We start from the raw sequence: 50,061 nt of genomic DNA, 5'->3' as shown, positions 1-50,061 counted from the left end.
ATTCAGCTTGCGCTGAATCGCAAAGCCCCCGCCGCTAGGTGGGGGCTTTTTGTTGTTGATCTCAGTTGCCTGGAGCAGCATGCAAGCCAGGGGAATGGCGCTTGCTGTGAACGGACCCGCCGGAGATCAGTGGAGAGCGAACGGTCGCTTGATGGCTGTCGCATGGGGGATCTGCCTGGCTCTCCTGCTCGCACTTGGGGGCCCCAGTTCTGCCAATGCGATGCAGGACCAGGTGATCCGTGGTGGCTGGTATCCCTGGAAGCCCTATCAGTACCTCGAGAAGTCCGACGACATGCGCCGGATCACCGGTCTCGACGTGCAGCTTTTAAGGGCCGTGTTCGAAGACAATCTCGGTCGCACACTGGAGCTGCCACAGGTTGGTTGGGACCTACACCAGAAGCAGATCAGGAGCGGCGATCGGGATGTGGCCGGCGGGGCCTTCATGACGGAGGAACGCAGCCAATACGCCTATTTTTCCGAGCCATATCGAACGGAAGACATCATTCTGGTCAGTCGGTGGGATCAGCCCAGGGCCCGGGCCATGCTCCAACCATCGGTCTTCTCCCAGTCATTCCCTAAGAGCCAGCTGCGCTTGGGTGTTGTGTCGGGCTACGTCTACGGCGATGCGATTGATCAGTTCCTTAGAGCGCCATCCAACCGGGGCCGGTGGCTTTCCACGAGCACGGATCTGAACAACCTCCAGAACCTGATTGACGGCAAAGTCGATCTGGTGGCTATCGACAGGCTGGTGGGGGGCACGTTGCTCTGGGAGCAGGGCTTTTCAAGCCAGCTGGTTGCTGGCAATCAACCGATCTTCAGCGGCCCGATTGTGGTGCTGTTTAGTCGTCGCACCACCTCGCCAGCTCTGGTGAACGCCTTCAACCACGCCATGGAAACCTTGCGGCAGGAGGGGCGTTACAACCAGATTGTTCGTGACTATCTCTTCCCAACGCTGCTTGGTATGACCGCTGGGCAGCCCTGGTTTTTTGCGCTGGAAACCATTGGCACTGCTGCTTTTGCGTTCTCCGGAGTATTGCTGGCTCAGCAGGAACGATTCAGCCTCTTCGGTGCTTTTGTGCTGGCCAGCCTTCCTGCCGTGGGTGGCGGGATCCTGAGGGATCTGATTGTGAATCGCGACCGTCCTGCAGTGTTGCAGTCCGTCCACAACCTCACGATCGTGATTGTGCTCGTGCTGTTCAGTTACATCGTGATGCGTGCTCCGTGGCCTCGACGGCTGCCGCGTTGGACGCATCACCTAAGGCTGAATGGTGCCTGGATGATTCAGGTGCTGGATGCCCTTGGCCTGGCAGCGTTTACGGTGGTGGGTGTGATTGTGGCTGTTGAGGAACAATGTGATCCCCTGTTGATTTGGGGCCCTGTGTTCAGTGCCATGACCGGTGCTGGAGGGGCGATCCTTAGGGATGTCATCCGTGCTGATGCAAGCCATCCCACCTTGAGGCATGAGATCTATGCGGAGATCTCTCTGTTCTGGGGATTCGTCCTGTCACTGTTTATCAGCTTCTACGCCGATTCCAACAGCGTCAATCCGATTCCTCTGAATACAGCCGTCATTGTGACCGCCATCGGCTGTCTGATCACACGACTGGTGGTGATGCAACTGCAGATCAAGCCACCCGCCTTCAGCAGAATTAGCAAGCTGGGTGGCCAGTGAACACCAATGTCGTGGAGGTGTTGGTGTTCACTGGCTCCCTGGGTGCATTCACCAGGCTGGTTGGTTGCCTCGCACCTGTGGTTCATACCCTCCTTCCGATTCAGGAAGAAGCCATGTGACGGATCAGATCAATGCACTTGCAGCTGTAGGCCCATTCGTTGTCGTACCAGGCCACCAGCTTCATGAATTGATCATTGAGCGCCATCCCTGCTCCGGCATCAAAGACGGATGTGCAACTTTCACCGAGTAGGTCGTTCGAAACGATCGGGTCTTCTGTGTAGCCGAGAATTCCGGATAATCCGTTCTGGGATGCCCTTTTCATCGCCAGCTTGATCTCGTCGTAGCTGGTGGGGCGCGCCAGATTCACGGTGAGATCAACGACGGAGACGTCAGGCGTGGGGACGCGGAATGCCATTCCCGTCAGCTTCCCATTCAGCTCGGGGATCACGCGACCGACCGCCTTCGCCGCACCGGTTGAACTGGGAATGATGCTTTGACCGGCCCCACGTCCACCGCGCCAATCCTTGAGTGATGGGCTGTCGATTGGTTTTTGGGTGGCAGTGGTGGCATGCACTGTCGTCATCAGACCGCTGACGATGCCGAAGTTATCGTTGACGACCTTGGCCAGGGGAGCCAGGCAGTTGGTGGTGCAGCTGGCATTCGACACGATCGCCTGTCCCGCATAGCTGGTGTGGTTCACCCCCATCACGTACATCGGGGTGTGGTCTTTCGAGGGGGCACTCATCACCACCCGTTGGGCTCCAGCCTCCAGGTGTGCACGGGCCTTCTCCTCCGTCAAGAAAAAGCCCGTGCTTTCCAGCACGTAGTCGGCGCCCACCTCTCCCCAACGCAGTTGGTGGGGATTGCGTTCAGCCGTGACGCGAATCATGCGCCCATTCACCAGCAGCTGACCGTTCTCAACTCGAATCTCCCCCGGAAAGCGTCGGTGGGTCGAGTCGTAGCGAAGCAGATAGGCGAGGTAATCGATTTCGATCAGGTCGTTGATGGCAACCACCTCAACATCCGGGCAGGCCATGGCCTGCCGGAAGGCCAGGCGTCCAATGCGGCCAAAGCCATTAATGCCAATGCGGATGGACATGGAGGCAAGCCCTGCTGATACATCGATTTATAGAGGGGATATGGCACTTGGTCGCCTCCCTTTTTGGGGATGAAGACAGGCGTGGCTGCTGAGGCTGACTTCGCTCGCCTCATCGCGCAAGACGCCGCGTCATCTCATTGCTCTTCACCGTCACCAATCGTTCAGGTTCGGTTGCGGTCCTTCAGTGGTCGGGCTTGAGGGAGGGCGCTGCGGTGCTGTCTGAGCATCTGCTGGAGTGACGTTGTCCTGGATTGCCGGCTCTGGAGTCAGGCGGTGCTCTCTGTCCGCTGGCTTGGCTTCAGTTTCCGTTGTTGTCTCGTCGGAGCGTGTCGATGCGTTGGTTGCAGACGGCTCTTGACCTGCTTCGGTTGGCTGAGGCAGCAGGACTTGATCCAAGCGGCTGTCGAGTTCGATCGTCGGTGTCTTGGGTGGGGGACCGACCACTTCCACAGCGGTGCGTTCCACCACCAGTTGAAACTGCATCCGCTGACGCTTGTTGATCTCTTTCTGCACTGCTTTCACCTGTGTGAAGGTGGGAAAACGAGGGTCACTCACACTGACCAGGGCGCGGATGACTGGTGGTTGAACATCCCAATCAATTCGCACTGATTCAAGGTTCACCGCCTCGCTTTCAGGCACACCTTTCACATCGCCAAAGGTGATGGTTTCATCTTCGAGAAAACGACGAATCGTGATCTCCACGAGTTCTTTGATGTTGTCTTGATTTTTTGCCTGGAGCAGGCTGATGAAACTGCTGCCAAGGGGGACGACGAGTAAGCCAGTCAGCGCGAAGCTGGCTGCACTCAGGCGACTGCGTGTGAGTTGCTCGCGGAAGAATGGGTCTTTCCAGGCCATCAACATCAACCCTCCCGTCAGGATTCCCAGAAGGTTGGTGGAAAAGAGGAGGCCTGCGCCTGCGGCTAAGGACCAATTCTGTTGTGACAGCAACAGGCCCATCACGCACACCGGTGGCACCAGAGCCACGGCGATCGCCGTCCCTGCCAGGGAGCTCACTGCGTCGCTTCGCATTTTTGCGTAGCTAGCCAGTCCACCTGCAACGAGTGCAATGCCAAGGTCCAGCAGGTTGGGCATGGTGCGCGCTGTGACCTCGCTGCCGAACTGGGGCAGTGCGACCAGTGCACCCAGCACTGCAGATAAAACTGTCGTCAGCACGACCCCGATGGCCAGGGTGCTCAGTGATCGGCCCAATAGTCGAACGCGACCGAGCAGCACTGCAAAGGCACTGGCTCGCAAGGGGTGGATCCATGGCGCCACAACCATGGCCCCGATCACCACGGCAGTACTGTTCGCCAACAAGCCGAGGGTGGCAATCAGGCTGGCGCCGACGGTGAGAACGATGAAGGCTTCATCCAGTTCCGCATCGCGGCTGTAGCTGCGGTGCAGCCTTTCCAGCTTGGTCGGCTCCATGCCGCTCATCTGCAGCGTTCACCATCGATCTCCAGTTTGATTCAGTAGTGACCCTGCGCACAGATTGTTGAGACCCGTCTCAGCACCCTGCTTCGGTTTCAGGCAGAGGCTGAATGCAGTCGCCCTTCAACAATGAAAGACCTCATGCACGGTGCAGTCTGTGTTTGCACTGCTGCTTTTGTCGGATCTCTGGCAGCGGCAGGTTCGTTTCTGATCATCGAGGCTCTGCTGCCTGCTCACTCAGACGTTGCTCACTTAGGGATTGAGGGCAGGGATGTCAGTCTGAGCGGCCTCACTGATCGGGGATCATGAAACCCTGGCCCTCAGGCTCGCCTTTGAGTCTGGACTCCTGCGAGGCAGTGCTTCTTGGTGTTCCGATGCGGAAGCAAAGCCGATGACCTGACTTGAACAGGCGACCCACGCTTTACGAAAGCGTTGCTCTACCAGCTGAGCTACATCGGCGTCGACAGGAACTTAACATTCTGGACTGCAGCGCCAAGGGATTGAACGGTCAGAACCCCAATGGACAGTTGGATCCTGCCCTGAAGGAGAGGCTACTGAGAGAGTCACGCACTCCCTGGAGAGGGTTGCGCCGGTTGCTCTGGATCGCTCTCTTCGCCTCCGGTGGTCTCGGCCTGTTCGTGATGAGTTTTCGCGTCAGTGCTGGTGACCGCGTCGTGCTCTCCGACCTCGCCATCCAGATCGGGGCTGTCATTACCTTCGGAGGGCTGCTCTGGTTCGATCGCTCCAAGGACGGCTAATGGCGGGTCGGAAGCCACTGCTCCTGCTACAGGCGTGTCGTTTCTGTCTGTCGCAGGAGTTGAAGGTGTTGCAGAGAGGTCTTCGCTGATCGTGGTCGGGTTGTCCAGTTTGTTGCTGACATCCTCAGGCTGGTTCTGGTCTTCATCCTCACTGTCTTTCAGGGCGTGATCCTGCCCTGTCGTTTCTTCCACGATGTCGGCGCTCTCTTGTTGCCCAGCTGATGGGATTTCAGGAGTTTGGCGATCGTCTGTTGTGCCGCCGCTGGCATCGAGGGTGGTTGTTGCGGTGGATCTGACCGCTGACAGTTCGTCTGAATTGGCTGCAGGTGTTGTTTTCGGTGCTGTCGGCTGCGAATCAGGAGCAACCTCAGGTCCCCAGTCCAGGTCTGGCAGCCGGAGCAGACTCAGGCCTAACGACAGAGTTGTTTGTTGCAACTCGGCTTCGCTCAGTGGGGTGAAGCGGTCCAGGGCATCGTTGTCTCTGGTCAGTAGCCAACTGGCTTGAATCAGCTGATGCCATTGCCATAGGAGAAGGGTCAGTAGGGGCGCCGCAATCAGCAGGCTCCCCAGGCGGCTGCCGTGCTGCAGCGGGGACAAGTCCGCCACCAGCAGTGCGGAGGCATCGATCCACCACAACAACAGCAGCAAGGGCACGACACCTGTACTGCCAAGCAGTTTCAAAGGGAGAGTGGTGTGGGCCGCGCTGAGCTGGCGCTGGAGCTTGGTGCGATCGGCTAGGGGAAGACGCAGAAGGAGCAGTGATCCCCAGTCTGGTGATCGACGCCAGAGCAGGAAGGCTGGTGCAAGAGCCCCGATGCCCCAGGTCAAGAGTCTTTCCAGGGCAGGGAATGGGCCCAGGTCTGAGCCGGCGAGCACAAGTCGAAGCACCAGTAGCTCCAGTGGGATGGCTCCAAGGGCCAGACACTGAAGCCACAACAGGGGCTCGCGACGAGAACTCACGATGGATCGGGGCAGGGGGGGACGGTCAGGTGCTCAGCTTGCGGCGTTGGGTGACCATCTTGAAGCCTTCAATCCGGTCGCCTTCCTCCCAATTAGCAAAACGATCGCAGCCAATGCCGCACTCGAATCCGGTGGCGACTTCCTTGACGTCGTCCTTGTTGCGACGAAGGGAGTCGAGGTCGCCTTCGAACACCACTTCTTTGCCCCGACGGACGCGCACCTTGCAGTTGCGTTGCAGCTTGCCAGTGGTGATGTAGCAACCGGCCACGGCACTCTTGCCGATGGTGAACACCGCACGCACTTCCGCTTCTCCCAAGGCCTCTTCGACCAGCTCTGGTTCCAGTAGGCCTTCCATCGCCAGCTGAATGTCCTCGAGCAGTTTGTAGATCACGTCGTAATCGCGCACATCAACGCCCGTGGCATCTGCGGCGCGTTTCGCACCGGAGGCCATGGAGGTGTTGAAACCCACGATCACGGCACCGGAGGCGGCTGCAAGATCGACGTCCGTTTCCGTGATTTCACCAGGTGCCGAGAGCAGAACCCGAACCTGGACTTCGTCCTTCGGTAGCTGTTCCAGCGATCCGAGAATCGCTTCCACACTCCCTTGGACGTCGGCCTTGAGAATGAGGTTGAGCTCCTTGAGCTCGCCATCGCTTGCCTGGCCAGACATGGCTGTGAGCGATACACGCCTTGAGGCCATCTGTTGAGCCAGTCGGGTGGCACGGGCATCGGATGCCCTGTCTCCCACGACTGCGCGGGCGGATTTTTCGTCGGTATACACCTCGAATTCATCGCCTGCTGTTGGCACTTCACTGAAGCCAAGCGCCTCAACGGCGAAGGAAGGTCCGGCCTCCTTCATGCGCTTGCCGGCATCGTCGACCATGGCGCGGACTTTGCCAAGCACAGGGCCAGCCGCCAGAACGTCGCCTGTTTTGAGGGTGCCGTTCTGAACCAGCAGCGTGGCCACGGGCCCCTTCGCCTTGTCGAGATGCGCTTCGATCACGGTGCCGCGGGCCATGCGATCGGGATTGGCCTGTAGGTCTTCCACTTCGGTGACCAGCAGGATCATTTCCAGCAATTTGTCGATGTTTTCGCCCTTGATGGCACTGACGGGCACCATCACGACATCGCCGCCCCATTCTTCTGCCAACAGGTTCTGATCTGACAGTTCCTGTTTGACGCGGTCTGGGGAGGCACCTTCCTTGTCGCACTTGTTGATCGCAACCACGATCGGCACTTCGGCAGCACGGGCATGGCTGATGGCCTCCAGGGTCTGAGGCCTGACGCCATCATCGGCAGCGACCACCAGAACAGCGACGTCGGTCACCTTGGTGCCACGGGCACGCATGGCAGTAAAGGCTTCGTGACCAGGAGTGTCGAGGAAGGTGATCTTGCGGGGTTGGTTGTTGTGTTCAACCTCCACTTGGTAGGCGCCGATGTGCTGGGTGATGCCGCCTGCCTCGCCAGCAGCAACGCGCGCTTTTCGAATCGCATCCAGCAGGCTCGTCTTGCCATGGTCGACGTGGCCCATCACCGTGACCACGGGCGGACGGCGGATCAGATGCTCGAGGTCTTTCTCCTCGATCATCTCGACGGTCTTCTTCGCAGCTTCCTCCACATCGTCCTGGAGTACCGGTACTCCGAATTCGTCGGCCACCGCCTCGATGGTCGGCATATCCAAACTTTGGGTCACCGTGGCGATGATGCCCTTGAAGAACAGGGATTTGATGATTTCGGAGCTCTCCACACTGAGCATGTCGGCAAGCTCCTGCACCGTGAGGTTGTCCTCCGGCACAACGATCATCTCGGGCCTGACCTGCTTGGCCTCGCGGGCAGCGCGAAGCTCCATGGCCCGTCGCCGCTGACGCTGACGGGCTGTCTCCTTGCGGCGCTTGCGGACGGCAGCCACCGGTTTCGGCGTTGAGCGCTGCTGTGTCTTTGGCTTAGAGGGACGAGCCAGGCTTGCAGAGAGCACCATGGCCTGCTGCTCACCTGCGAAGCCGCCGGTCTGTGCAGCCAGGGCATCATCGTTTTCTCCAATGATGTGGACCTTTTGCCGCTGCTTCTGGGGAGAACGGCTGCGGAGTGCTTCCAGCTTGGCGCTGTCATCCCAGTCGGGTCGTCCGGGACGACGTTGACCACCTGCACCAGGTGCGGGTCGGTAACCAGGACGGCGGGGTGCGGCTGCAGGCGATGGCGATGTGGCCGGCCGTGCGATTGGGGGCACCGCCTTTCGGGTCGGTCCTTCGGCCGTGCGAGGCGTTACCGGTGAGCCATCGGCGCGGCGCGGCGGCGGTGCTCCAGGGCGCCCACTCGGTTTTTGCAGCTGCATGAGCTCACCGGGTGCCATCGGCTTGCGCATGCCGCTGGGCATGCCCGGACGACTTGGAGGCGCGGGTCGGCCACTGCCATCGCGACCTCCTGCTCCCTGACCATCGCGACGGATGGGCTTACCTACCAATTCGAGGGTGTTGCCGCCCGCGCGTGCTGCTCCGGGCCGTCCGCCTGCAGTTTTGCTGGCTCCGGGACGGGACGGAGATCCAGGCCTTTGAGGGGCACCGGGTCGTTGCGGCATGGCGGGCCGCTGATTTTGGCTACCGGCCTGACTTGGACGTGGGCTGATGCCAGGGCGTTGTCCGTTGGCGGCTCGCGTCGGAGGCCCAGGAGGACGTTTCGGCTGAGGCCGTCCCACCAGTTCCGGTCTGGCTGGCGGTCGTTGGGGTGTAGGTGCGCTGCGTTTGACCGGGGGTGGAGCTGCTGGTCGGGGAGCTCCGCCTGCTTTGGCCTGAACTGGTCTTGGGCTTGGTGTGAGCGGCTTGCTGGCCACGGGCTTTGCACTGGGTGCTGCGGGCCGCGGCTGCGGTGCCGTGGGCTTGCTCACAGATGCTGCCGCCGGTCGTGCTGGTGGGGTTTTGGCTTCCGGAACGGGATTGGCAGGCGCTGCAGCCGCTGGGCGGCTGACCGGGGCACTGGCTGTCGATTGGCGCGCCACAGGTTGCTTAGGCGCCGACGGAGTCGAAGCTTTGGAGGGTTGTGGAGCTTTGGCCGCCACCGGCGCGGTTGGCGATGGTTTTGCTGCCACGGCTCTGCTCGGTGCGGCAGCAGCTGGCTTGACCGGGGATTTTGCCGGTGGTGCCACTGGAGCCTCCGCTTTCTTTACGGACAGGATGGCTTTGCTCGCAGACGGTTTGGCTGGTGCCGCTGGTTGCATGCCTTTCTTGAGCAGGCCGCGGATCTTGCCTGCTTCTGTCTCACTGATGGAGCTGCTGTGGCTTTTCGCCGCAATGGACAGCTTTTCAGCGGCATCAAGCACGTCCTTGTTGTCCAGGCCAAGGTCCTTGGACAGCTCATAAATTCTGACTTTGCCGCTGCTGGTCATTCAGGTCTCCGGTCGGTCCGGGCACGGAGTGCCTCGGGGCCCCAGACAAGCTGGGGCCAATGTTCATCTTGCCTCAGCGGCTGTCTCTCTGAAAGGAGAGCCGCTCCTGCAACGTGGCGATAACGCTGTCGGGCACCTGGCATCGCAGGGCCTTATTCAGACGTTTTCGGCGACGTGCCTCATCCAGGCAGGCCTCGGTCGGGCAGAGGTAGGCCGAGCGACCCATCCCCCGATCTAAGAGGACCCCTTCCCTGTGGTCGCGGATGACGCGCCAGAGTTGCTGGCGATCCAACAACTCTCGACAGGCTACGCAGCGACGCAGGACAGGGCGTGGTTCGTTCACCGGGCCCCATCCTCGTCAGCGGTCACGGCTTCGCTGTCGCTCTCAACGGATTCGGCCTTGACGCCCTCCACCTCATCAGTGGGTGCCTCGGTTGCTTCGGCTTCGCCCGATTCAGCCATCGCAGTGGCATCGTCCATGCTTTCCATCGTTTCTGCCATGTCTTCTTGGCCGTACTCCTCCTCGTCTTCAGGTAGGGGATACAGCTCGCGCAGACGGGCGTCTTCCTCAGCCCTTGCCGCTTGCTCGGCAGCCAGGCGCTCCTCGGCCTCTCTCTGCAATGCCTCCTCTTCTTCTCGCTGGGAGATCAGCTCGGCGACGACCGCGTCTTCGCTGGCTTGGTCGTACTCCTGTGAGTTCTTGATATCGATTTTCCATCCAGTGAGCCTGGCCGCAAGACGCACGTTCTGTCCTTCGCGACCGATGGCGAGGCTGAGCTGATCGGGGGGCACGAGCACATGGGCATGCTGACCGACAGGGTCGACCAGGCGAACCATCTCGACACGGGCCGGACTGAGGGAGTTGGCGATGTACTGGCCGGGATCTGAGGACCAGCGGATCACGTCGATCTTCTCGCCGCGCAGTTCATTCACCACCTGCTGAATGCGGGATCCCCTGGCGCCGATGCAGGCGCCAACCGGATCGACTTCCCTTTCGATGCTGTCGACAGCAACCTTGGTGCGCGGTCCGACCGAACGAGAGGGGGGATTGGCTTCCCTGGCCACAGCCACGATCCGCACCGATCCTTCCTGGATCTCAGGTACCTCATTTTCGAACAAGTACACCACCAGGCCAGCATTGGCCCGGCTGATAAACAGCTGTGGCCCACGCCGCGGCACTTCACTGACTTCCTTCAGGAAGACCTTGAAGGTCGCATTGGCTCTGTAATTGTCATTGGGTAGCTGGTCGCGTCTGGGCAGTTCCGCTTCCACCTCGGGCCGACCCAGCCCAGAGCTCACTGCCATGATCACGGACTGGCGCTCAAAACGGATCACGCGTGCGGTCAGCACTGGATCCTCAAGGTCGGCGAATTCCTCCTGGATCATGCGGCGCTGCTGATCTCGCAGCTTTTGGGCGAGCACCTGTTTCGTGGTGGCCGCCGCCATTCGGCCAAATTCCTCTTTCTCAGGAGTGACATCAAGCACCACCGTGTCGCCTGCCTGGGCGTCATCGGCGACTTGCATCACTTCGGCGAGAGCAATCTGATGGTCGTCGCTTTCGACCTCTTCCACGATGATCTTGCTGGCCAGCACCCGGTAGCCCTCTTCATCGAGATCGAGCGCAACATCGAAATTGCTGAAGTATTCCTCGTCAAATGGATCTTCATTGATCCCCAGATACAAGGTGCGTCGATAGCGCTCGTAGCCCTTGAGGAGAGCCTCGCGCAGGGCGGCTTCGACAACCTGAGGTGGCAGCTTTTTCTCGTCGCTGATGTCATCGATCAGGTTGGTGAGGCCGGGGAGTAGAACGAGTGCCATCGAGGGCTGAAGGAAAGAAGAAAAGGTGGTGGGTCGGAGACACGACCGGAGAGATGGGCTGCTCTAACTAGCTGGTGGGGCTGGTCAGCTGCACAGAGCGGATGCTCGATCGGGGGATTCGTTTGATTCGACCCTTGATATTGACTTCAAGGTGATCACCAGTCCGCTCCAGAAGAGACCCTGCCAGGGTTTGTTGTTGTCCCTCGTTATCTAGAAAGATGACGTCGACGGGAAACCCCCTAAATGTCTGAAAATCGCGATCGCTCTGGAGCAGATCTCCGATGCCAGGGCTGCTGATCTCCAGGACGTAGGCCTCCGTTAAAAGTGTGGATGCCTCGATCGCTTCGCCCATCGGAAGACTCAGACCAGCGCAGTCGTCGAGGGTCACATCGTCACCGCTGGTGTGGCGGATTTGAATCTGAACCGTCATCGGCCTCAGATGGGTGAGCATCTGAAGATCTGCCAATTCAAATCCTTGGTCGGCAGCGGCTTTTGCTGCGACAGAAGTGAGATCTGGCAGGAGGGGATGGGGCAACGAGGGGCTGGGATGTCGGGCTCTGGCCCGACGGCTGATGCTGAGATCACCCTCCTGGAGAGAAGGACTCGCCAGGCCTGTCAACAATGTAGTGGATCGAGGGAAGACAGCCAGGTTGTGCAGCTGTCTGAATCAGTTGCAGCCCTGCACTGAGATCCGATAGCTGAAGCCGGTTGCGGCAGGGTCGTTGTTCGCTCCAATCCGAAAATTCACCTGGCTGACTGCTTTGCCTGAAGGAGAGGTGAACGGTCCGAACTGTGCTCCTGTCCCCGTTGGCGGTTGCATGGTCTGATCCACAACCTTCAGATTGCCGCCATCGCTGAATTTGAGGAATGCCTGAATTGGATACGCGCCAGGATTGCCGTCTGTTGAGTCGGCAGTGAAGAACAATTTGAAGGAGCGATAGGGCTGATTGACGACGAAATCGGTGTTCCAGTTGGTGCGACCGACAGCTCGTCCTAGCAATCCCTTCGGACGCTCCACTTTCTTTTTGACGATCCATGGTTTGGGCCCGCTGCCATTGCCGCCGACCGGCGTCAGAAACGTGCAGGAGGCTTGTGCAGAAACGGGCAGCACTGACACCAGAGTGACTGCCACTGCTGAGGAAAGAAGGGCGAGCCGATGTCTGGAGTGCCGCATGATCTTGAAAGAGGCGCTGTTGTCACTTTGAACTGAGCATTCAGAGCTGTCCACAGCCCACGCCCAGATGTGCACGACAGGGATCAGCTACCCCCATTGGCTCTGCCCAGATCAAGGGGAGGAGCTTCGTCGTAGCGGTCGCCGGGCTGTTCTTCGCCGCGCTTCGTTGCATCTTGATTGATGCAGCTGGCCTTCTGTTCATCGTTACTGAGGTACCGACAAACCCTGACCCAAAGCTTGCTGCGGGACCCGGCTCCACCAAGGCTGAACAACACCTGATCGATCCCGTTGCTGCAGTCAATCTCCACCTGACAGAGCTCACAGCGAAGGCGCTGGCTTGTGGGGGCAGTCATGGTCTGGACCCTGAGATGACGGCGCAAATTAATGGCAGGACAAAACCTCCGTTGCAACAACGGATGCCATGCGCAGCGCCCTACCGATCCCTTCTCTTCCCAGTGCTTTTGATGCAGCCACAGCGCGCCCCTTGCTTGGGCTCACACAACACCAACCCACCGTGCTCCCTAAGTTGCGGATGAGATTTTCCGTTTGTGATCGCAGCCATGAATCGCCTCAGGCGCTCTCAAGGAGTGGCATTGCTCTTCTCCCTCATGGCCGCTGTTCTGTTGGTCTTCCCTTCCTTTGTGGAGGCGACCCCCGACAGTCCCCATAGCTTCGTCGCCAAGGCCGTTCGCCAAGTGGCACCGTCCGTGGTGCGGATCGACACGGAACGCACCGTGGAGCGTCAGCCCTATGACCCCACTCTGATTGATCCCCTGCTTCGAGACCTACTTGGTGAACCCGGGGGGATGGAGCATGAACGTGGTCAGGGCTCCGGAGTGTTGATTGCTGCCGATGGTCTGATTCTCACGAATGCCCATGTGGTTGAGCGAGTGGATGAGGTCACGGTGACCCTTGCTGATGGTGATCAGCGCGACGGTTTGGTTGTCGGTACCGATCCAGTGACGGATCTCGCCTTGGTGCGCCTTCAGCAAGGCCCTTCGCCTGAGGTGGCCCCCCTGGGAGATTCGGAGGCCTTGGAAGTTGGAGATTGGGCGATTGCACTCGGCACTCCTTATGGGCTTGAGCGAACGGTGACGCTTGGCATCGTTAGCAGCCTGCACCGCAATATCAGCAGCCTCGGCTTTTCTGATAAGCGTTTGGACTTGATTCAGACCGATGCAGCCATCAATCCAGGAAATTCAGGGGGGCCGTTGGTCAATGCCAGGGGGCAAGTGATTGGCATCAATACCCTTGTGCGTTCCGGCCCCGGTGCTGGACTCGGTTTCGCCATCCCCATCAACCTGGCCCGCAGGGTGGCTGATCAGCTGGTGGCTGATGGTCAGGTGGTCCATCCTTATTTGGGTTTGCAGCTGGTGCCTCTCACGGCACGGATCGCCCGTGAACACAACCAGGATCCGAATGCTCTGGTGCAGTTGCCGGAACGATCTGGTGCATTGGTTCAGACCGTTCTGCCCGATAGTCCTGCCCAGAAAGCTGGCTTAAGGCGTGGTGATGTGGTGATCACTGCCGGTGAGACAGCCGTCGTCGATCCCCAGTCGCTGCTCAGTGAAGTGGATCGTGCTGAGATTGATGCGCCCCTTGCTCTCGAGGTGGTCCGCAACGATAAGGTCTTGCGCCTTTCGGTCAAACCGGCTCCACTGCCTGGCCTGGGATGAGCACTCTTGCTACGGTCGCGCGATCTTTTTCACTTAACGACGGTGGATCTTCAGACCCAGATGAAACAAGCGGTGGCCACAGCTGCTGTGGATCAGATCAAGGACGGCATGGTGCTTGGGCTTGGTTCGGGTTCCACCGCTGCTTTGATGATCCAAGGGCTCGGGGCCAAGCTTGCGGCTGGTGAGCTGAAGGACATTGTTGGTGTGACCACTTCGTTTCAGGGCGAGGTGCTCGCGGCAGAACTTGGCATCCCGTTGCGCAGCCTCAACGCTGTCGATCGGATTGATCTGGCTATCGACGGGGCCGACGAGGTGGATGCCGCCTTTCAGCTGATCAAGGGTGGCGGTGCTTGCCACGTCCAGGAAAAATTGGTCGCTTGTCGTGCCGATCGTTTTGTTGTTGTGGTCGATACCACCAAGTTGGTGGATCGCCTCAACCTCGATTTTCTCCTCCCTGTCGAAGTGCTGCCCGGTGCCTGGCGTCAGGTCCAAGCCCAACTTCAGGCGATGGGTGGCCATGCGGACCTGCGCATGGCCACGCGCAAGGCTGGCCCTGTTGTGACCGATCAGGGAAATCTGGTCCTCGATGTGAAGTTCAACGGCGGGATTGCTGATCCCGTGGGTCTTGAGCGCGACCTCAACAATCTCCCCGGGGTGCTCGAGAATGGACTTTTCGTGAATCTCGCGGACGAGGTGCTAGTGGGCGAGGTCAACGGAGACGTGGCCGGGGTGCGCAGCCTCGAACGCGGATCTTGAGACGCTCAGCTCAATCTGAGATGCACTGAATTGGCATGGCTGTGCAGCCCTTCACTGCGGGCGAGCTCTTCAACTGCTCGTCCCGTTGCCTCAAGGGCAGCCCGGTTAAAGGCAATCAGAGAGGTGTGGCGCATGAACGTCTCAACGCTGAGCGCACCACTGAAGCGGGCCGTGCCGCATGTCGGCAGCGTGTGATTGGGGCCTGCGAGGTAATCCCCGACAGCTTCCGGTGACCAGGGGCCAATGAAAATAGCTCCTGCATTGAGGATGCGGTCGGCAAGGTGTTGGGGCCGTTCCACTAGCAGTTCCAAGTGTTCTGGGGCGAAGCGATCACTGAGACCTGCGCAGGTTTCGAGGTTGTCGCACACAACAATCACCCCCCAGTCTTGGAGGGATTGACGACAAATCCCTTCGCGGGGGTGCCCCTCCAGTTGCCGCTCAAGTTCGGCAGGGAGGGCATCGGCCAAGGTTTGCTCAGTGGTGAGCAGGATCGCTGCTGCAAGGGGGTCGTGTTCGGCCTGGGCCAAGAGATCAGCGGCGACCTGCTCCACCCTGGCGGTGTGGTCAGCAATGACCAGTACTTCGCTGGGGCCTGCAAGGGAATCAATTCCCACCTGGCCCACCACCGCTTTCTTGGCAAGCGTGACAAAGATGTTGCCCGGGCCGGAGATCACATCCACTCGGGGCACTGTTTCAGTGCCGAAGGCCAGGGCGGCAATCGCCTGGGCTCCGCCGATGCGATACACCTCATGCACTCCAGCGAGATGGGCCGCTGCGAGCACGGTTTGATTCACTTCACCATCCGGTCCGGCGGGTGTCGCCATCACGATCCTGTCCACACCTGCAGCGCGGGCCGGTACGGCATTCATCAGCACCGTGCTGGGGTAGGCAGCCCTCCCGCCCGGCACATAGAGGCCAGCTCGCAATACCGGTCGCCAACGGCGACCAAGCCGCTCGCCGTGCACACCTTCAATCTCTAGATCCTTGGGCCTCTGCCGCTGATGGAAATCCTGAATGCGCCGATGGGCGAGCTCCAGGGCATCGCGCAGATCGTTGCTGGTGTTTGTCCAGGCTTGCTCTAACAGCGTTGGAGCCACTTGCAGTGGTTCGGGGCGGAAGTGGTCGAATCGCTGCGTCAGTTCGATCAGGGCGCGATCCCCTTGCTGGCGCACCTGAGTGAGAATGCCGTTCACCGTGGCCTGCGCCTGCTGTTGTGTGTCGCCGGTTGTGCGATTGGCCAGTTGGTCGAGGACTTGCTCCGCTGCGCCCACGTCACGGAGGCAACGCAGCAAAGAGGGCGCTGATGACTGACTGCTCGACGCTGTCATCGGCGGGCTGGAGGGCGACTGCCGCTTCAAACTAGGTCCCTTCAGCTCCCTTGCCGGAGGTGGGGGAAGCGTGCACTCGCTGGGTTATGGTGATGGATTGTCGAACCAGTATCCGACTCAGTGGCTAATAACAAGTCATCGAAGAAGCGCGTTCAGATTGCGGAGCGCAACCGTGTCCAAAACAAGACTTACAAGTCTGCGCTGCGTACCTTGATGAAGCGCTGCTTCAGCGCTTGCGACGCCTATTCATCCGAGCCAGGCGATGACGCCAAGGCCTCGGTTCAGGCCAGCATGAAGGCTGCTTTCAGCAAGATCGATAAGGCCGTCAAGGTCGGTGTGCTGCATCGCAACAATGGAGCCCATCAGAAGTCGCGTCTCAGCGCTGCTGTGAAGAAGGCGATTGAACCGGCCGCCGCGGCCTGAAGCAACGCCCCGGTCGTACGGGTGACCTGCAGAATGGATCTGAAGGCGCGTTTCAGGTCCTGGTGAGGTCTCCAACACTGATTGACAGCCACTGTCACATCGTTTTTCGGAACTTTGAAGACGATCTTGAGGCTGTTGCCAGCCGTTGGAGGCAAGCCGGTGTTGTCTCTCTTTTGCATGCGTGCGTCGAGCCGGCTGAGATCCCTGCGATCCGTGCCCTGGCCGATCGCTTCCCTGAGATGCGTTACTCAGTCGGAGTGCACCCGCTCGATACCGAGCACTGGCAGGACAGCACCGCAGTGGTGTTGCGACAGGCTGCACTGGACGACAACAGAGTGGTGGCCATTGGCGAACTGGGCCTAGATCTGTTTCGCGATAAAAATCTTGCTGAGCAGTTGGATGTGCTGAGGCCTCAGTTGGATCTCGCGGTGGAGCTTGATAAGCCCGTGATTATTCACTGCCGGGATGCTGCAGAGCCCATGCTCGAGGAACTGCGTTCTCGTCGGTCTGAGGGGCGATGCCCAGCTGGTGTGATGCATTGCTGGGGTGGAACCCCTGATGAGATGGAGGCATTTCTGGACTTGGGCCTCTACATCAGTTTCAGCGGCACGGTGACCTTCGCCAAAGCAGCCGAAACGCATGAATGTGCTCGCCGGGTGCCGCAAGACCGTTTCTTGGTAGAAACCGATTGCCCTTTCCTTGCTCCAGTGCCCCGTCGTGGCAAGCGCAACGAGCCTTCCTATGTCGCGGCTGTGGCGGCCAGAGTGGCGGAGCTGCGAGGTCAGAGCCTCGACGAGGTGGCGACGACAAGCACCGCTAATGCTCGGCGTCTGTTCGGGTTGCCTTGATCCCCGAATCAAAACCTGTCAAGCCGGAAGGGGTTCGACGCAACACCCTGAAGTGTAAGATGGTTCATTGGCCTGGCCCGGGTGCATGATCTGCGCCTGAGCTCCCAGAAGCGTCCATTTCCTTCCGGTGCATTGACGACGTCTGCCGTTCTGTCCCGAGATCTCTGAAAGCCCGGTTGCGGTAGCCGTTCTCCGTTGAGGGGGACGGCTTTCGTTCGCTGGGCATCGATGGTTTCTCGGTCATGACGATCCAACGTTCAGGCCTTTTGTCCCCCACTTCACATCTGCAGGTCTCCGCATGAGCAGCAGCGCGATTCAGGTCGCCAAGACCGCCACCTACCTGCCCGATCTGGTAGAGGTGCAGCGGGCAAGCTTTAAGTGGTTTCTTGACAAAGGCCTGATCGAGGAGCTGGAGAGCTTCTCCCCGATCACGGATTACACCGGAAAGCTCGAGCTGCATTTCGTCGGTAGTGAATACCGATTGAAGCGTCCTCGTCACGATGTGGAAGAGGCGAAGCGGCGGGATGCCACCTTTGCCTCCCAGATGTATGTCACCTGCCGTCTGGTGAATAAGGAGACAGGGGAGATCAAGGAACAGGAGGTGTTCATCGGTGAACTCCCCCTGATGACCGAGCGCGGCACGTTCATCATCAACGGCGCCGAGCGCGTGATCGTGAACCAGATCGTGCGTAGTCCTGGTGTTTATTTCAAAGACGAACAGGACAAGAACGGCCGCCGCACTTACAACGCCAGCGTCATCCCCAACCGGGGGGCTTGGCTGAAGTTTGAAACCGATAAGAACGACTTGTTGCACGTGCGGGTGGATAAGACCCGCAAGATCAATGCGCACGTCTTGATGCGTGCGATGGGACTGTCGGATAACGACGTCATCGACAAGCTCCGGCACCCCGAGTACTACCGCAAGTCGATCGAGGCTGCGAATGATGAGGGCATCAGCTCCGAAGACCAGGCGCTGTTGGAGCTCTACAAAAAGCTGCGTCCGGGTGAGCCGCCCTCAGTCAGCGGTGGTCAGCAGTTGCTCCAGACTCGCTTTTTCGATCCCAAGCGCTACGACCTTGGGCGAGTCGGCCGTTACAAGATCAACAAGAAGCTGCGGCTCACGATCCCCGATGCCGTGCGCACCCTCACCCATGAGGATGTGCTCTCAACCCTTGACTATCTGATCAATCTTGAACTCGACGTCGGTGGTGCCAGTCTTGACGACATCGATCACCTAGGGAACCGTCGGGTCCGCTCTGTTGGTGAGCTGCTTCAGAACCAGGTCCGTGTTGGCCTCAATCGCCTGGAGCGAATCATTAAAGAGCGCATGACCGTCGGTGAAACGGATTCGCTCACTCCGGCCCAGCTCGTCAATCCCAAGCCCTTGGTGGCGGCGATCAAGGAGTTTTTCGGCTCCAGCCAGCTGAGCCAGTTCATGGATCAGACCAACCCCCTTGCTGAGCTCACGCACAAGCGTCGGATCAGTGCGCTGGGTCCAGGCGGTCTGACTCGCGAACGTGCTGGCTTCGCTGTCCGCGATATTCATCCTTCCCATTACGGCCGTCTCTGTCCAATCGAGACGCCCGAGGGACCGAACGCAGGTCTGATCAACTCCCTGGCGACCCATGCCCGGGTGAATGAGTACGGCTTCATCGAAACGCCGTTCTGGAAGGTTGAGAACGGTGTGGTGCTCAAGAAGGGTGACCCGATCTACCTGTCTGCTGACCTTGAGGACGAGTGCCGAGTTGCTCCTGGAGACGTGGCCACTGATGCCGACGGTCGGATCCTCGCCGATTTGATCCCCGTTCGTTACCGCCAGGACTTCGAGAAGGTCCCTCCAGAGCAGGTTGACTACGTCCAGCTCTCACCTGTGCAGGTGATCTCTGTGGCAACGTCGCTCATCCCTTTCCTGGAACACGACGATGCCAACCGAGCCTTGATGGGCTCCAACATGCAACGTCAGGCTGTGCCACTGCTGCGCCCTGAGCGTCCTCTCGTGGGTACGGGACTCGAGACCCAAGTGGCCCGTGACTCCGGCATGGTGCCGATCTCGCGTGTCAATGGAACCGTCACCTTCGTGGATGCCACGGCGATTGTTGTGCGGGACGAAGAGGGGGTGGATCACACCCACTTCCTGCAGAAGTACCAGCGCTCAAACCAGGACACGTGTCTGAACCAGCGCCCAATTGTTCGTCAGGGAGATCCAGTCATCGTTGGCCAGGTGTTGGCTGATGGCTCTGCTTGTGAGGGCGGTGAAATTGCACTCGGTCAGAATGTGCTGATCGCTTACATGCCTTGGGAGGGCTACAACTACGAGGATGCAATCCTTGTTAGTGAGCGTTTGGTCAACGACGACCTCTATACCTCGGTGCATATCGAGAAGTACGAGATTGAAGCCCGTCAGACCAAGCTGGGCCCCGAAGAAATCACCCGCGAGATCCCCAACGTTGCTGAAGAAAGCCTCGGCAACCTTGATGAGATGGGCATCATTCGGATTGGTGCCTTCGTTGAAAGCGGAGATATCTTGGTGGGTAAGGTCACTCCCAAAGGGGAGTCCGACCAACCCCCTGAGGAGAAACTGCTGCGGGCGATCTTCGGCGAAAAGGCTCGAGATGTGCGCGATAACTCTCTGAGGGTGCCCAGCACTGAGCGCGGACGTGTGGTGGACGTGCGGATCTATACGCGTGAACAGGGTGATGAGCTGCCGCCTGGCGCCAACATGGTGGTGCGCGTTTATGTCGCCCAACGACGCAAGATTCAGGTCGGCGACAAGATGGCCGGTCGCCACGGCAACAAGGGAATTATTAGCCGCATTCTTCCCCGCGAAGATATGCCTTATCTGCCCGATGGAACGCCCATCGATATCGTTCTCAATCCTCTGGGTGTGCCTAGCCGGATGAATGTGGGTCAGGTGTTTGAGCTGCTCATGGGCTGGGCTGCATCAAACCTTGATTGCCGCGTCAAAATTGTGCCCTTCGACGAGATGTACGGCGCTGAGAAGTCCCAGCAGACCGTCGAGGCTTTCCTCAAGGAAGCGGCAAGTCAGCCCGGTAAGGACTGGATCTACAACCCCGATTCCCCTGGCAAACTCCTTCTGACTGATGGCCGCACCGGCGAGCCTTTTGATCAGCCTGTTGCTGTGGGTTACTCCCACTTCCTCAAGCTTGTTCACCTGGTCGATGACAAGATTCACGCTCGCTCAACCGGTCCTTACTCCTTGGTGACCCAGCAGCCCCTCGGTGGCAAGGCGCAGCAAGGTGGTCAGCGTCTCGGTGAGATGGAAGTTTGGGCTCTTGAAGCCTATGGCGCCGCCTACACACTGCAGGAACTACTCACTGTCAAGTCAGACGACATGCAGGGGCGTAATGAGGCCCTCAACGCCATCGTCAAGGGCAAGCCAATCCCTCGTCCCGGTACCCCTGAGTCTTTCAAGGTGCTGATGCGCGAACTGCAGTCGCTCGGCCTTGATATTGCTGTCTTCACAGATGAAGGTAAGGAAGTGGATCTGATGCAGGACGTGAACCCCCGCCGGAGCACACCAAGCAGGCCCACCTACGAATCCCTCGGCGTCGCGGATTACGACGAGGACTGACGGATCAACGATCGAACCCACAACTCTTTCCTTCTTTCCCTAACCGTCAATGAGCAACAGCAATCTCCGCACTGAAAATCACTTCGATTACGTCAAGATCACACTTGCATCCCCTGACCGGGTGATGGAGTGGGGTCAGCGCACCCTCCCCAATGGCCAGGTGGTGGGAGAGGTCACCAAGCCTGAGACCATCAATTACCGCACGCTTAAGCCCGAGATGGACGGGCTGTTTTGCGAGAAGATCTTCGGTCCCTCAAAGGATTGGGAGTGCCATTGCGGCAAGTACAAGCGGGTGCGTCATCGCGGCATTGTTTGTGAACGCTGTGGTGTGGAGGTCACGGAGAGCCGGGTGCGACGCCATCGCATGGGCTTTATCAAGCTGGCAGCTCCCGTATCCCACGTCTGGTACCTCAAGGGCATTCCCAGTTACGTGGCGATCCTGCTTGACATGCCACTGCGTGATGTCGAGCAGATCGTCTACTTCAACTGCTACACCGTTCTTGATGCTGGCGATCACAAGGATCTGAAGTACAAGCAGCTGCTCACTGAGGATGAGTGGCTTGAGATCGAAGACGAGATCTATGCAGAGGATTCCGAGATCGAGAATGAGCCGGTGGTGGGCATCGGCGCTGAGGCTCTCAAGCAGTTGCTTGAAGACCTCAACCTTCAGGAGGTGGCCGAGCAGCTGCGTGAGGAGATCGCCGGCAGTAAGGGCCAGAAACGCGCCAAGCTGATTAAGCGCCTGCGTGTGATCGACAACTTCATCGCGACCAATGCCCGTCCCGAGTGGATGGTGCTCGATGTGATCCCCGTGATCCCCCCCGATCTGCGTCCGATGGTGCAGCTCGATGGCGGTCGTTTTGCGACCTCGGATCTCAATGACCTTTACCGCCGTGTGATCAACCGGAACAACCGGTTGGCACGCCTGCAGGAGATCCTTGCCCCTGAAATTATCGTCCGCAACGAGAAGCGGATGTTGCAGGAGGCCGTCGATGCACTGATCGACAATGGGCGTCGTGGCCGCACCGTGGTCGGTGCGAATAATCGTCCGCTCAAATCACTGAGCGACATCATTGAAGGTAAGCAGGGTCGTTTCCGTCAGAACCTGCTTGGTAAGCGGGTTGATTACTCCGGTCGTTCTGTGATCGTGGTTGGACCGAAGCTGAAGATGCATCAGTGCGGCTTACCCAAGGAGATGGCGATCGAGCTGTTTCAGCCGTTTGTGATCCATCGCCTGATCCGCCAAAACATCGTCAACAACATCAAGGCAGCTAAAAAGCTCATCCAGCGTGCGGATGATGAGGTGATGCAGGTGCTGCAGGAAGTGATCGATGGTCACCCGATCCTGCTCAACCGTGCTCCAACCCTGCACCGTCTCGGGATTCAAGCCTTTGAACCCAAGCTTGTTGATGGTCGGGCCATCCAGCTCCACCCGTTGGTTTGTCCGGCTTTCAACGCCGACTTCGACGGTGACCAGATGGCAGTGCACGTGCCCTTGGCAATTGAAGCGCAGACCGAAGCTCGCATGCTGATGCTGGCCAGCAACAACATCCTTTCGCCTGCTACTGGGGAGCCGATCATCACTCCTTCCCAAGACATGGTGCTTGGTGCTTACTACCTCACAGCTCTCCAGCCCGATGCCAAGACCGTGGACTTCGGCGATCGCTCCTCCACCTTCTCCGATCTAGAAGATGTGATCCGTGCTCACGCGGACAATCGCCTCAGCCTGCATCAGTGGGTATGGGTCCGTTTCAACGGTGAAGTCGACGATGAGGAAGAACTGGATCAACCGATCAAGTCCGAGACTCTCAGCGATGGAACCCGCCTTGAACAGTGGACCTATCGCCGAGATCGTTTCGATGAGGACGGAGCGCTGATCAGTCGCTACATCCTTACGACAGTGGGCCGTGTCGTCATGAATCACACGATCATTGATTCGGTGGCAGCCACCTGACGCCTGAATTGATCCCGTTATTTCCCATTTTTTGAACGACTGACTGATCGCTGCCATGACCTCCACTCCTTCCAAATCCCGCAAATCCGCCAAGGGCTCTAAGGCTGCCAAGGCCAAGGCTGCCAAGGCCGCGGCCGCTGCTGCAGCCAGCAGGGCTCTTGCCAAGACTCCACCACCCTTTCGCAATCGGGTGGTGGACAAGAAGGGCCTCAAACAGCTGGTCGCTTGGGCTTATAAGCACCACGGCACCGCAGCCACGTCAGTGATGGCTGACCAGCTCAAGGATTTGGGTTTTAGGTATGCCACCCAGGCGGCTGTGTCCATTTCGGTGGATGACCTCAAGGTGCCGGAAGCCAAGCAGGATCTACTCGGGCAGGCGGAAGAACTGATCACGGCCACCGAGGAGTCGTATCGCCTTGGCGAGATCACCGAGGTGGAACGTCATACCAAAGTGATCGACACCTGGACCGAGACGAATGAGCGTCTGGTCGATGCAGTCAAGAAGAACTTCAACCAGAACGATCCGCTCAACTCGGTCTGGATGATGGCCAACTCAGGTGCTCGCGGCAATATGTCGCAGGTGCGTCAGCTGGTGGGAATGCGTGGCCTGATGGCCAATCCCCAGGGCGAGATCATTGACCTTCCGATTCGCACTAATTTCCGGGAGGGATTAACGGTCACCGAGTATGTGATCTCCTCCTACGGCGCCCGTAAGGGTCTGGTGGATACGGCACTGCGGACCGCGGACTCGGGCTATCTCACCCGTCGTCTTGTCGACGTCGCCCAGGATGTGATCGTCCGTGAGGACGACTGCGGCACCACCCGCTCGATCATGGTGAAGGCCGAGGACGGCAAGTACGGCAGTCGCCTTGTTGGACGCCTCACCGCGGATCAAGTCGTCAATACTGAGGGTGAGGTGCTGGCGGAGCGCAACACCGAAATTGATCCGCCTCTCTCAAAACGCTTTGAGAAGGCCGAAGTGCCTGCAGTGATGGTGCGGTCGCCCCTCACTTGTGAAGCCAACCGTTCGGTCTGCCGAAAGTGTTATGGATGGGCGCTGGCTCATAACGAGCTTGTGGACCTGGGTGAGGCCGTTGGCATCGTTGCGGCTCAGTCCATCGGTGAGCCCGGGACCCAGCTCACCATGCGCACCTTCCATACCGGTGGTGTCTCCACTGCTGAAACTGGTGTTGTGCGCTCCAAAGTTGAGGGCACCGTTGAATTTGGGCCTAAAGCTCGTGTGCGTCTTTACCGCACCCCTCATGGTGTGAATGCCGAGCAGGCTGAGATCGATTTCACACTCACGATCAAGCCGTCTGGCAAGGGCAAGGCACAGAAGATCGAAATCACGAACGGTTCGCTGTTGTTTGTCGACAATGGCCAGCAGATCGCCTCTGATGTCACTGTCGCTCAGATCTCTGCCGGCGCTGTCAAGAAGAGTGTTGAGAAAGCAACCAAAGATGTCATCTGCGACCTGGCTGGTCAGGTGCGTTATGAGCAGGCGATCCAGCCCAGAGAGGTGACTGATCGTCAGGGCAACATCACACGCAAGGCTCAGAGGCTCGGCCGGATGTGGGTTCTCGCCGGTGACGTTTACAACCTGCCCCCCAATGCCAAGCCGGTGGTCAAACCGAGCGACACGGTCACGGAGGGCCAGGTGCTTGCCGAGGCCAGCCAGGCAAGTGAGTACGGCGGTGATGTGCGCTTGCGCGACTCCCTCGGTGACTCTCGCGAGGTGCAGATTGTCACCACCGCGATGACTCTCAAAGACTTCAAGCTTTTGGGCGAGTCCACCCACGCAGGAGAAATCTGGAATTTGGAGGCGAAGGACGGTACGCGTTACCGTCTCAACACCATCCCCGGTAGCAAAATCGGATCGGGTGAAGTGGTGGCCGAGCTCGCTGATGATCGTTTTCGGACTCAGACCGGTGGTTTGGTGCGTTTCGCCACCGGTTTGGCCATCAAGAAGGCCCGTTCCGCCAAAAACGGTTACGAGGTCAACAAGGGCGGAACCATGCTCTGGATCCCTCAAGAGACCCATGAAATCAACAAGGACATTTCCTTGCTGATGATCGAGGACGGCCAGTGGATCGAAGCCGGCACCGAGGTGGTGAAAGACATCTTTAGTCAGACCGCCGGCATCGTCACCGTCACCCAGAAGAACGACATCCTGCGCGAGATCATCGTGCGCAGTGGCAGTTTCCACCTCTGCACCGAGAAGAAGGCGCTTGAGCGCTTCCAAGGTGACGGTGTCATGGTGAATCCCGGTGAGGCGATCGCGAAGGGCATCAACAGCGATGCGATGGTCTATGTCCAAGCCGTGGAGACGCCGGAAGGCACAGGTCTGCTCTTGCGTCCCGTTGAGGAGTACACCATCCCCAACGAAGCTCAGCTGCCTGAGCTTGGTCACGTGAAGCAGCCCAACGGTCCCCATCTGGGCTTGAAAGCCACCCAGCGCCTCGCTTTCAAGGACAACGAGTTGGTCAAGTCTGTGGAGGGCGTCGAGCTCCTGAAGACTCAGCTCAGTCTCGAAACCTTCGAGACCACTCCGCAGATGACCGTTGATGTGGAGCGCGTGCCAGACAAGCGGGCCAAAACGATCGAGCGTCTGCAGCTGGTGATCCTCGAGAGCATCCTTGTGCGTCGTGACACCATGTCCGACTCCAGCCATGGCTCGACCCACACTGAATTACAGGTGGAGGATGGTCAGTCGATCAAGGCTGCTGATGTGGTTGCGACCACCCAGATCCTCTGCAAGCAGGAGGGTGTGGCCCAGATGCCTGAAGAACTCGATGATGAGCCCGTGCGCCGTTTGATCGTCGAGCGTGAGGAAGACACCACCACAATCACCACCAGCGCTAAGCCGACGGTGGGTGTTGGTGAGCGAGTGGTGGATGGGGAGGAGCTCTGCGCCGGTCAACCCGCCGGCTGCTGTGGAGAGATCGAAGCGGTGGAAGGTAATTCCGTCACTCTGCGTCTCGGCCGCCCCTACATGATTTCGCCAGACTCGGTTCTCCACGTTCGCGATGGCGACCTTGTGCAACGAGGCGATGCCCTGGCTCTTCTGGTGTTTGAACGACAGAAGACCGGTGACATCGTTCAGGGTCTGCCTCGAATCGAAGAATTGCTAGAAGCCCGGCGTCCGCGGGAATCGACGATCCTCTGCAAGAAGCCCGGCGTCGTTGAGATCAAGCAGGGTGAAGATGACGAGACCACCACGGTCACGGTGATTGAAGCCGACGATGCCGTGGCTGAATATCCGATCCTGCTGGGCCGCAACGTCATGGTCAGCGATGGACAGCAAGTCCATGCCGGCGAGTTGCTCACTGATGGCCCGATCAATCCGCATGAACTTCTCGAGTGCATCTTCGAGGATCTGCGCTCTCGCAAGCCACTGATGGATGCAGCCCAGGAGGCGATCGCCAAGCTTCAGCACCGTCTGGTGAATGAAGTGCAGAACGTCTACAAGTCTCAGGGCGTGTCCATTGATGACAAGCACATTGAAGTGATTGTCCGTCAGATGACCAGCAAGGTGAGAATTGAGGACGCCGGCGACACCACCCTGCTTCCTGGGGAGTTGATCGAGTTACGTCAGGTCGAAGACACGAACCAGGCCATGTCGATCACAGGTGGTGCCCCCGCTGAGTTCACCCCAGTGCTGCTGGGTATCACCAAGGCTTCTCTCAACACCGATAGCTTCATCTCCGCGGCCTCCTTCCAGGAGACCACTCGCGTGTTGACTGAAGCGGCGATTGAAGGGAAGAGTGATTGGTTGCGGGGTCTCAAGGAGAACGTGATCATCGGACGCTTGATCCCTGCAGGAACTGGCTTCAGCGGTTTCGAAGAGGAGCTGCGTGCAGAAGCTGGGCCGCATCCCGACATCCTGTCGGAAGACCCTGCTGGGTATCGCCGGATGCAAAACCTTCGCCCCGACTACACCGTTGACATGCCTGCCGCCGATGCCGCCAAGGCGACTGCAGTGCTTGATGATCCCAGTGATGCCGATCTGTCCGCCACTCGTACCCGTCATGGCATCGAGGACAAGAGCAGCCTTGCTGCCTTTGCCCGTCCTGACGCCGACAACGAGCTGAAGGAAGAGCAGGTGGTGGATGCTGAAGCTGTGGAAGGGCTTCAAGAAGAAGGTCTTCTCAGCGATGAGTGAGTCTCTGCTCAACCTTCACGCCAGTGGCTTCCGCCACTCCAGACTGACTTGTCCCATGTGTCCCGGTCATGCTTGATCCCACGCTGATTCCCAAACGCAAGTTGCCTCGGTATGGCTTCCACACCCATACCGAAAAGTTCAATGGACGGGTGGCCATGCTCGGCTTTATCGCCTTGTTGGCCCTTGAATACAAGCTCGGTCACGGCTTGATTTCCTGGTGAGCTCCGCTCTGCTCGGGTGCAGTGCTGCTGAGCTTGAGCAGTGGGCTGTGGCCCAGGGGCAGTCGGCCTTCCGCGGGCGTCAACTGCATGATTGGCTGTATGGCAAAGGGGCACGTGATCTGAATGCGATCACCGTGCTGCCGAAGGCTTGGCGTGCGGCACTGCAAGATCAGGGCGTGGTGATTGGACGCCTCCATGAGCAACTGCGGTCCGTGGCGAGTGATGCCACCACCAAGTTGCTGCTCGGTACCGATGATGCCGAGACGATCGAAACGGTTGGCATCCCTACAGATCAGCGGCTCACGGTGTGTGTCTCGAGTCAGGTGGGATGTCCGATGGCCTGTCGGTTCTGTGCCACAGGAAAAGGCGGTCTTCAACGTTCGCTGGCAACTCACGAAATCGTTGATCAGGTGCTCAGTATCCGCGAGGTGATGGATCGCCGACCTTCCCATGTTGTGTTCATGGGCATGGGCGAGCCGCTACTCAATATCGAGGCGGTCTTGGCGGCGATTCGTTGCTTCAACGACGATCTCGGAATTGGCCTGCGCAGGATCACCGTCAGCACTGTGGGGGTGCCCCGCACTTTGCCCAAGCTGGCGGAACTGGCCATGGAGAAACTTGGCCGAGCCCAGTTCACTCTGGCGGTGAGTCTGCATGCCCCCAACCAGCAGCTGCGCGAGGAGTTAATTCCTACCGCTCACGCTTACCCCTATGACGAGCTGCTCGACGACTGTCGTCACTATCTGGCGATCACGGGCCGGCGGGTGAGCTTTGAATACATCCTGCTGGGCGGTCTCAATGACCATCCAGCCCATGCTGAGGAGCTGGCCGATCAGGTCGGGGGGTTTCAGAGCCATGTGAACCTGATCGCCTACAACCCGATCGAGGAGGAGGAATTCCAGAGACCCTCATCAGAGCGGATTGCTGGTTTCCGCCGGGTTTTGGAGAGGCGTGGCGTGGCCGTCAGCCTGCGGGCCAGCCGCGGACTGGATCAGAACGCCGCCTGCGGTCAATTGCGGAGACAAAACAGGTCAGAACTCACGATCTAAGGGAGACTGCCTCCACCTGTATCGAGCCATGACCGGAGTCGACTGGCTGATTCTTGCTGTCTACATGCTTGGCACTCTGGTGCTGGGTCTGTGGTTGTCACGCCGTAACCGCAGTGAAGACGATTACTTCGTTGCCGGTCGCAGCCTCAGTGGCTGGCTAGCGGGTGCGTCGATGGCGGCGACCACCTTCTCCATTGATACGCCTCTCTATGTCGCCGGTTTGGTTGGAACTCAAGGCCTGGCAGGGAACTGGCAATGGTGGGGTTTTGGTCTGGCTCATGTGGCGATGGCTGTGGTGTTTGCACCTTTATGGCGCCGTAGTGGCGTGATGACCGACGCTGCCTTCACGGAGCTGCGTTACGGCGGAGCAACCGCCGCCTGGCTGCGGGGGACCAAGGCCTTTCTGCTGGCTCTTCCGGTGAACTGCATCGGCATCGGCTACGCCTTCCTGGCCATGCGCAAGGTGGTGGAGGCCCTCGGTCTCGTTTCGAACCGAACGGTCTTCGAATTTCAGGGGAAGGTTGGCTCCGGCTTCGTCACCCTTGGCCTCTCTGACACTGTGTTGTTGCTCGCAGTCGTGGCGCTGCTGGTGCTGATTTACACAGTTGCTGGCGGGCTGTGGGCGGTTGTGGTCACCGATTTCGTTCAGCTGGTGCTTGCCATGCTTGGTGCTCTGGCCGTGGCCTGGGCTGCGGTGCATGCCGCCGGTGGTATGGAGGCGATGCTCGCCAAGATCAGCGATCTCGGTCGACCGGAACTGCTCTCGATGGTGCCATGGCGCTGGGAAGGGGATTTCAGCGGGATATGGCGCTGGAGGGAGGGGGGCTTCAACTGGTCGGCTCCAGCTGGGATGGGCTTGAGGTGGATTGGCGGAGCCCAAATCAGTGTTGCCACCTTCTTGGCCTATCTGACGGTGCAGTGGTGGAGCTTTCGTCGCAGTGATGGTGGCGGTGAATTCATTCAGCGCATGCTGGCGACCCGAGATGAGCGTCAGGCCCAGTTGGCCGGCTGGGTGTTTCTAGTCGTCAATTATTTGTTGCGTAGCTGGTTGTGGGTGGTGGTGGCTCTTGCTGCCCTGGTGCTGCTTCCACCTGGTGGTGACTGGGAGCTCAGTTATCCGATCTTGGCTGTGCGTTATCTACCTCCGGTGGTTCTGGGCCTGGTGGTTGTGTCGCTAGTGGCGGCCTTCATGAGCACCGTGAGTACCTCGGTGAACTGGGGTGCCAGCTATCTCACCCATGACCTCTATCAGCGCTTTGTGCATCCCAAGGCCAGCCAGAGGGAATTACTGCTGGTGGGGCAGCTCATCAGTGTGTTGTTGCTCGTCTGCGGTGTTGTTGTGGCCATGTTGGCTCAGAGCGTTGGCGAAATTTTTCGCTTGGTCATTGTGATCGGAACTGGTTCAGGCGCAGTCCTTATCCTGCGTTGGTTCTGGTGGCGCATCAATGCAGCCGCTGAGTTGGCGGCCATGATTTGTGGCTTCGTTGTGGGCCTGAGTACGTCCGGAAAATTAGATCCGCTACTGGATCGCTTGGTTTGGATCCCGCCGCTGAAGATTGACGATTACGGCGAGCGCCTGATGGTCACCACAGGAATTACGGCGGTGGTTTGGGTTCTGGTGATGCTGATGACGCCGCCTGAATCGCCCGAGGTGATGGAGCGTTTTGTCCGCAAGGTGCAGCCCCCGGGGCCGGGTTGGAGACGATGGCGCCAGCGATTTGATGTGGAGGTTGTCGATCCTCTTGACGAACTGATTCGACGATTCCTGCTCAGTAGTGGCGTGCTTTTCGGTGCCCTGATTGGCTCAGGGGCTTTCTTGCTGCATCAATCTCTGACCGGTTGGTTTGGGATGGTGCTTGCAGTGCTCTGCGGTTTGCCTCTGCTCAAAACCTATGGGCTACGGTCCCGCCCCGGTTGAACAGGTTTCAGAATGGAGTGAAAGCCTCTTCAAGTTGCAGTTCTTCCGTTCCACACTTCTGCCGGCGCTGATTGTGCTGCTCTTCGCCTTGGCCCTCGTGGCCGTTAGTGCCCGGATCTGGTTGCCAGGCGACATGCTCGCCCCTGCCCCCATCGGCTAATTCATGCCATCCAGCTGCCTTTACGATCAGCATCATGAGTGATCTTGAAAACCAGTCAGGAGACGAGGGGTTGGCCGATCTCGCCATCGACCCTGAGGTGCTTGAGAGGGAGCTTGCCGCCGAGCTGCTTGGTGATCCTCTTGATGAGATCGCCTGTGAGGAAAGTGAAGATGAGGCTCTCTTGGCGGCACGAGAGTGTGATGCAGGCCTGAAGTGGTTGCTGGGTGGTCATGAGGATCGGTTGCAGGGATTGAGGGTGTTCTGTGAATACCGAGACCCTCGTGCAGTGCCACAGCTGCTCCCTCTGCTTCAGGAGATGTGTCCTGTGTTGAGGATGAGTGCGGTGTATGCACTTGGACGGAATCCATCTCCAGTGGCCGTAGAGCCTCTTCTCAATCTTCTGCAGTCCGACTCCAACGGCTACGTGCGCAAGGCAGTGGTTTGGAGTCTGGGCAACCATGCCGATGCTCCCGTGCTCAACCCCCTGGTTCGTGCGCTCCAAACCGATATCGCGGCCGTGCGTCTGTGGGCATCCGTTTCGTTGGCAGAAGCGGGGATGGTCTCAGCGGCCAAGGCTGATCTTGCTGCCTCCGAGCTGTTGGTCAGCCTCGGGATCGATAGTGAGCCGGTGGTGCGTAGTAATTGCATCTGGTCACTTGGTCAGTTGATCGATCAACTGGAGGCGCCGCGCCGCGAGCAGGTGATGGAGGCATTTGTTCAAGCCTTGGTGCACGACCCTGAAGCCTCTGTGCGCGATGAAGCTCAAGCTGCTTTGGAGCAGCTTGAGCAGCCTGACTTGCTGGAACGGGTGCAGACGTTGGTGGACGAGGGGCTGCTGCCCTAAAGCATCGTCTGATCACGACTTCAACCACTCTGTGGTCTTGCTGTAACAGATGAACCACAGCCATTGGCAACGTTGCTTAGCATCTGCCGATCATCGATTGAGGTGCATGCCCCAGCGCACACTCCGCTTTCGGATCCGCCCCGACGGTCGCGTCGAGGAACGGGTTGAAGGTCTTCAGGGAGAGGCTTGCCTGGGACTCACCGAACGGCTGGAGACCGCTTTAGGCTCCGTCGAACGGCGAGAGGCCACATCTGAGGCCTACACCACACCTTCTGAGCAATCCCAGCCCCTGTCCGTTAAACACCTCTGATGTCTCACTTCAGCACTGTCAAAACCGAGCTCCGTCAACGTGAGCCTCTGGTCGCGGCCCTGCGTGATCTTGGCTACTCCCCAGAGGAGGGATCAAGAGTAGTGCGCGGCTATCGCGGTCAGACAGTGGAAGCCGAACTGGCAGTGGCGATGAGCGATGGTGGGGATCTTGGCTTTCGCTGGAATGCAGAAACCGGCGCCTATGAATTGGTCACCGACCTCGATCTCTGGCGACAACAAGTGCCGATCGAGCGTTTTCTCTCCAAACTCACTCAGCGCTATGCGTTCAATACTGTTTTGAAAGCAAGCGCTCAAGAAGGGTTTGAAGTGGCCGAACAGCGTGATTGTCAGGATGGATCAATCGAGCTTGTGGTGACGCGTTGGGATGCCTAATTCCTGGCTCCGAGTGTTGCGTGACCTTTCCTTTTGACCCTTCTGTCGCCTACCGGGCCTCCGCTGTTGAGCCCGATGGTCCGACTGGATCAGAGCCTGTTCTCGGCGGTGCTCTGAGAGAAAAAGCTGTTTGGGTGGATGAGGCTGTTTGTATCGGCTGTCGTTACTGCTCTCACGTGGCTTCCAACACCTTTGTGATTGAGCCAAGCCTGGGGCGTTCTCGGGCGATTCGTCAGGATGGCGACAGCACATCCTGTATCCAAGAGGCGATCGAGACTTGCCCGGTGGATTGCATTCATTGGGTCGGCTTTGAGGAGCTTGATGGTCTCCGCGAGCGTCTTGAGGGCATGGAGATGTTGCCTTTGGGCTTGCCCTCTCCCTCTCGGCACCGTCGGCAAAAGTTCTGATGGCGGCCGGATTGCCCACCCGGCGTTTTGGGCGCACGGAGTTATCAATCCCGGTGCTTTCGCTCGGGGGCATGCGCTTTCAGCAGAGCTGGACCGACCTCCCTGCAGAAGAGATCAAGCCTGAGTCACAGAAAACGGTTGAAGCCACTCTGCAGAAAGCCGTGGATTGCGGTTTTCACCATGTGGAAACCGCCAGGCATTACGGCAGTTCCGAGCGCCAGATCGGCTGGGCGTTGCCGAAGGCTTGTGATCCGCAACGCCTTCTCCAGACCAAGGTGCCACCCCGTGAAGATCCGGCTGTGTTTGAACGGGAGCTTGAGCTCAGTGTTGAGCGCCTTGGTGGGGCCCGTCTTGATCTGCTGGCGATTCATGGAATCAACCTGTCAGAGCATCTCGACTGGACCATTCGGTCAGGGGGCTGTCTGGAGGTGGTGCGGCGCTGGCAACGCCAGAACCGCATTGGTCACGTGGGTTTCTCCACCCACGGTCCAACGGACCTGATCCTGGAGGCGATCGCCACCGATCGTTTTGATTACGTCAATCTGCACTGGTACTTCATACGCCAGGACAACGATCTGGCCCTCACGGCTGCGAGGCGCCATGACATGGGTGTTTTCATCATCAGCCCTACTGATAAGGGCGGCCATCTGCATACTCCATCGCACAAGTTGGTGGAGCTGTGCTCACCTTTGCATCCGATCGTCTTCAACGATCTTTTTTGTCTCAGTGATCCCAGGGTGCATACGATCAGTGTTGGCCCTTCCCAACCAAGCGATCTTGATTTGCATCTAGAGGCGGTTGCCTTGCTTGATCAGGCTCCTGCTTTGATCCTGCCGATCATTGAGCGGCTCCAATCTGCAGCCCGCATGGCTCTCGGAGATGCCTGGTGTGAGACCTGGCAAGCCGGATTGCCGAGTTGGGAAGACACGCCTGGCCAGATCAACCTGCCTGTGTTGCTCTGGTTGCACGGTTTGGTAGAAGCCTGGGGCTTAGAGGGCTATGCCAAAGCCCGCTACGGCCTGCTGGGTCACGGGTCCCATTGGTTCCCTGGGGCGAATGCCGACCTGCTCGATCGGGATGTGAGTGAAGCCTGCTTGAGAGCTGCACTCACCGAGAGCCCCTGGGCTGATCAGATCCCAACCCTGTTGCGGGGGTTACGGCAACGGGTCGGCGGATGCGCGCAGCAGCGGCTGGCGCAGATCTGATGCATTGCCCTCCCCGTCTTCAACCGCTGTTGGCACCAAGGGGGAGCTTGGCGGGAAGTCCTACCGCCCGGGGATAGGTTCTCGGACATGGGCCGGTCGCTTGCAGGCGCAACAGATGGCGCATACCTTTTCCCGCTGGCAGTTCCATAGCATCACGAGCTCTGATCCGAGCCTTGAGTGGGGCCACGGCTTGTTCCAGCTCCTGCTGATCATCAGCGCTCCAGCGGCCGCGATAAAGCAGTGCCTCGCCCTCGTTGCGCAGCAGCGGCACCAGGTATTCGGCTACCACAGGGGCTGCCGCTACGGCGCGAGCCATGGCCAGGTCAAAGCGGCCGCGGCAGGAAGGATCGCGGCCTGTCAGCTCCACGCGCTCGGTGCGCACGCTGATTCTGTCTTGGATGCCAATCGCCTCTGCCATGGCCAGTACTGCGGTGGTTTTGCGGCCTACCGAATCCACCAGAGTGAGTTCGGCTCCCGGCAGGGCAATGGCGACTGCCAGCCCCGGGAAGCCTCCACCAGTGCCCACATCGATACAGCGGCGAGGAGCTGTCGCAGTTTCCAGTTCCTGATGCAGGGGCCAGAGACTGTCAATGATCTGCGAAACCCAAAAGTCTTCTCCCTCCAATAGCCGTGTCAGGTTGACGCGGGAATTCCAGCCGACCAGTTCGCTCTGTAAGGTCTGGAACTGGATGAGCTGCACCTCGTTCGGAGCCCAGCCCAAGGCGTTCCAAAGTTCAGGACCAGGAACACTAAAAAGGGACGGGGACGGCATGGAGCCCGCAGGACAAGTCTTCCTAGAATGACGCTAGGCCTCCCGCTTCGATGTGGCCTCTGCAGATCGGAGTGTGAGCACCCCACCGAGTCATTACGAACGTCTTGGAATAAGGCCAGAAGCCGATGGCCGCACATTGCACCAGGCCTTCCGAAGCCGAAGCAAGGCGCTCCATCCTGATACCACCAGCCTCCCAGCCGCTGAGGCGGCGCGTCAGTTCCGGTTGTTGCGCGAAGCCTATGAGCAGTTGCAGGATCCCAACCGGCGGGCTGCCTATGACGCGACCTTGGCGCAGCAGTGCCTTCAACAGAAACCAGCAGCCGAGCTGGCTCAACCGACACCTCTGGCGAGTTCTGATGGCTGGGGTCGTGTCGGTGAGCGTCGCCCTCTTTCCGGGGGGGAATGGTGGGCACTATTGCTGTTGCTGCTTGCTTTGATCTTCTGCCTGTTGCTGGGCATTGGTGGCGCCTGGGCCCGAGGCTTGGAACTCCAGGTGCAACCCAGTTGGTTGGTGGCAGATCAGACTTCGGGTCAGCCTTTGATCAAGGTTCGCAGCGATGACCCCACTGCCGCCGGGCCAGACACCACTGAATCGCCATTCACTCCGCTCACTTGAAGAATGGCTCAAGGGACTCGGTGCCGTACGCATGGAGTCGGACCCTTGCCTTTGGCATTGGCAACAACCCACGTGGTCCGCGCAGATCCGTTTGGACCAGGAAGACCTTCTGGTGACCTGGGAACAGACTGGGATGGCCAGCCAACGCAGCTTCCCCTACGGACTGTCCCGATTGGATGTCGAAGCTGCCATGCGGGCAGGTCCCTGATCGCTTGCCAAGATCAGTCGCGAGCGCAGCCGTTGATCCTCCAACCAGCTCGATTGGATGAGCATGAATGGGTCACAAGGTGGCCTTTGGTATCACCAGATCTGTGGCTGCATTAGCGACAGACTTCACTGCGCTCTTCTGGTCCGGTGGAGAGAGGCCCGCAGTTGACCCAGCGCACCAGATTCAACTCCACATCAGTGAACAGCACCAGGATGCCTCCGCAGAGCAGGATGACGGCCAAGGTTGCCCATGTCTGACGGCGGCTCATGCTCAGTTGCTTGCTTGGGTGAGTAGTGCTTTGAACTTAGGACCGAGATTCTGCTGTTGCCACTGACTTTGCAGGGTCTCTGCATTCAGCGGATCCAGAGGTGGCAGCTGTGCGAGTACAGGCACCTTCCCGAGCTGCTCCAGGGTGCGTGGGTTGTCGGCATGCAGGTGGCCGTTAAGAATCAGTCCCAGTACCGGAATGTCCCGGCTCTTTAAGGCCTCGAGGCTGAGCAGGGTGTGATTGAGGGTGCCCAGGCCGCTGCGTGCCACAAGCACGATGGGCAGTCGCCAGCGTTGTAGCTGATCGATTTGCAACCAGTCGCGAGTGAGTGGCACCAGCAGCCCTCCCGCACATTCCACGACCAGTGGCGAGGTCACAGATGGCAGACGGAGATGGGCTGGATTGATCCGCTTGCCTTCGCGTTCCGCCGCCCAGTGAGGTGAGACGGGTGCTTGGAAGATATAGGCCTCCGGAATCCAGCGCTGCTCGGGCAGGGTCAGCAGCTTGATCACACGCTGACGGTCACCGCCTTCGCTCAGACCACTTTGCACCGGTTTCCAGTAGCTCGCCCCCAGCCCTTGCACCAATAAGGCACTCACCACGGTCTTGCCGACGTCGGTGTCTGTTCCACAGACCACCAGCTGGAGGGGGGATTGTTCAGAGATGGTGGATGTCATGGCGCTGCTCCGGAGTGTTCAAGCCAGTCCTGCACGCGCAACAGCAGATCGGGTACGAGCAAGGCATGGCCACTGCCCTCCAGCGTCCAGATGCTGGGTTTGTGTTGGAGATGGTTCTGTAGATCGTCCAGCAGTTGGCGGCGTGCTTCGGCCACCACAATGGCGTCTGCACCTGCATTCACCACCAGCACCCGGGCACCGGTGGGAAGACCAGAGGGAAGCGATGCTGTGCCACTGAGCTGGATCAGATCCTCACGCAGTCGTTGTCGACCTGCAGTCGACAACCCCTCGTGTGCAGGGCTTGCTGGTAGGCCGCTTGCAGATGCGGGGGTTGCAGCCCGGTTGAGAAAGCTGTGCAGCATCGTCGTTTCTTGGTCTGTGCCGATGCAGTGGCCCATGCCGATTAGCCCTGTATGCAGCGCTCGTCCGGCTCGTCCTACAGGCACAAAACGGCTGAAGCAGGCCAGCAGCACCACGTCGGTTGAAGCTCTGAGCACCGGTTCGGGCAGCAGGTGGGGACCAAGAGAGTGGCCGATGATGACGCGTCGCTGTTGTTTGACCGGACTTCGATCGCTGTCCCAGGTGGGCATGAAGGGTGGACGGGACCCGTAACCCCTCTCTCCGTTCTGCCACGCCCAGCCATGGCGTTGGAAGCGGCGCTGCCAAGGGCGCCATGCACGGCTGTCGCCGCTCCAACCATGCATGGCGATGACTTGTTTCATCGCAGTGTGATTGCGGTCATGGGGCGGTCGTCATTGAGCCTTCGCAAGGCAGTGCAGCAAGAGTTCCAAGGTGTCATCGCTCTGCTGCCGATGCAGCACCAGGCGCAGCCTTGCACTGCCCTCCGGCACCGTGGGGGGACGAATGGCAATGCTGAGTAGGCCTGCCTGTTCCAGCTGTTGCTGAAGATTCAGGGCGGTTTGGTCATCGCCCACAAGCAAGGGCATGATCGGGCCACGACCCCTTGGCCTTGGCCAGCCTGCAGTCGCGATGCGATCGCGCCACTGCTCCGCCCGCTCCACCAACTCGCTGCCCCAATGGGGGTGAGCCTGGATGAGGTGGAGTGCCTCCAGGGCTGCAGCGGCGAGTGGGGGTGCCAGGGCTGTGGTGTAACGGAAAGCGCCGCTGCTTTGCAGCAGTTGCTCGCCCAGATCTTCATCACAAGCGAGAAAGGCGCCACCACTGCCAAATGCCTTACCGAAGGTGCCGCTCACCATCGTGACGCCGTGATGGATGCCATCACTGGGCGTGGCAATGGTTGCAGCCAATCCTTGTCCCCTGGGGCCAAGGATTCCGAGGGCGTGGGCTTCATCGACGAGCAGTTTTGCGTCATGGGCCATGCAGAGCGCCACCATGCTCGTCAGATCCGGGCTTGTTCCCTCCATGCTGAAGAGACTTTCGGTGATCACCAGGATCGGCTGGGATGGCCGTGCCCTGCGAATGTTCTCGAGCTGAAGACTGAGATCTCCAAGGTGGTTATGGGCGAACCGCTTGAGCCGGGCACCGTTCGCTTGAACACCCACCAGTAGGGAGTGATGGATCAGCCGGTCGGCCAGCACCGTGGTGTGTCGATCCGTGAGCGCTGTCACCGCCGCCAGGTTTGCTTGAAATCCACTGGGAAAGAGAAAAGCCCGTTTCCAGCCCAACCAGGACCCCAGAGCGGCTTCCAGCTCCTCATGGACCGGACGGCTGCCGCTCACCAAACGCGAACCACCGGCGCCCACACCTTGATCCTTGATGGCCTGCCAGGCGGCCTGTTGCAGCAGGGGATGTCGGGCCAGATTGAGATAATCATTGCTAGCCAGATCAAGCAGACCCTCATGGGAGGGGTGGGTGCCGGAGGGTCGCAGGCGATCCGATCCGGGCTTGGGCACCCAGGTGCGCAGGCTGCGGCGGCGAGCGGGCGGGATGCTGGCCATCGATTCACTTTGGATCACGCCTGTCGGTGTGAGGCCATGGCCTCCCTAGGATCTTGGCCATGGCTGATCATGATTCACCCTCTGCGCAGTCTGCAATCAATGGGGTGATTGACCTCGAGCAGCTGTTTCCCTTCGCACTGGATGACTTCCAGCTTGAAGCGATCGATGCCCTCAATCAGGGACAGTCGGTGGTGGTGAGTGCTCCCACCGGTTCTGGAAAGACCTTGGTGGGTGAATATGCAATTCACCGCGCGATCGCGCATGGTCAGAAGGTGTTTTACACCACCCCGTTGAAAGCACTGTCCAATCAGAAATTACGGGATTTCCGCGAGCAGTTTGGTCAAGACAATGTTGGCCTGATGACCGGTGATTTGAGCGTCAATCGCGACGCCCGGGTCGTGGTGATGACCACCGAGATTTTCCGCAACATGCTCTATGCGGAAGTGGACAAGGGCAACGACCCTCTCGCTGATGTTGAGGCTGTGGTCCTCGACGAGTGCCACTACATGAATGACTCTCAGCGCGGCACTGTTTGGGAGGAATCGATCATCCATTGCCCGCCATCGGTCCAGTTGGTGGCGCTGTCAGCCACGGTCGCCAACGCAGGCCAACTCACCGATTGGATTGAGCGAGTTCACGGGCCCACCAGGCTGGTCCTGAGCGATTTCCGTCCGGTGCCGCTCCAGTTCAGCTTCTGCAGTGCCAAGGGATTGCATCCTCTGCTGAATGAAGCCGGTACTGGTTTGCATCCCAACTGCAAGGTGTGGCGTGCTCCCAAAGGTCACAAGCGCAAGGGGCGCTCCCCAAAACCACCGCAGCCAGAACCGCCACCGATCAGTTTCGTGGTTGCCCAGATGGCAGAGCGGGACATGCTTCCGGCGATCTATTTCATCTTCAGCCGGCGCGGATGCGATAAGGCGGTTCGCGATCTCGGTGTGCAGTGCCTCGTCTCGACGGAAGAACAAGCCAGGATCGCTGCGCGTTTACGGGCCTATACCCTCGCCAATCCGGAGGCCGTGCGTGATGGGCTCCATGCCGATGCCCTGCTAAGAGGGATTGCTGCGCACCATGCCGGCGTGCTTCCGGCCTGGAAAGAGCTGATTGAAGAGCTGTTTCAGCAGGGATTGGTGAAGGTGGTGTTCGCCACCGAAACCCTGGCTGCCGGCATCAATATGCCTGCCAGAAGCACGGTGATCGCTTCGTTGTCAAAGCGCACTGAACGGGGTCATCGCCCCTTGATGGCTAGTGAATTTCTGCAGATGGCTGGTCGTGCGGGGCGTCGTGGCCTCGACTCCAAGGGCTATGTCGTCACCGTGCAGAGCCGTTTTGAGGGGGTCCGTGAGGCGGGGCAGTTGGCAACCAGCCCTGCGGATCCGCTGGTGAGTCAGTTCACCCCCAGCTATGGCATGGTGCTCAATCTGCTCGCCCGCCATGACCTCTCCAAGGCGCGGGAATTGGTCGAGCGCAGCTTCGGGCGCTATCTGGCAAGCCTCGACTTGGTGGAGGAGGAGGAGATCCTCAATCAGTTGCGTCTTCAGCTCGGCCAGCTGCAGGGCATTTCAGGAGACGTGCCTTGGGAAGACTTTGAGGATTATGAGAAACGGCGTGGCCGCCTGCGCGAGGAGAGGAGGCTGCTGCGCATCCTCCAGCAGCAGGCTGAGGAGACCTTGGCCAATGAACTCACCCTGGCGCTTCAGTTCGCCAGTACCGGAACGCTAGTGAGTCTGAAGGCCCCGCAACTGCGCGGTGGCGTCACCCCAGCGGTGATTGTTGACAAGCTCGATGGCCCTGGTCAGTTTCCGCTGCTGCTCTGCCTCACGCACGACAATGTCTGGCTGTTGTTGCCCTGTCAGGCGGTCGTCAGTCTGCATGCCGAGCTCAGCTGCCTCCAGGTCGACAGTGTCATCGCTCCCGACCTTCATCGCGCTGGCGAGTTGCGTCATGGTGACCAGCAGAGCGGTGGACTTGCTCTGGCAGTGGCGCATATGGCCCAACGCCATGACATGACGACGCCCCAATACGACTTGGCTGGTGAGGTGCTCTCCCAGGCGAGGCTGGTGAAAGAGTTGGAGGAGAATCTCGAGGCACATCCCGCTCACCGCTGGGGTGATCGGCGTCAGCTCAAGAAGCATCGCCGGCGCATGGAGGAGTTAGAGATCGAGATCGGCGAACGCCAGCAGCTCTTGCATCATCGGGCCAATCGCCACTGGGACACCTTCCTTGCCCTGATCGAGATCCTTCAGCACTTTGGTTGCCTTGACGATCTTCAGCCCACGGAGATTGGCCGAACCGTTGCAGCCCTTCGGGGTGATAACGAGCTCTGGCTTGGCCTCGCCCTGATGAGCGGCCATCTGGATGATCTGCCGCCACAAGAGTTGGCAGCAGTGTTTGAGGCGATCAGCACTGAAGTGAACCGGCCGGATCTATGGAGTGGTTTCCCGCCCCCACCGCGGGCTGAGGAGGCTTTGCATGATCTGATGGGCCTTCGCCGCGAACTGTTGCGGGCCCAGGAACGCTTCAACGTGGTGGTGCCTGTGTGGTGGGAGCCGGAGCTGATGGGGCTCGTCGAGGCGTGGGCCAATGGCTGCGCCTGGAATGACCTGATCGCTAACACCTCTTTGGATGAGGGCGATGTGGTGCGGATCATGCGGCGAACGGTGGATCTGCTGGCCCAGGTGCCCTACTGCGAAGCGATCAGCGAGCAGCTGCGCAGTCATGCTCGTCAGGCGCTGAGGGCGATTAATCGCTTCCCGGTGGCTGAAGCGGAGGATCTGCTCAAGACAGGTGAGGGACTCAATCCGGCTACTGAACGGGCAGCTTGACCAGAGTGCCCCTTAGCCGTGGGGAATGGTCATGGCGGCCGGATCGACGATGCGATCGAACTCTTCGGCGCTCACATAGCCGAGCTCTAGAGCTGCATCGCGCAAGCTTGAGCCCTGTTCATGGGCATATTTAGCGATAGCGCTGGCTTTGTCGTAGCCAATCACTGGTGCCAAGGGGGTCACCAGCATCAGCGACTGCTCAACGTCGCGCTGGATTCGGGTGTGGTTGGGCGTCATCCCTTCCACCATGGCGACCCGGAAGCAGCGGCTGGCATCCGTTAGCAATGTGATGGCCTGCAGCAGGTTGAAGCCGATCAGTGGTTTATAGACGTTCATTTGCAGATGGCCACCGGCTCCTGCCATGGCCACCGCTGCATCCAGACCGATCACCTGGGTGCACACCATCGCCATGGATTCACACTGCGTGGGGTTCACCTTGCCAGGCATGATCGAGCTCCCGGGCTCGTTTTCTGGGAGATGCAGTTCCGCCAGGCCGGCGCGGGGTCCGCAGGCAAGCAGGCGGATGTCGTTGGCGATCTTGAGCAGGCTCACAGCCAGCAGTCGCAGCTGACCCATGGCGTTCACCAGACCGTCATGGCTCGCCATCACGGCGAATTTGTTCGGTGCGGAGCTGAAAGGCAACCCCATCAGTCGGGCTAATTCCGCGGCGGCTTGGTCCGCATAGCCATCGGGGGCGTTGAGGCCTGTGCCTACGGCGGTGCCCCCGAGGGGCAGCAACAGCACTTCATTCAGACAGGCGTTGATGCGCACAGAAGCAGTGTTGATCTGATCCCGCCATGCGGAGGCCTCTTGCCCCAAGGTGAGAGGTACCGCGTCCTGGAGGTGCGTGCGGCCGATCTTCACGATGCTTCCCCAGGCCTCAGCTTTGGCCGCGAAGGTTTGGCTCAGCAGTTGTAGTTCAGGCAATAGACGATGGCAGATCCCATCAGCTGCGGCGACGTGAATCGCTGCTGGGAAAGCGTCGTTGGTGGATTGCGACCTGTTGACGTGGTCATTGGGATGGACTGGTTGATGGCTGCCGAGCTCTTCGCCTGAGGTGCGTGCTGCCAGATTGCTGATCACCTCGTTGAGGTTCATGTTGGTCTGGGTTCCGCTGCCGGTCTGCCAGACGCGAAGAGGAAATTGATCGTCGTGTTGGCCTTCTGCAATGGCGGCAGCAGCCTCAACAATGAAATCGCGTTTCGCTTCGTCCAGGACTCCAAGTTTGGTGTTCACGATGGCTGCCACTTGCTTGATCCTTGCCAGGGCATGGATCAGTTCAGTTGGCATCCTGTCGGCTGCAATGTCGAAGTTCTGCAGAGAGCGTTGGGTTTGAGCGCCCCAGAGGGCTTCAGCAGGTACTTCAACAGGCCCCATGCTGTCGGTTTCGACCCGTGTCGCTGCCACCATCAGTTCGTCTCGCCTCGCTGCGACGCACTTGCACACGTCTTCATCCTGCCAGCAGGGCTTGGACGACCGACTCGTGCTGTTGGTCAGTTGTCCGGTCCAGGCCGCAGCACCAGCCAGGTCACAGCCGCTAAGCCTGAGAGGCTAACGACCACGTAGATCCAGTCGGCATAGGGGGTCCAGAACATCGGCTACGCGGGTGATCAGAGCCCCAGCCGTGACCAGATCACCCCTAGGTTCGCCTGGTGTAAATCGGTGCTGAAGCAGGCTGCTAGTTGTTCTGGATTGAGCTTGTCGGTCACATCGGGGTCGGCTTCTAAATTGCCGCGGAAATCACCACCGTCTGCGTTCCAGGCTGTATGGGCATTGCGTTGCACCACCCGGTACGCATCCTCACGGCTCATGCCGGCATCGACTAATCCAAGCAGGACCCGCTGGCTAAACACCACGCCGCCGTAGACATTCATATTGCGGCGCATGTTGTCGGGATAAACCCCCAGTTGGGAGACGACGGCGGTCATCTCTCTGAGCATGAAGTGAAGGGTGACAGAACAGTCGGGCAGCATCATGCGTTCGGTGGAACTGTGACTGATGTCGCGTTCATGCCAGAGAGCCACGTTTTCCAGTGCTGCCACCACGTAGCTGCGCAGCACGCGCGCCAGACCACTGATCCGCTCGCTGCGGATCGGATTGCGCTTGTGAGGCATGGCTGAACTGCCTTTCTGTCCCTTGGCGAAGCTCTCCTCCACCTCAAGCACGTCAGTGCGTTGCAGGTTGCGGATCTCGGTGGCGAATCGGTCGAGAGAAGCTCCGACCAGTGCGAGTGTCTGCACGTAATCGGCATGGCGATCGCGTGAGATCACCTGAGTGCTGGCGGTGTCTGGCGTGAGGCCCAGCCGCTCGCAAGTCAGGCGTTCCACCTCAGGGTCGGTATTGGCGTAGGTGCCCATGGCACCGCTGATCTGGCCTACGGCAACATCACGCTCAAGTCGCTCAAGACGCTCTGTGTTGCGGCGGGTTTCCGCTAGCCAGCCAGCCAGTTTGAAACCAAAGGTGATCGGTTCGCCATGAATGGCGTGGGAGCGACCGATCATCACGGTGGCCTTGTGGTCGGTCGCCAGCTTGGCGATCGCGTCATCCAGATCGGCCAGTTCCTTTCGAAGCAATCCAACCGATGCCTTGAGCTGCAAGGCAACGCCGGTATCCAGCACGTCGCTGCTGGTCATGCCGACATGAATGAAGCGTCCTGCATCACCCACGTGTTCGTTCACATTCGTGAGGAAGGCAATCACATCGTGACGAACCTCCGCCTCGATCTCGAGGATCCGCTCCGGCTCGAAGGCGGCCTTTGTCCGGATCTCCTCCATCGCGTCCTTAGGCACGCGTCCCAGACTGCAGTTCGCTTCACAAGCGGCAACTTCAACGTCGAGCCAGCTCTGGTATTTGGCTCTATCAGTCCAGAGGTTGCCCATTTCGGGCAGGGTGTATCTCTCGATCAAGGCCAGCGCGTGGCAACGACGTCACCAATGTATGGCCCTGCCTTCAGGCTGAATGCAGCCGCTGGTGCTCCACTTCCCATTGCACATGCTGGCCCCAGGCCTGCTGCCGCACTAGGCAACGACCGCCACGGCAGTGGATGACCTGAAACGGAGGAAGGTCTGAGGGATGGTTATCGAGGGTCACGAAACTACCGGGGTGCAGCAGTTCGAACACGTCGTGCTTTGGGGCTGGAGAGACGGCGCTGAGAACGCGTTCAGCCCGGTTTCGGCCGTGGCGATGGCTGCGGGGAGGCTGACTAGCTGACACGTCCCGATGGGCGGATTGGGTTGATCTTCCCGGAGGTCATCCAGGCTTTGGGCTTACCCCCCGGATTTGTTCGGTTTTTCCCTCTGCTTTTATGAAGAAATGGCACACAAGACCCGTTTGGACCAGCATTTGCTGACGCTGGGCCTGGTGCCAACCAGGCAGCAGGCTCAGCTGTTGATTCGTGCAGGCAAGGTTCGTGATGGAAGCGGTCTGCTGCTGGATAAGCCTGGCCAGCAGGTAGCCGCGGATCTCAAGGTGACTGTGGAGCAACCCCCACGTTTTGTCTCCCGTGGAGGAGAGAAATTGCTGAAGGGGCTCGAGGTGTTCCCTTTAACAGTGGAGGGTCGCGTTTGTCTGGATGGTGGGATCTCCACCGGTGGATTCACCGATTGCCTTTTGCAGCACGGTGCGCGTCGGGTCTATGGAATTGATGTGGGCTATGGACAGACGGCCTGGAGCCTGCGCACCGACCCCAGGGTGGTGCTGCGAGAACGCACCAATCTGCGCAGGCTCACTCCCGAAGAGATGTATGGACCTGATGATCCCCGCCCCGACTTTGCGGTAGCGGATGTCTCTTTCATTTCGCTAGGTCTGGTGATGCCAGCGATTCAGGCCTTGCTCACCCCCTCGGAGGCCGAAGCCGTGCTGCTGGTGAAACCCCAGTTTGAAGTGGGTCGTGAACGGGTGGGGAAGGGAGGAGTCGTCAGAGATCCTGGGGCCCATCGCGATGCTTTGCGTGGAGTGATTCAGGCTGCATCGGGTCTCGCTTGGCAGGCTTACGGACTCGTTGGCTCGCCCATTACCGGACCGGCCGGAAATCACGAATATCTGCTCTGGTTGCGCGCCGGGCGCCCTGATCTGGTCTGGTTGTCTGGTCCACGCAAGGGTCAAGCTGTGACGGAGGTCGATGACACAGACATCGCCAGAGTGGTGACTACCACCCTGGCGAAGGCTGAATGAAGTCATCCGAGCGGGTGGACGTCTCGTCAGAGAGCGGTGCCGTCGCGCTCACCAGTGCGGATTCTCAACACGCTGTCGACTGGGGAAATGAAGATCTTGCCGTCGCCGATCTCTCCTGTTTTGGCGGCCTCAGCGATGGCGTTCACGACGGCCTCAACATTGCTGTCATCGATCACAACCTCGATCTTCAGTTTCTGTAGGAATTCAACGGTGAATTCAGATCCGCGGTAGCGCTCCACCTGGCCTTTCTGGCGTCCGAAGCCGCGAACCTCGCTCACGGTCATGCCAACAATGCCGGCGTTGACCAGGGCGAGTTTGACGTCCTCAAGCTTGAAGGGGCGAATGATGGCCTCGACTTTTTTCATGGACGGCGATCGATAATTTCGAGTGTTAAAAGTTTGTCAGAAACGGCCTGCTTTCGGTAGAGCCTGCACCGGAAGATATTGCAGGATGAATTGAAAAGGTCTCTCTGGTTTCGTCCATTAGGACTCAGCCTCGGAGAGATGATTGTGCTGGCTGCTACTGATTCAGGAGTCCAAGCTCCTCTGGGCCTCTTGGCGGCGATGGTGATACGCCCTGCCTCGGTAATGGAGCTCTACGCGTGGATCGGGCGCCGCAGCCTCGTGTCGCAGAGGAGCTTCATAGTGGAGGCCACGGTAGGTGTGATCAACCTGGGCGCTGCTGGCCTGTTCGTGCTTGCTGGGGTCGTACTGGATCCCGCGATAGGTGCGCAGTTGAGTGGTCATGGTGGGCAACTCGAAGGGATGAACCTTGTCCCGGCTTTGGCCGGGTCCGCTTCGATAGAAGGAGCGTTGCTTCGCCTTGCGGACTGGCTACTTCCTGCTGTTGGGTCGGTGCAAAGCACCGCTGGAGCTCAACGTTTTGTCCTTCTTTATCATTTTATCTAGATGCTGCTGTTCATGGTGAACATTTGATCATTCCTTCATGGATATTTCCTGAAGGAATGCGGTGGCGGAGGGCTGGCCCTGAGCCTTAGTGTTCGACCTGTCTGTTGCCGACCTGTGAGCCAAGTCGCCCCTGATGCCACGCGCACGCCTCTATATGGCGAGAGGTCGATTGCCGATGCAGAACTGATCTGCTTCGAGAACCCTCGCCCAGGACGGCCCTACGAGGTCTCGATCGAACTGCCAGAGTTCACTTGCCTGTGTCCCTTTTCGGGGTATCCCGACTTCGCTGTGCTCCGGTTGCTCTATCAACCGGGGCCGAAAGTGGTTGAGCTCAAGGCGATCAAGCTCTATATCAATAGTTACCGCAACCGGACGATTTCCCATGAGGAAGTAGCCAATCGGATCCTGGATGATCTTGTGGTGGCCTGTGAGCCGGTTTGGATGCAGCTCGAAGCTGATTTCAATCCCAGAGGCAATGTGCACACGGTTGTGCGTGTCACGCATGGATTTCGTCAGCCCTGCTAAGCAGAGTTGGGAACTCCTGAGCAAAGCCGCTCAGATTGCGGTTGCAAAGGCCGGCGATGTGTAATTTCTGATGCTCGGGGTCTTCCACTGCCCAAAGTTGACGGGTGGCTACCAGACTCAAACCTCCCCCCAGAAGGGTGATGGCGAAGCCGGAGTAAACCAGGGGCACGCCAGGGTCGCGTTTCAGCAATAGTCCGCTCGCAGGCATCACCTCGACCACCCTCAAGGGCAGCCCATTGACTTCGACGGAGGAACCACCTGGGCGCAGGTTGGTGATCAGCTCGCCCCCCTCGCCGAACACCTGTACCGGCCCAGCTTCGCTTCCTAGGGTCAGGAGCACAGGTTCGCTCCCATCTGGGCGGGTTGGTAGGACCAGGCCCCAGAGCTGGTCGCCGAGCTCAGGAAAGGTCTGCAGCGGTAGTTGCAGCAGGGGGCTTCTGCCCAGCTGAACTGTGATTGTGGCGAGGGACCAATCCGCTTGATAAACGGTCATGCCGCGATATCGCAGCGGGTGATTGACACTGATTTCTTTGAAAACCGCCTCGTTGTCCCCTGGGGGTTGCAGCGAGAGTTGCGAACGAAACTGTTCGGTGCGTCCAGCCGGGTCACGTTCAATCGTGAATTGATCGAGCGTGAGTGTGAGCTGGCTGTTCCCAGACCTGTCCAGAAGGTCAAGGCTGCGGCCTGGCGCCAGAAATCGTTCCAGTCGATTGCCTCCGAGGGAACCCCAGGCCGCCCCGAGCATCAGCAGCACCATCCCGGTATGCACCAATAGAGGCCCTACGCGGCCCACCACCCCACGCCGGGCTGCCAGCCGACCTTGCTGTTCCTGAACCTGCCATCCCTGCGCTCGCAAGCTCGTCGCCAGATTGGTGATTCCCTTCTTCGGGTCAGGGCTGCTCAGCGTTTCGGCGAGCGCAAGTTTGCTGAGTTGTCGGGGTTCGCGGTAGTCGATCCAGCGCAGGGCGGATTGCAGTGCAGGCCATTGACGGCGCCAGCTGCAGAGCATGAGCGCAACGCCGAGCCAGCCAAGGAGGCCTAGGAACCAACCACTCGAATAGACATGATCCAGCTGCAATTGCAGCATGCGCTCGCCGTTGATCACTCCCAGCCATGGGTCGGCATTGAATCGCTCCAGATAGAGAGCAGGGTCTTCCCCCTGGGGAAGGATGGTGCCGATGGCGCTGGCGCTGGCAATGAGCAGAAGGAGAAGGATAGCCAGCCGCAGGTCGGAGAGCAGGGCTGCCAGGCGTCGGAGCAGGGTCATCGATCAGCTCCAGCGGGCCAGAAGGGTGAGCATGCCAGTGCAGATCAACACAACACCACTGATGGGTGGAACCCATCGGCCGATCGGTCTCAAGGCCAGCAGCTTGGGCACACTGGCGGCAGCACTGCCGGCGATAAGTAAGGGCAGAACTTGGCCGATCCCGAAGCTTGTGAGCATCAGCACTCCCACGAGTGGTCTGCCGCTCGTGGCAATCCAGCCCAGCAATACCGCCAGCACAGGCGTTGTGCAGGGCGAAGCTGCCAAGCCGAAGGCGAGTCCGGCTGCGATCGGTGCCAGGGGGGCTGGTACCCGTTCGGTCCAGCGCATCGGATCCGGGCCCGAAGGAAGGGGGAGCCGAACCAGGCCAAGCAAATTGAGTCCCATCACCACAGCCAGCAGGCCGACGAGGCTTGGCACCACATCCGGTACCTGGCCATAAATGCGGCCGACCAGTCCGCTGAGGCTGCCCAGCACGACCAAGGCGCCCACGATGCCCGAGCAAAACAGCAGGCTGCGTTGCCAGCCTGGCTGCTGGCCCTTGAAGCCAGCAAGATAGGCAAGGGTCACCGGAAGCAAGGAGAGCGAACAAGGCCCCAGGCTGGTGAGGGCACCGCCCACGAAGACAAGCCCGATGGTGAGGGGGCCGGGCTGATTGAGCGCCTGGGTGAGCAGCTGCTCACTGCTGCGCGCCAGATCCGCCAGATCCAGGGATGCAATCGCCAGGAGGGAAACGTGAATGGTCGCTGCCGGAGCATCCGGAGTGCGCTTGATGGATCACCCTATCGACTTGGCGCCAGGTGCTGATTAGAACGTTCGTTCTGTCGCCTCGGTCGGCGTCCCCCCACGAGACTGGTGGATTCAAGCGAACAGCGGATTAGAAGGCCCGCCACGAGAAGGCTTGAGAGCAGAGAGTTGCCGCCGTAACTCACCATCGGTAATGGCAGCCCCGTTGTCGGCATGGCACCAGAAGCAACGGCAAGATTCATCAAGGATTGGCCGATCAAGAGGGTGGTGCAGCCGATGGCGGTGAGTCTCGCCTGATTGCTGCGGCACCGCAGGGCAACGCGCAACCCAAGAAATGCCACCAGCATCAAAAACAGCAGCAGCATCACTGATCCGATGAATCCGAATTCTTCGGCATAGACAGCGAAGATGAAATCGGTGCTCTGAATGGGCAGATACTGCAGTTTCTGGGTGGACAGTCCGAAGCCTTGGCCGAGGATGCCTCCGGAACCGATCGCCAGAAGGCTCTGGACCAGTTGGTAGCCATCTCCCTGGGGGTCTTGCCATGGGTTGAGGAATGAGACCACCCTCAGCCGCTGGTATTCGTTGATCATGATGCTGCTGAACCCGAGTGCTGCTCCGACCAGTGCTGTTCCAAACAGGCTGCGAAGACGAAGGCCGGCAGAAAAAGCCATGAGCCAGAGCAGGAGTCCCGTCAGAGCCGCTGTACTCAGATTCGGTTGTTTGAGAATCAGCAGTATCAGAGCCCCGAAGCTGCCTAGCCAGAGCAACTTTTGATCCACACCACTGCGTTTCCAGTGCGCAAATAAGTTGGCTGCCTGCAGTACCACGAAGGGTTTCACCAGTTCCGATGGCTGAATCTGCATCGGGCCGATCGGTAGCCAGCGGCTAGCGCCATTCACAGGGTCCCCAAAAAGAAGCGTGGCGGCCACCAGTAGACAGCCGATCCATACAGCCGGGCCGGCCACTTTCATCCAACGTCGTAGGTCGGTGCTGACAGCAAGACTGAGGAGGCCCCAGCTTGCGAGCATCCAGATCACTTGTCTTTTGAGGTAATAGGCCCCCTCTCCCATCTCACGACTGGCAACCCACCAACTGGCAGAACCCAGGATCAGAAGACCTGCAAGGCTCCAGATCAGCGTGAGAGTGAGTAGCAGGCGCGCTTCGGCAGGCCAGAGAGACCAATCAAGGGGCAGCATGCGTGTCCAGATGCTGCTGCCCTTTGGCACAGCATCTGCTGCGGCGCTGATCCGAGCCTGTCGCGAGGAAGCCCTCCGTCGGGAGTTCAAGCTTTTGCGGGACAAAGACACAGGATCTGATTCAGTCCATTCAGCCGTTTTAAACCGTGTTTGCCAAGGTATGGGAGCAAAAAAAAGCCCGGTCTGTGACCGGGCTTGGAAACGGATTGGTTTGGTGGTGACTCTCAGTTGCCCACGTTGACCTGACGGCCACCTGTGCAGAGCTCAACCTTGATGATTCGTCCACCTTGCTTCTGGATTCGCTGTTGTTCAGCGAACCAGCTGTCGTAGGGCACCCACTTGGTGAAAAAAGTGTTTTGCAACTCGCGTTGCGTGCGCACTTTCTCAGGGCTGGGTATACAGGCCGTAACTTTGAACAACCGCATGG

47 protein-coding genes, 1 tRNA gene and 1 pseudogene are annotated in these 50,061 nt (G+C 59.3%); 23 read left to right on the top strand and 26 right to left on the bottom strand.

What is annotated here, in order from left to right; genetic code table 11:
• The first annotated feature begins 94 nt into the window (after nt 1–94).
• Nucleotides 95–1,672 (top strand): TRIC cation channel family protein, encoded by a 1,578-nt coding sequence (locus tag DXY10_RS12150; protein WP_244282291.1) that lies wholly within the window; start codon nt 95–97, stop codon nt 1,670–1,672.
• Nucleotides 1,673–1,772: 100 nt separating this feature from the next.
• On the opposite strand, the gene gap is transcribed toward DXY10_RS12150, so the two are convergent.
• From gap to DXY10_RS12130, 3 genes are all read right to left on the bottom strand, one after another.
• Entirely contained in the window at nt 1,773–2,771 is a 999-nt protein-coding gene (gene gap / locus DXY10_RS12145; RefSeq protein ID WP_115019624.1) for a type I glyceraldehyde-3-phosphate dehydrogenase, read from the bottom strand.
• A 150-nt stretch (nt 2,772–2,921) separates the two neighbouring features.
• Complete coding sequence (locus tag DXY10_RS12140) at nt 2,922–4,199, bottom strand: DUF389 domain-containing protein (RefSeq protein ID WP_244282290.1); 1,278 nt, start codon at nt 4,197–4,199, stop codon at nt 2,922–2,924.
• 389 nt (nt 4,200–4,588) lie between these two features.
• Nucleotides 4,589–4,661, bottom strand: a tRNA-Thr gene (locus tag DXY10_RS12130).
• A gap of 41 nt (nt 4,662–4,702) precedes the next feature.
• On the opposite strand from DXY10_RS12130, the gene DXY10_RS12125 reads away from it, so the two are divergent.
• The gene (locus DXY10_RS12125; RefSeq protein ID WP_371411155.1) at nt 4,703–4,960 is read left to right on the top strand and encodes a DUF3493 domain-containing protein; all 258 of its coding nucleotides are present in this window, start codon (nt 4,703–4,705) and stop codon (nt 4,958–4,960) included.
• A 402-nt stretch (nt 4,961–5,362) separates the two neighbouring features.
• Here the strand turns inward: DXY10_RS12125 and DXY10_RS12120 are convergent.
• From DXY10_RS12120 to DXY10_RS12090, 7 genes and pseudogenes are all read right to left on the bottom strand, one after another.
• A pseudogene (locus DXY10_RS12120) lies at nt 5,363–5,920 on the bottom strand (low-complexity tail membrane protein); the annotation flags it as partial.
• Nucleotides 5,921–5,945: 25 nt separating this feature from the next.
• Nucleotides 5,946–9,299: a translation initiation factor IF-2 gene (infB, locus tag DXY10_RS12115; RefSeq protein ID WP_115019620.1), complete on the bottom strand. Its 3,354-nt coding sequence runs from the start codon at nt 9,297–9,299 to the stop codon at nt 5,946–5,948.
• 73 nt (nt 9,300–9,372) lie between these two features.
• Nucleotides 9,373–9,642 (bottom strand): YlxR family protein, encoded by a 270-nt coding sequence (locus DXY10_RS12110; RefSeq protein WP_115019618.1) that lies wholly within the window; start codon nt 9,640–9,642, stop codon nt 9,373–9,375.
• Nucleotides 9,639–11,117, bottom strand: coding sequence for a transcription termination factor NusA (nusA, locus tag DXY10_RS12105; RefSeq protein ID WP_115019616.1), 1,479 nt, complete (start codon nt 11,115–11,117; stop codon nt 9,639–9,641). The genes DXY10_RS12110 and nusA overlap by 4 nt, the downstream gene beginning before the upstream one ends.
• 67 nt (nt 11,118–11,184) lie before the next feature.
• Nucleotides 11,185–11,652: a ribosome maturation factor RimP gene (gene rimP, locus DXY10_RS12100; RefSeq protein ID WP_115019682.1), complete on the bottom strand. Its 468-nt coding sequence runs from the start codon at nt 11,650–11,652 to the stop codon at nt 11,185–11,187.
• 132 nt (nt 11,653–11,784) lie between these two features.
• Nucleotides 11,785–12,249, bottom strand: coding sequence for a hypothetical protein (locus tag DXY10_RS12095; protein WP_371411154.1), 465 nt, complete (start codon nt 12,247–12,249; stop codon nt 11,785–11,787).
• A gap of 125 nt (nt 12,250–12,374) precedes the next feature.
• Entirely contained in the window at nt 12,375–12,644 is a 270-nt protein-coding gene (locus tag DXY10_RS12090) for a hypothetical protein (protein WP_115019614.1), read from the bottom strand.
• 255 nt (nt 12,645–12,899) lie between these two features.
• Between DXY10_RS12090 and DXY10_RS12085 the strand changes: the two genes are divergently transcribed.
• Both DXY10_RS12085 and rpiA read left to right on the top strand, forming a co-directional pair.
• Nucleotides 12,900–13,967, top strand: coding sequence for a trypsin-like peptidase domain-containing protein (locus tag DXY10_RS12085; protein ID WP_244282296.1), 1,068 nt, complete (start codon nt 12,900–12,902; stop codon nt 13,965–13,967).
• 60 nt (nt 13,968–14,027) lie between these two features.
• Nucleotides 14,028–14,723 carry a ribose-5-phosphate isomerase RpiA gene (gene rpiA / locus DXY10_RS12080; protein ID WP_115019678.1) on the top strand — a complete coding sequence of 232 codons (696 nt, stop codon included), beginning with the start codon at nt 14,028–14,030 and terminating at the stop codon, nt 14,721–14,723.
• Between the two features lie 5 nt (nt 14,724–14,728).
• Here rpiA and hisD read toward each other — a convergent pair whose 3' ends face one another.
• Entirely contained in the window at nt 14,729–16,051 is a 1,323-nt protein-coding gene (hisD, locus tag DXY10_RS12075) for a histidinol dehydrogenase (protein ID WP_115019611.1), read from the bottom strand.
• Nucleotides 16,052–16,171: 120 nt separating this feature from the next.
• On the opposite strand from hisD, the gene rpsT reads away from it, so the two are divergent.
• The 14 genes from rpsT to DXY10_RS12005 all read left to right on the top strand — a co-directional run bounded on the left by rpsT (nt 16,172) and on the right by DXY10_RS12005 (nt 33,536).
• The gene (gene rpsT, locus DXY10_RS12070; RefSeq protein ID WP_115019609.1) at nt 16,172–16,474 is read left to right on the top strand and encodes a 30S ribosomal protein S20; all 303 of its coding nucleotides are present in this window, start codon (nt 16,172–16,174) and stop codon (nt 16,472–16,474) included.
• A gap of 62 nt (nt 16,475–16,536) precedes the next feature.
• Nucleotides 16,537–17,322 (top strand): TatD family hydrolase, encoded by a 786-nt coding sequence (locus tag DXY10_RS12065; protein WP_371411153.1) that lies wholly within the window; start codon nt 16,537–16,539, stop codon nt 17,320–17,322.
• A gap of 298 nt (nt 17,323–17,620) precedes the next feature.
• Nucleotides 17,621–20,914: a DNA-directed RNA polymerase subunit beta gene (gene rpoB / locus DXY10_RS12060; protein ID WP_115019605.1), complete on the top strand. Its 3,294-nt coding sequence runs from the start codon at nt 17,621–17,623 to the stop codon at nt 20,912–20,914.
• Between the two features lie 49 nt (nt 20,915–20,963).
• Complete coding sequence (locus tag DXY10_RS12055; protein WP_115019603.1) at nt 20,964–22,868, top strand: DNA-directed RNA polymerase subunit gamma; 1,905 nt, start codon at nt 20,964–20,966, stop codon at nt 22,866–22,868.
• 55 nt (nt 22,869–22,923) lie between these two features.
• Nucleotides 22,924–27,030 (top strand): DNA-directed RNA polymerase subunit beta', encoded by a 4,107-nt coding sequence (locus tag DXY10_RS12050; protein WP_115019601.1) that lies wholly within the window; start codon nt 22,924–22,926, stop codon nt 27,028–27,030.
• Between the two features lie 68 nt (nt 27,031–27,098).
• Nucleotides 27,099–27,251 carry a high light inducible protein gene (locus DXY10_RS12045; RefSeq protein ID WP_115019599.1) on the top strand — a complete coding sequence of 51 codons (153 nt, stop codon included), beginning with the start codon at nt 27,099–27,101 and terminating at the stop codon, nt 27,249–27,251.
• Complete coding sequence (gene rlmN / locus DXY10_RS12040; protein WP_115019598.1) at nt 27,248–28,300, top strand: 23S rRNA (adenine(2503)-C(2))-methyltransferase RlmN; 1,053 nt, start codon at nt 27,248–27,250, stop codon at nt 28,298–28,300. The genes DXY10_RS12045 and rlmN overlap by 4 nt, the downstream gene beginning before the upstream one ends.
• A gap of 28 nt (nt 28,301–28,328) precedes the next feature.
• Entirely contained in the window at nt 28,329–30,218 is a 1,890-nt protein-coding gene (locus tag DXY10_RS12035; protein WP_115019596.1) for a sodium:solute symporter family protein, read from the top strand.
• The gene (locus tag DXY10_RS12030) at nt 30,193–30,378 is read left to right on the top strand and encodes a hypothetical protein (RefSeq protein ID WP_115019594.1); all 186 of its coding nucleotides are present in this window, start codon (nt 30,193–30,195) and stop codon (nt 30,376–30,378) included. The genes DXY10_RS12035 and DXY10_RS12030 overlap by 26 nt, the downstream gene beginning before the upstream one ends.
• A 34-nt stretch (nt 30,379–30,412) precedes the next feature.
• Nucleotides 30,413–31,222, top strand: coding sequence for a HEAT repeat domain-containing protein (locus tag DXY10_RS12025; RefSeq protein ID WP_115019592.1), 810 nt, complete (start codon nt 30,413–30,415; stop codon nt 31,220–31,222).
• Between the two features lie 106 nt (nt 31,223–31,328).
• Complete coding sequence (locus tag DXY10_RS12020; RefSeq protein ID WP_115019590.1) at nt 31,329–31,532, top strand: DUF2997 domain-containing protein; 204 nt, start codon at nt 31,329–31,331, stop codon at nt 31,530–31,532.
• On the top strand, nt 31,532–31,924 hold the full coding sequence (locus tag DXY10_RS12015) for a DUF1257 domain-containing protein (RefSeq protein ID WP_115019588.1): 393 nt from the start codon (nt 31,532–31,534) through the stop codon (nt 31,922–31,924). The genes DXY10_RS12020 and DXY10_RS12015 overlap by 1 nt, the downstream gene beginning before the upstream one ends.
• A 20-nt stretch (nt 31,925–31,944) precedes the next feature.
• Complete coding sequence (locus DXY10_RS12010; RefSeq protein WP_115019586.1) at nt 31,945–32,331, top strand: ferredoxin; 387 nt, start codon at nt 31,945–31,947, stop codon at nt 32,329–32,331.
• Complete coding sequence (locus tag DXY10_RS12005) at nt 32,331–33,536, top strand: aldo/keto reductase (protein ID WP_115019584.1); 1,206 nt, start codon at nt 32,331–32,333, stop codon at nt 33,534–33,536. Before DXY10_RS12010 ends, DXY10_RS12005 begins: the two co-directional genes overlap by 1 nt.
• A gap of 19 nt (nt 33,537–33,555) precedes the next feature.
• Here the strand turns inward: DXY10_RS12005 and rsmG are convergent, their stop codons facing one another.
• Nucleotides 33,556–34,308, bottom strand: a complete 753-nt coding sequence (gene rsmG, locus DXY10_RS12000; protein WP_115019582.1) for a 16S rRNA (guanine(527)-N(7))-methyltransferase RsmG — start codon at nt 34,306–34,308, stop codon at nt 33,556–33,558.
• 73 nt (nt 34,309–34,381) lie between these two features.
• Between rsmG and DXY10_RS11995 the strand changes: the two genes are divergently transcribed.
• Together DXY10_RS11995 and DXY10_RS11990 are read left to right on the top strand one after the other, a co-directional pair.
• Entirely contained in the window at nt 34,382–34,924 is a 543-nt protein-coding gene (locus DXY10_RS11995) for a J domain-containing protein (RefSeq protein WP_115019676.1), read from the top strand.
• Nucleotides 34,866–35,132, top strand: a complete 267-nt coding sequence (locus DXY10_RS11990; RefSeq protein WP_115019579.1) for a DUF3143 domain-containing protein — start codon at nt 34,866–34,868, stop codon at nt 35,130–35,132. The genes DXY10_RS11995 and DXY10_RS11990 overlap by 59 nt, the downstream gene beginning before the upstream one ends.
• 112 nt (nt 35,133–35,244) lie before the next feature.
• On the opposite strand, the gene DXY10_RS14665 is transcribed toward DXY10_RS11990, so the two are convergent.
• From DXY10_RS14665 to DXY10_RS11975, 4 genes are read right to left on the bottom strand one after another with little or no spacing between them, the layout of a single operon-like run.
• Nucleotides 35,245–35,400: a hypothetical protein gene (locus DXY10_RS14665; protein ID WP_170955828.1), complete on the bottom strand. Its 156-nt coding sequence runs from the start codon at nt 35,398–35,400 to the stop codon at nt 35,245–35,247.
• A 2-nt stretch (nt 35,401–35,402) separates the two neighbouring features.
• Nucleotides 35,403–36,077: a dethiobiotin synthase gene (gene bioD / locus DXY10_RS11985; protein ID WP_115019577.1), complete on the bottom strand. Its 675-nt coding sequence runs from the start codon at nt 36,075–36,077 to the stop codon at nt 35,403–35,405.
• Entirely contained in the window at nt 36,074–36,799 is a 726-nt protein-coding gene (locus DXY10_RS11980) for an alpha/beta hydrolase (protein WP_115019576.1), read from the bottom strand. The genes bioD and DXY10_RS11980 overlap by 4 nt, the downstream gene beginning before the upstream one ends.
• 30 nt (nt 36,800–36,829) lie before the next feature.
• Entirely contained in the window at nt 36,830–37,996 is a 1,167-nt protein-coding gene (locus tag DXY10_RS11975; protein ID WP_115019574.1) for an aminotransferase class I/II-fold pyridoxal phosphate-dependent enzyme, read from the bottom strand.
• Between the two features lie 59 nt (nt 37,997–38,055).
• Between DXY10_RS11975 and DXY10_RS11970 the strand changes: the two genes are divergently transcribed.
• On the top strand, nt 38,056–40,818 hold the full coding sequence (locus DXY10_RS11970; protein WP_115019572.1) for an RNA helicase: 2,763 nt from the start codon (nt 38,056–38,058) through the stop codon (nt 40,816–40,818).
• Between the two features lie 12 nt (nt 40,819–40,830).
• Here DXY10_RS11970 and fumC read toward each other — a convergent pair whose 3' ends face one another.
• The 4 genes from fumC to DXY10_RS11950 all read right to left on the bottom strand — a co-directional run bounded on the left by fumC (nt 40,831) and on the right by DXY10_RS11950 (nt 44,031).
• Nucleotides 40,831–42,228, bottom strand: a complete 1,398-nt coding sequence (gene fumC / locus DXY10_RS11965; protein WP_115019570.1) for a class II fumarate hydratase — start codon at nt 42,226–42,228, stop codon at nt 40,831–40,833.
• 83 nt (nt 42,229–42,311) lie between these two features.
• Entirely contained in the window at nt 42,312–42,413 is a 102-nt protein-coding gene (locus DXY10_RS11960; RefSeq protein WP_115019568.1) for an adenylosuccinate lyase, read from the bottom strand.
• A 15-nt stretch (nt 42,414–42,428) separates the two neighbouring features.
• Nucleotides 42,429–43,724 carry an adenylosuccinate lyase gene (purB, locus tag DXY10_RS11955; protein ID WP_115019566.1) on the bottom strand — a complete coding sequence of 432 codons (1,296 nt, stop codon included), beginning with the start codon at nt 43,722–43,724 and terminating at the stop codon, nt 42,429–42,431.
• A 43-nt stretch (nt 43,725–43,767) separates the two neighbouring features.
• Complete coding sequence (locus tag DXY10_RS11950) at nt 43,768–44,031, bottom strand: hypothetical protein (protein ID WP_115019564.1); 264 nt, start codon at nt 44,029–44,031, stop codon at nt 43,768–43,770.
• 99 nt (nt 44,032–44,130) lie between these two features.
• On the opposite strand from DXY10_RS11950, the gene DXY10_RS11945 reads away from it, so the two are divergent.
• Nucleotides 44,131–44,991, top strand: a complete 861-nt coding sequence (locus DXY10_RS11945; RefSeq protein ID WP_115019675.1) for a TlyA family RNA methyltransferase — start codon at nt 44,131–44,133, stop codon at nt 44,989–44,991.
• 26 nt (nt 44,992–45,017) lie between these two features.
• Here DXY10_RS11945 and DXY10_RS11940 read toward each other — a convergent pair whose 3' ends face one another.
• Together DXY10_RS11940 and DXY10_RS11935 are read right to left on the bottom strand one after the other, a co-directional pair.
• Nucleotides 45,018–45,356: a P-II family nitrogen regulator gene (locus tag DXY10_RS11940; protein WP_115019558.1), complete on the bottom strand. Its 339-nt coding sequence runs from the start codon at nt 45,354–45,356 to the stop codon at nt 45,018–45,020.
• A 162-nt stretch (nt 45,357–45,518) separates the two neighbouring features.
• Entirely contained in the window at nt 45,519–45,737 is a 219-nt protein-coding gene (locus tag DXY10_RS11935) for a DUF4278 domain-containing protein (RefSeq protein WP_115019557.1), read from the bottom strand.
• Between the two features lie 276 nt (nt 45,738–46,013).
• Between DXY10_RS11935 and queF the strand changes: the two genes are divergently transcribed.
• On the top strand, nt 46,014–46,424 hold the full coding sequence (queF, locus tag DXY10_RS11930) for a preQ(1) synthase (protein WP_115019555.1): 411 nt from the start codon (nt 46,014–46,016) through the stop codon (nt 46,422–46,424).
• Here queF and DXY10_RS11925 read toward each other — a convergent pair.
• From DXY10_RS11925 to DXY10_RS11910, 4 genes are all read right to left on the bottom strand, one after another.
• Entirely contained in the window at nt 46,396–47,691 is a 1,296-nt protein-coding gene (locus tag DXY10_RS11925) for a cytochrome c biogenesis protein ResB (protein WP_115019553.1), read from the bottom strand. The genes queF and DXY10_RS11925 overlap by 29 nt on opposite strands.
• 3 nt (nt 47,692–47,694) lie before the next feature.
• The gene (locus tag DXY10_RS11920; protein WP_170955832.1) at nt 47,695–48,363 is read right to left on the bottom strand and encodes a cytochrome c biogenesis CcdA family protein; all 669 of its coding nucleotides are present in this window, start codon (nt 48,361–48,363) and stop codon (nt 47,695–47,697) included.
• 107 nt (nt 48,364–48,470) lie between these two features.
• Complete coding sequence (locus DXY10_RS11915) at nt 48,471–49,634, bottom strand: FtsW/RodA/SpoVE family cell cycle protein (RefSeq protein ID WP_115019673.1); 1,164 nt, start codon at nt 49,632–49,634, stop codon at nt 48,471–48,473.
• Nucleotides 49,635–49,858: 224 nt separating this feature from the next.
• Nucleotides 49,859–50,059, bottom strand: a complete 201-nt coding sequence (locus DXY10_RS11910) for a phycobilisome linker polypeptide (RefSeq protein ID WP_007098856.1) — start codon at nt 50,057–50,059, stop codon at nt 49,859–49,861.
• Nucleotides 50,060–50,061 lie beyond the last annotated feature (2 nt).

Origin of the sequence: Synechococcus sp. UW140 (assembly GCF_900474295.1) — a bacterium.
In the GTDB taxonomy this organism is placed as follows: Bacteria; Cyanobacteriota; Cyanobacteriia; order PCC-6307; family Cyanobiaceae; genus Synechococcus_C.
Note: the sequence above shows the minus strand (reverse complement) of the source record. Positions and strands in the feature narration are given on the sequence as shown.

Excerpts from the sequence above, each read along its gene's own strand:
- DXY10_RS12150 (WP_244282291.1), top strand. The coding sequence starts at position 95 with ATGGCGCTTGCTGTGAACGGACCCGCCGGAGATCAGTGGAGAGCGAAC.
- gap (WP_115019624.1), bottom strand. The coding sequence starts at position 2,771 with ATGTCCATCCGCATTGGCATTAATGGCTTTGGCCGCATTGGACGCCTG.
- DXY10_RS12140 (WP_244282290.1), bottom strand. The coding sequence starts at position 4,199 with ATGGAGCCGACCAAGCTGGAAAGGCTGCACCGCAGCTACAGCCGCGAT.
- infB (WP_115019620.1), bottom strand. The coding sequence starts at position 9,299 with ATGACCAGCAGCGGCAAAGTCAGAATTTATGAGCTGTCCAAGGACCTT.
- nusA (WP_115019616.1), bottom strand. The coding sequence starts at position 11,117 with ATGGCACTCGTTCTACTCCCCGGCCTCACCAACCTGATCGATGACATC.
- DXY10_RS12090 (WP_115019614.1), bottom strand. The coding sequence starts at position 12,644 with ATGACTGCCCCCACAAGCCAGCGCCTTCGCTGTGAGCTCTGTCAGGTG.
- DXY10_RS12085 (WP_244282296.1), top strand. The coding sequence starts at position 12,900 with ATGGCCGCTGTTCTGTTGGTCTTCCCTTCCTTTGTGGAGGCGACCCCC.
- rpiA (WP_115019678.1), top strand. The coding sequence starts at position 14,028 with ATGAAACAAGCGGTGGCCACAGCTGCTGTGGATCAGATCAAGGACGGC.
- hisD (WP_115019611.1), bottom strand. The coding sequence starts at position 16,051 with ATGACAGCGTCGAGCAGTCAGTCATCAGCGCCCTCTTTGCTGCGTTGC.
- rpoB (WP_115019605.1), top strand. The coding sequence starts at position 17,621 with ATGAGCAGCAGCGCGATTCAGGTCGCCAAGACCGCCACCTACCTGCCC.
- DXY10_RS12055 (WP_115019603.1), top strand. The coding sequence starts at position 20,964 with ATGAGCAACAGCAATCTCCGCACTGAAAATCACTTCGATTACGTCAAG.
- DXY10_RS12050 (WP_115019601.1), top strand. The coding sequence starts at position 22,924 with ATGACCTCCACTCCTTCCAAATCCCGCAAATCCGCCAAGGGCTCTAAG.
- DXY10_RS12045 (WP_115019599.1), top strand. The coding sequence starts at position 27,099 with ATGCTTGATCCCACGCTGATTCCCAAACGCAAGTTGCCTCGGTATGGC.
- DXY10_RS12035 (WP_115019596.1), top strand. The coding sequence starts at position 28,329 with ATGACCGGAGTCGACTGGCTGATTCTTGCTGTCTACATGCTTGGCACT.
- DXY10_RS12030 (WP_115019594.1), top strand. The coding sequence starts at position 30,193 with ATGGGCTACGGTCCCGCCCCGGTTGAACAGGTTTCAGAATGGAGTGAA.
- DXY10_RS12025 (WP_115019592.1), top strand. The coding sequence starts at position 30,413 with ATGAGTGATCTTGAAAACCAGTCAGGAGACGAGGGGTTGGCCGATCTC.
- DXY10_RS12020 (WP_115019590.1), top strand. The coding sequence starts at position 31,329 with ATGCCCCAGCGCACACTCCGCTTTCGGATCCGCCCCGACGGTCGCGTC.
- DXY10_RS12015 (WP_115019588.1), top strand. The coding sequence starts at position 31,532 with ATGTCTCACTTCAGCACTGTCAAAACCGAGCTCCGTCAACGTGAGCCT.
- DXY10_RS12005 (WP_115019584.1), top strand. The coding sequence starts at position 32,331 with ATGGCGGCCGGATTGCCCACCCGGCGTTTTGGGCGCACGGAGTTATCA.
- rsmG (WP_115019582.1), bottom strand. The coding sequence starts at position 34,308 with ATGCCGTCCCCGTCCCTTTTTAGTGTTCCTGGTCCTGAACTTTGGAAC.
- DXY10_RS11990 (WP_115019579.1), top strand. The coding sequence starts at position 34,866 with ATGACCCCACTGCCGCCGGGCCAGACACCACTGAATCGCCATTCACTC.
- DXY10_RS14665 (WP_170955828.1), bottom strand. The coding sequence starts at position 35,400 with ATGAGCCGCCGTCAGACATGGGCAACCTTGGCCGTCATCCTGCTCTGC.
- bioD (WP_115019577.1), bottom strand. The coding sequence starts at position 36,077 with ATGACATCCACCATCTCTGAACAATCCCCCCTCCAGCTGGTGGTCTGT.
- DXY10_RS11980 (WP_115019576.1), bottom strand. The coding sequence starts at position 36,799 with ATGAAACAAGTCATCGCCATGCATGGTTGGAGCGGCGACAGCCGTGCA.
- DXY10_RS11975 (WP_115019574.1), bottom strand. The coding sequence starts at position 37,996 with ATGGCCAGCATCCCGCCCGCTCGCCGCCGCAGCCTGCGCACCTGGGTG.
- DXY10_RS11970 (WP_115019572.1), top strand. The coding sequence starts at position 38,056 with ATGGCTGATCATGATTCACCCTCTGCGCAGTCTGCAATCAATGGGGTG.
- fumC (WP_115019570.1), bottom strand. The coding sequence starts at position 42,228 with ATGGTGGCAGCGACACGGGTCGAAACCGACAGCATGGGGCCTGTTGAA.
- DXY10_RS11960 (WP_115019568.1), bottom strand. The coding sequence starts at position 42,413 with ATGTTCTGGACCCCCTATGCCGACTGGATCTACGTGGTCGTTAGCCTC.
- DXY10_RS11945 (WP_115019675.1), top strand. The coding sequence starts at position 44,131 with ATGGCACACAAGACCCGTTTGGACCAGCATTTGCTGACGCTGGGCCTG.
- DXY10_RS11940 (WP_115019558.1), bottom strand. The coding sequence starts at position 45,356 with ATGAAAAAAGTCGAGGCCATCATTCGCCCCTTCAAGCTTGAGGACGTC.
- DXY10_RS11935 (WP_115019557.1), bottom strand. The coding sequence starts at position 45,737 with ATGACCACTCAACTGCGCACCTATCGCGGGATCCAGTACGACCCCAGC.
- DXY10_RS11925 (WP_115019553.1), bottom strand. The coding sequence starts at position 47,691 with ATGACCCTGCTCCGACGCCTGGCAGCCCTGCTCTCCGACCTGCGGCTG.
- DXY10_RS11915 (WP_115019673.1), bottom strand. The coding sequence starts at position 49,634 with ATGCTGCCCCTTGATTGGTCTCTCTGGCCTGCCGAAGCGCGCCTGCTA.
- DXY10_RS11910 (WP_007098856.1), bottom strand. The coding sequence starts at position 50,059 with ATGCGGTTGTTCAAAGTTACGGCCTGTATACCCAGCCCTGAGAAAGTG.